Raw genomic sequence first — 56,218 nt, forward strand, 5'->3', positions numbered from 1 at the left:
GCCGGCCGCTTCGGCGCGCGGGTCGCCGACCCGGGTCTGGGGTCCGAGTTCGCCACCCTCGCCGCGACGTACAACACTCTCGCGGTCCGCCTGGAGGCCATCGAGGCCACCCGTCGGCGGATGCTCGGCGATCTGGCACACGAGATGCGGACGCCGCTGGCGACCATAGACGCCCATCTGGAGGCCATCGAGGACGGAGTGCGGACTCCCGACCGGGAGACGCTGGCGGTGATCCGCGGCAGCACCCGACGGCTGCGCCGGCTCGCGGAGGACATCGGCGCCGTGTCCCGCGCGGAGGAGGGCGATCCCGCCCTCGACATCGAGACGATCGATGCTGGGGAGCTCGCGCGGGCCGCTGCGGAGACCGCCCGCGACCGGTACGCCGCCAAGGGGGTGCGGCTGGGCGTCGACGTCGACGCTCCTGGCGTGGTGCGGGTCGATGCCGACCGGGTGGCGCAGGTGCTCGGCAACCTGCTCGACAACTCCCTGCGGCACACCCCGCCCGGAGGGCGGGTGACCATCTCCTGCCGCCGCCGGATGCCGTGGGTGGAGCTCAGCGTCACCGACACCGGTGAAGGCATCGCGGCCGAGCACCTGCCCCACGTCTTCGACCGCTTCTATCGCGCCGACACCGCCCGGGACCGGATCCGCGGAGGCTCCGGGATCGGGCTGAGCATCGCCAGGGCCCTCGTCGAGGCCCACGGCGGGACGATCTCGGTCGCGAGCGAGGGGGCCGGCCGGGGCGCGTCGTTCGTGGTGCAGCTGCCCGCCTCCGCGGACTGAGGCGCTCCGCCACCCACGGGCATCCCGCAGGTGCGGAGTGCCGATCTTCAACAAACCTTCACACGACCTGAACGGTTCCTTCCGAGCGCGCCGAGGAGTCTGGTGGCACACCCGAGGCGACACGAGGAGGCACCGTGGGCCGGCACCAGGACCCGGCGGGCACCGACGCCGTCGCTGCGGTGCTCGAGGTGTCCGGGGTGCAGTGGGCCTCCAGCAAGAACGTCGCGGAGGCGGTCCTGTCACGACGCCCGGGTGTGCTGTCGGTCGAGGCCAACCCGGTGGCGCAGACGGCCACGGTCACCTACGACCCGGCCCGGACCGACCTGACCCAGCTGCGCGACTGGGTACGTGAGTGCGGCTTCCACTGTGCCGGGCAGTCGGTCCCGCACCATGTCTGCGACCCGATGCTCGAGCCGAACCGATCGCCGGAGCCGTCACCGCACGAGGCGATGGAGCATGGCGGCGACGGCTCCATGTCGATGGCGGCCATGGTCGCCGACATGCGGCGCCGGTTCCTCGTCGCCGCGATCCTGTCGGTGCCGGTGCTGCTGTGGTCCCCGATCGGGCGTGACGTGCTCGGCTTCGGCACCCCGGCGCCGTTCGGGCTGCGTGACGACGTGTTCAGCCTGCTGCTCTCGCTCCCGGTGATCTTGTACTCCGCCTGGATCTTCTTCGAGGGCGCGTGGCGAGCACTGCGCTCGGGCACCCTCGACATGATGGTGCTGGTCGCCGTCGCGGTCGGGGCGGGGTGGCTCTACTCCGTCGGGGTCACGCTGACCGGGGGCGGCGAGGTGTTCTACGAGGCGGCGACCGTGCTGACGGCGTTCGTGCTGCTCGGCCACTGGTTCGAGATGCGGGCCCGCGGCGGCGCGAACGATGCCATCCGCACCCTGCTCGACCTGGCTCCGGCTCGGGCGTTGGTGGTCCGCGACGGGGAACCCGTGGAGGTGCCGACCGCCGAGGTCGCGGCCGGCGACCTGCTGCTGGTCCGCCCCGGGACCAAGATCGCCACCGACGGCGTGGTCGAGGAGGGTGGCTCCGAGGTCGACGAGTCGATGGTCACCGGCGAGAGCCTGCCGGTGCACAAGGCGCCGGGCGACCCGGTCATCGGTGCCACGGTGAACGCCAGCGGCACACTCCGGGTCCGTGCCACCAAGGTCGGCGCCGACACCGCGCTGGCGCAGATCGTCGCGCTCGTCCAGCAGGCCCAGAACAGCAAGGCCCCCGGGCAGCGCCTCGCCGACCGCGCCGCCTTCTGGCTGGTGCTCGTCGCCCTCGCCGCCGGCGCGGGCACCTTCCTCACGTGGCTCGCCGTCGGCCGGTCGGCCACCGAGGCCCTGCTCTTCGCCATCACGGTCGTGGTCATCACCTGCCCCGACGCGCTCGGCCTGGCCACCCCGACCGCGATCATGGTGGGCTCCGGCCTCGGCGCTCACCGGGGCGTGCTGTTCAAGAACGCCGCCGCCATCGAGACCTCCGCACGCGTCGACGCCGTCGTGATGGACAAGACCGGCACCCTGACCAAGGGCGAGCCCGAGGTCACCGACCTCGTCGTCGACGGGCTCGTCCGGCGACGAGTGCTGGAGCTGGCTGCGGCCGTGGAACGCGAGTCCGAGCACCCGCTCGCGCTGGCCGTGCGCCGGTACGCCGACGCGCAGGGCGCGCGCCGCCTACGGGCCAGCGGGTTCCGCAACGTTGCCGGGCGCGGCGCCATCGCCGAGGTCGACGGCCACCGGGTCGCGGTGGGGAACCGCCGACTCATGGAGAGCGAGGCTGTCGACCTCGAAGCTCTCGGCGCCCGCCGGGACGAGCTGGCGGCCGGTGGTCGTACCGCCGTGCTGGTCGCCGTCGACTCCCGGACGGTGGCCGTCATCGGCATCGCCGATGCGGTCCGGGAGACCTCCGCCGCGGCGGTCTCGGCCCTGCACGAGGCCGGGGTCGAGGTGGTCATGCTGACCGGCGACAACGCCGCCACCGCGCGGCGGATCGCCGATGAGCTCGGCATCGACACCGTCATCGCCGAGGTCCTCCCCCAGGACAAGGCCGGCAGGGTCGTCGAGCTCCAGCAGGCCGGACGCCGGGTCGCCATGGTCGGCGACGGGGTCAACGACGCGCCCGCGCTCGCGGCGGCCGACCTCGGCATCGCGATCGGCACCGGCACCGACGTGGCCATCGAGACGGCCGACGTCGTCCTGATGCGCTCCGACCCGCTCGACGTGCCCACCGCCCTCACCATCGGGCGGGGCACGCTGCGCAAGATGCGGCAGAACCTCGGCTGGGCGGTCGGCTACAACGCCCTCGCGCTGCCGATCGCGGCCGGCGTCTTCGAGCCCGCATTCGGACTGGTGCTGCGCCCCGAGATCGCCGCCCTCTCCATGTCCGGCTCCAGCTTCCTGGTCGCCGTCAACGCCCTGCTCCTCAAACGGCTCCCGCTGCCCGAACAGGCGCACCGACCCCTCCAACCAGCAACCGAGAAGGAACCCGCATGAAGAAGCTGACCGCACTCGTGGCCCTGCTCCTGGCCACCGCCCTCTCCCTCACCGCCTGCGGGGACGGGGGAACCTCGGACACGAGCAGCGACAAGAGCACGGCCACCGCCCGGTTCGACGACACCGATGTCGAGTTCGCGCAGGGGATGATCCCCCACCACCAGCAGGCGGTGGAGATGTCGCAGCTGGCCGAGTCGCACGCCGCCGGCGCCGAGGTGAGGAAGCTGGCGTCGGACATCGAGTCAGCCCAGGGTCCCGAGATCGACACCATGACCCAGTGGCTGCAGGACTGGGGCAAGGACGTCCCGTCCGACTCCGACGGCGACATGGGCGGCATGGGCGGCATGGACATGGGCGACGGCAGCCACATGGACGTCGACGACATGCCCGGGATGATGAGCGCGGACGACATGCACGAGCTCGACCGGGCACACGGCGCCGGCTGGGACCGGATGTTCCTCGTCATGATGATCCGGCACCACGAGGGCGCCATCGAGATGGCCAGGACCGAGCAGGCCGAGGGCCAGAACACCGACGCGCTCGCGCTGGCTGAGGAGATCGAGAAGGCCCAGACCACCGAGATCGCCCAGATGAAGGACATGCTCGCGTCCTGAGCCCTCACCTCGGGCTGCTCAGCTGCGCCTCTTCGGGGTGCGGGCGCTCCGACCGGCCTCCTGCCGATCCCGATCCACTCGACCGGCCGGCTTCATCGTCCACCAGGCAAGAGCCGCCAGCGCGATCAGGACCACGCCCGCGACGATCCAGGCACGGAAGTCGGCGATGCCCGCACCCACTCCGGACAGGCCTCCGATGCCGTCGACGACCACCACTGACACCTCGTTCACACTCTGCATGGTGGCCCCGTTCCCGGCTGCGGCCCGTCCACGCCGCCGTGGACGCCTGCCGCCCGGATCTTCGTCGAACCTTCATGGAACCGAGTGGTGGCGCAGGAGGTCGTTGGGCGGTCAGGTTGCCGCCGTGAGGGGGGTTGCGCAGGGGGCGGCCCACGGTACGGCGGCCTCCGCCGCAGTGCCCTCGACGCTGCTCGGCGGCGCGACCCACCGGCGTTGGCGGGCGAGCGCCACGATGGGGATCAGGGTCAGCGCGGAGATGCCGGCACCCACCACCACCGGTCCCACCGGTCCAAGGCTGGGCTGGAGGGCCAGCGCACCGACCCACGAGGACACCGCGGTACCGAAGTTGAACGCCGCCACCGCGAGCGAGGAGCCGAGGGTGGGCGCGTGGTCGGCGTACCGGACCGCCAGGGCGATGAGCACGGGGTTCGCACCCAGCCCGAACAGGCCGAGCAGGACGACCAGGATGGTCGTGGGGACCGCGGCGCCGGAGACCAGGCTGATCGCGACCAGGATGACCGAGGTCACCGCTCCGGCCGCGATCGTGATCGCATGTGGGCGGGTGTCGCCGAGCCGCCCGCCCAGCAACGACCCGGCGAGCGACTCGTTCGGCCCCGGTTTGCGGGTGCCTACCGTGGAGTCGTGCCGCGACCCGCGCGCACCTGGCGATGAGCGGTTGAGTGATGACGACTCAAGCGGGACCTGCATCGTTGCTGTCGATCGCCTTCGCGTGACGGAGGATCTCGTCAACGACGTCATCGAGCGGTGCGGTGGCGTCGATCCGGATGCCGTTCTTCGGGGTGTCTTCCTTGGTTCGGTGCAGCCGCATGATGAGGTCGCGCTCCGATTGCCGTGCGCCGAACTCGTCTTCTGGTCGCTGATCGAGTCGCCGGTTCAAGGTGTCCAGGTCGATCTCCAGGACGAAGACCCCGTCGAACAGGTCCTGGAACTTCGAGAAGTTCCGCGAGCCGCCGCAGAAGAAGGTGCAGCGCTCACCCTTGTCGGCGACCAGCGCTCGGACCCTGTCCACGTCCCAGATGTGATGCCAGTGCGACGGCACGTGACCTGTCGGCTCGCCGGTTTCCGGGTCCCCCTGATAGGCCAACTCGGTGTCACCGTTGATGGCGTCGAAGCCACGGCGGCGCAGCTCCTTGCAGACCGACGTCTTGCCGGTGCACGAGACGCCCTCGATCAGGTAGTTCCGCAAACCCACCGGTGGACGGTATCCAACCATCTCGCGCGGGACCGTGACCAGGGCCCGCCGAACCAGCTTTCAGTCCTGGGCGAGAAGGGCGCGTAGTGCCGCAAGTGCGCCGGCCACCTCGAGGTCGGGGTCGAGCAGAGCATGAAGGAGCAGGCCGTCGCCGAGCGCCGTCACCAAGGTGGCGATGCCCTCGGCCGAGACCGATGCGGAGATCACACCGCGCTCTTGGTCGGCACGGACCACGTCGATCACGGCCAGGCGGTACTGGCTGATCATCGCGCCCATCCGTTCACGCAGGTTGTCGTCTCGTTCGGCCTCCCGCATCGCCTCGAACATGAGACGGGTGGGGATCGGGTCGGGCACGAGCTCGGGATCGAGCTGGCTGCCGATCATGCCGATCAAGTCGTCGACACTGGTCATGGCCGCGAACTCCTCGAGCGGCACGGCTTGGGAGAACGCGTTCATGCACGCCTCGATCAGGAGCTCCTGCTTGCCGCGGAAGTGGTAGCTGACGGCCCCGTGGGGCAGGCCGGCGCGTTCGGCCACGGCACGGGTCGTCACCCTCCCCCAGCCCACCTCCGCGATGAGCTCTGCGGCGGCGGCCGTCAGCTTCTCGCGGGTCGGCCGCGAGCCGGGGCCGCGGCCCGAGACATCACGCATCGCTGTTTGTCCAATCGCCTTGTCCATATGGCCAAATCCTACTACTCTGCGGGTATGAGCTCTACAGACCGTGATCTTGCCGTGCATGCCCGCGGACTTGTGAAGACCTTCGGCGATCTCCGTGCCGTCGACGGCGTCGACCTCGACATACCGGCCGGCAGCATCTACGGGGTGCTCGGCCCCAACGGCGCCGGGAAGACGACCACCATCCGCATGCTCACCACGCTTCTGCGCCCCGACGCCGGCACCGCCAGCGTCTTCGGCCACGACGTCGTCCGCGAGGCCGCCGACGTCCGCCGCCGCATCTCCCTGACCGGTCAGTTTGCCTCCGTTGACGAGGACCTGACGTCCAGGGAGAACCTGATGCTGCTCGGCCGGCTGCACGGTCACAGTGCTGGTTCGGCTCGTCGACGCGCCGACGAGCTCCTCGACGGGTTCGACCTCGCGAACGCCGGCGGCCGTCTCGCCGGGCAGCTGTCGGGCGGGATGCGTCGCAGGCTCGACATCGCCGCCAGCATCATCGTTCGGCCTGATCTGCTGTTCCTGGACGAACCCACCACCGGTCTGGACCCGCGCAGCCGCGGTCACGTGTGGGAGGTGGTGCGGCGCATCGTCGCCGACGGCACCACCGTGCTGCTCACCACCCAGTACCTCGACGAGGCCGACCAGCTCGCCGATCGCATCGCCGTGATCGACCACGGCCGGATGATCGCGTCGGGAACCCGAGCCGAGCTCAAAGCCTCGGTCGGCGCCGGCGGCGTACGGGTCCGGCTGTTCGACCCCAACCAGCGCCTCGAAGCGCAAGCGGTCCTGAACACGGTCCTCGACACGCCGGCTCACCTCGACAGCGACCCGGCCGTCCTGAAGGCGCAGGTCGCCGCGGACGGCCTCGGGGAGTCCACGGACACGGCCGTCAGAGCCCTCACGCAACTCACGAGTGCCGGGATCGTCGTGAGCGACTTCTCCTACGGACAACCCAGCCTCGACGAGGTCTTCCTGGCTCTGACCGGCAACACCGTCGAACTCACGGAGGCCACGGCATGACCGAGCTCACCGCACCGCACCCCACGCGTCCCGCAGGTCCCCTGTCGGCATCGCTCACCTTCGCCTGGCGCTCGCTCCTGAAGATTAAGCACGTCCCCGAGCAGCTCGGTGACGTCATCGGGATCCCCGTCCTCTTCACCCTGCTGTTCACCTACCTGTTCGGTGGCGCCCTCTCCGGATCCACCCACGACTACCTGCAGTACCTGTTGCCGGGCACCCTCGCACTCGCGGTCGTGTTCGTGACCGTCTACAGCGGCGTCACCCTCAACCGAGACCTCACCACCGGCGCATTCGATCGATTCCGGTCGCTCCCGATCTGGCGGCCCGCACCGATCGTCGGAGCACTCATCGGCGACCTCGGACGGTACCTGCTCGCCGCCGGCCTCGTCATCGGCCTCGGCTTCGCGATGGGATACCGCGCCCCAGGCGGCCCGCTCGGCGTGCTCGCCGCCGTCGCCCTGGTGATCCTGTTCGCCTCGGCGCTGTCCTGGGCATGGACCGCCCTCGGCCTGGTCCTGCGCACCCCGACCGCGGTCATGAACCTCGGCTTCGTGATCCTCTTCCCCGTCACCTTCCTCAGCAACGTCTTCGTCGACCCCGAGACCATGCCCGGCTGGCTTCGCCACATCGCCGACGCCAACCCGATCAGCCACCTGGTCACCGCCGCACGCGGACTGATGGACGGCACCGCCACCGGCCCCCAGGTCCTGAGCGTGATCGCCATCTCGGGCGCGATCATGCTCGTGTTCACCCCCCTCACCACCCTGCTCTACCAGCGCCGCCAATAGCCGCCGCGTGGGTCTGCGTCCCGATCGTCGTAGCGGTCATCTGGTCGATGGGCGCTGTGCTACGCGCCGAGCAACACTTGCCCGAAGATGATGAGTCCGAATCCGAGCAGATGCTGACGAGGGGGTCGAGGGGAAACCTGCCTTCTCCCCCGGTGGTGACGATCGCTACTGCTCGAGCATTCCCCTCAGGCCGATGGCCATGAGCAGGACGGCGAGACCCGTGGTCATCGGGCCGCAGCCACTTGGTCTGCGAGGAGGACGGCGACGCGCCGCTGTTCCCGGGTCGGGTAGGCCAGGTGCGAGGTCGCGGTGAGCAGGAAGTGGCCGACGGTCTGCGGCCCTCGCTGCACGGGAACTGCGATGTACTCGTCTGCGGGCAGTCCCGAGCGCTCGACGTCGACAGCATGGCCGTTGCGGGTCAGCACACCGTCGTGGTCGAGGACCGCGACGCGCGCGTCGCGCACCGGTCCTTCGGTGTATCGGCAACTGTCGGCGATGAGCACCTCGGAGATCTGTCGTGCCACAACGTCGACCACTGTGGCTGGCGGCAGCTTTCCTTCGGCGACAGCACGGGCGGCGGCGAGGACGCCGTCCAGATAGCCGGAGCGTCGGGCTGCTTGCTGCTGTTGCCGGTAGCCCCACAGGGCGAGCTCGCTGACCGCAAGGCTGATCACCACGAGGAGGACGGTCGCTTCGATGTCGTCGGCGTCGGCGATGGTGAAGCGCAGGTAGGGCTCGGTCAGGAAGAAGTCGAACCAGGCCCCGGCGGAGATCGCGGCGAGGACGCCGGCCAGCCGGTCTCCGGTGGCTGCGGCCGCGACCACCCACACGACCAGGACCAGGACCGATGTTGCGGCAGGGACGCTGTCGCGCGCTGTCGACAGAATCGCTGCCGTCAGGAATGGAGCGAGGAGTGCGGCGAGTCGGACCGAGGGGCGCCACCAGGTCGCCTGGGGCCATTCGGCGAGATTCCTGGCCATGGAGCTCACTCCTTCGCAGACGCCGGGCTCCTCCAGTCTCAGCGGGGTCTTCTCTCGAGGGGAGAGGCCTTGACGGAATCCCTACGTCCGGTTCGCGCGGCCGGCTCAGCTGCCATGCCGTGGCCGCAGCCGGCACACGGCGGGGGGGGCGCGTAGTCAAGACGTCAACGGCGCGTCCCGGCGCGTAGGGATTTCGTCAGGAACCCCCGTCTCGGCTGGCGGGGCATCGTCCTTGGGTCTTGAGTGAATTGCTGGTCGCTCGAGCAGACAGGGCGACGGTGCATCCCAGTCGGAAGGACCCGCCATGGCCGGCGTCGGCCTCATCGTTCTCACAATCCTCTTGTTCAGCCTGCTGGCCCTCGTGGTGAAGGGGGTCGAGCGGCTGTGACTGCAGTGAACTTGATCGGGCTGATCCTGGCGGTGTCCTTGGGGATCTTCGTCCTCGTCGCTCTCCTCTTCCCGGAGCGGTTCTGATGAGCGACGGATGGGCAGCCGCCCTGTTCATCGCCAGCCTGGTCGTGGCGTGGGCGGTCGCCTACCGCTTCTTCGGCGACTACCTGTTCCGTGTCGTGACGTCGGATCGTCACAACCGGGCTGAGCGGACGATCTACCGTCTCGTCGGCGTCAACTCAGGCTCGGAGCAGAACGCCGGTGCCTACACCCGCAGCGTGCTGGCGTTCTCGGTGCTCTCCATCTTGTTCCTGTACGGGTTGCAGCGTCTTCAGGGCCTTCTGTGGCTGGACGCCGGGTTGCCGGGGGTGGAATCGCACATCGCCTGGAACACCGCCGTCAGCTTCGTCACGAACACCAACTGGCAGGCCTATTCGGGTGAGGCCACGATGACGCACCTGACCCAGATGGCCGGCCTGGCCGTCCAGAACTTCCTGTCCGCGGCTGTGGGCATTGCGGTCGCGGTCGCGCTGATCCGGGGGCTGGCCCGCAGCCACACCGACCAGCTCGGGAACTTCTGGGTCGACCTGACGCGCCTGGTGGTACGCGTCCTGCTCCCCATCGCCGTCACCGGCACCGTCATCTTCGTGGCGGCGGGGATGGTCCAGAACCTGTCCTCCGGCACCGATGTCACCACGCTGACCGGCGGTTCCCAGGTCGTACCCTCGGGTCCGGTGGCGAGCCAGGAGGTCATCAAGGAGCTCGGCACCAACGGCGGTGGCTTCTACAACGTCAACTCCTCCCACCCGTTCGAGAATCCCACTGCCTGGACGAACTGGCTGGAGATCTTCCTGCTCGGGCTGATCCCGTTCTCACTCCCACGCGTCTTTGGCCGCATGGTCGGCGACAAGAGGCAGGGCCTGGCGATCGTCGCGGCCATGGGTCTCATTGCGGTCGTCTCGGTCGTTCTGCTCAACGTCACCGAACTGGCCCACCCGGGCACCGTGCCAAGTGCGGTCGGGGCGTCGATGGAGGGCCGTGAGGTGCGGTTCGGCACCGGGAACTCGGCCACGTTCGCGGCGATGACCACGCTCACCTCTACCGGGTCGGTGGACTCCTTCCACGACTCGTACTCCGGCCTGGGTGGTGGGATCCTGCTGTTCAACATGATGCTCGGCGAGGTCGCGCCGGGAGGCGTGGGCTCCGGGCTGTACGGGATGCTCGTGCTGGCGGTCATCACCGTGTTCGTGGCCGGACTCATGGTCGGCAGGACCCCGGAGTACCTGGGCAAGAAGATCGGCGCCAGGGAGATCAAGCTCGCCTCGCTGTACTTCCTGGTCACACCGTTCCTGGTGCTGGTCGGCACCGCACTGGCCATGGCCAGCCCCGACCAGCGAGCGGCGATGCTCAACACCGGCACCCACGGCTTCTCCGAAGTGCTCTACGCGTTCACCTCGGCCAGCAACAACAACGGCTCGGCCTTCGCCGGCCTGGCGGTGAGCACCTGGTGGTACGACCTGGCACTCGGCCTGTGCATGTTGCTCGGCCGGTTCCTGCCGATCGTGCTGGTGCTCGCCCTGGCCGGCAGCCTGGCGCGGCAGACCCCGTCGCCCGGGTCGGCCGGGACGATGCCGACCCACACTCCCCTGTTCGTCTCCATGCTGATCGGAGTGACGGTGGTGCTGGTGGCGCTCACGTTCTTGCCGGCCCTCGCCCTGGGCCCGCTCGCGGAGGGACTCGCCCGATGACCGCCCCCGCACCCACCGGTGGGCTGCTCGACCCCCGACAGTTGGCCCGGTCGCTGCCCGACGCGATGGCCAAGCTGGACCCGCAGATCATGTGGCGCAACCCGGTGATGCTCATCGTCGAGGTCGGCGCTGCCTTCACCACCGTGCTCGCCGTCTCCGATCCGACCTGGTTCGCGTGGCTGATCACGGGTTGGCTGTGGGCCACCGTGGTCTTCGCAAACCTCGCGGAAGCCGTCGCCGAAGGCCGTGGCAAGGCGCAGGCCGACACCCTGCGCAAGACCCGTCAGGGCACCATCGCTCGCCGGGTGACCGGCTGGGAGCCAGGCAAGCTCATTGCCGTGGCCGACAGGGAGAGCGTCCCGGCTCCCACGTTGGCCAAGGGCGACATCGTGGTGTGCGAAGCCGGCGACGTCATCCCCGGCGACGGGGACGTCGTGGAGGGCATCGCCAGCGTCGATGAGTCCGCGATCACCGGCGAGTCCGCCCCGGTGATCCGCGAGTCCGGTGGCGACCGGTGCGCGGTCACCGGCGGCACCAAGGTGCTCTCGGACCGCATCGTCGTCCAGATCACCCAGACCCCCGGAGAGAGCTTCATCGACCGGATGATCTCCCTGGTCGAGGGCGCCAACCGGCAGAAGACCCCCAACGAGATCGCGCTCAACATCCTGCTCGCCGCGCTCACCGTGATCTTCCTGATGGCCGTGGCCACCCTGCAACCGCTGGCCATCTACGCCAAGAGCATCAACGCCGCCGCCCCGGACACCGCGGCCCTGGACAGCAACGGCGTCACCGGCGTCGTACTGACCGCGCTGCTGGTGTGCCTGATCCCCACCACCATCGGCGCGCTGTTGTCGGCGATCGGCATCGCCGGCATGGACCGGCTCGTGCAACGCAACGTGCTCGCTATGAGCGGACGCGCGGTCGAGGCGGCCGGTGACGTGAACACCCTGCTGCTGGACAAGACCGGCACCATCACCCTCGGCAACCGGCAAGCCTCGCAGTTCGCGCCAGTGCCCGGCGTCGACCCTGCCCAGCTGGCTGACGCAGCACAGCTGTCCAGCCTGGCCGACGAGACCCCCGAAGGCCGCTCGATCGTCGTCCACGCCAAGACGGCCCACGGCCTGCGCGAGCGGCAGCCCGGCGAGCTCACCCACGCCACCTGGGTGCCGTTCACCGCCCAGACCCGGATGTCCGGGGTCGACCTGGACGGCCGGCAGATCCGCAAGGGCGCCGCAGCCGCGGTCATGCACTGGGTTCGGGAGAACGGCGGTCACCCCACCGAGGGCGTCGGGGCCACGGTCGACGCGATCAGCGCCGCCGGAGGCACCCCGTTGGTGGTCGCCGAGAAGACCGGCGACCAACCGGCCAGTGCCCTCGGCGTCATCCACCTCAAGGACGTGGTCAAGGAGGGCATGCGCGAACGCTTCGAGGAGATGCGCCGCATGGGCATCCGCACCGTGATGATCACCGGCGACAACCCGCTCACCGCGAAGGCCATCGCCGAGGAGGCCGGCGTCGACGACTTCCTCGCCGAAGCCACCCCAGAGGACAAGATGAGGCTGATCAAGAGAGAGCAGGGCGGGGGCCGGCTGGTCGCGATGACCGGCGACGGCACCAACGACGCCCCTGCCCTGGCACAGGCCGATGTCGGGGTCGCGATGAACACCGGGACCTCGGCCGCAAAGGAGGCCGGCAACATGGTCGACCTCGACTCCGATCCCACCAAGCTGATCGAGATCGTCGAGATCGGCAAGCAGTTGCTCATCACCCGCGGCGCGCTGACCACCTTCTCCATCTCCAACGACATCGCGAAGTACTTCGCGATCATCCCCGCGATGTTCGCCAGCGTGTACCCGGGCCTGGACCGGCTCAACATCATGGGTCTGGCCAGCCCGCAGTCGGCGATCCTGTCCGCGGTCATCTTCAACGCCCTCGTGATCATCGCCCTGATCCCGCTCGCCCTCCGCGGTGTCTCCTACCGGCCCGGCGGTGCCGCCGCGTTGTTGCGGCGCAACCTGCTCGTGTACGGCGCGGGCGGCGTCGTCGCACCGTTCGTCGGGATCAAACTCATCGACCTGCTGGTCCAGCTCCTCCCCGGGATGGCCTGATGCGCACCTCCAACCTGTTCGTGGCCCGCCATCTCGCGGCGGCCCGTGCCCTGCTCGTCTTCACCGTGCTCCTGGGGGTCGCCTATCCACTCGCCCTGGTCGGAGTCGCTCAGCTGCCCGGGCTGAATGCGAAGGCAGAAGGTTCACTAGTCCTTGACGGCGACCAGGTGGTCGGGAGTCGTCTGATCGGGCAGTCGTTCACCGACGCCGACGGCGACCCGCTGCCGGCGTACTTCCAGTCCCGCCCCTCGGCCGCGGGGATGGGGTACGACCCCACGTCGACCTCGGCCAGCAACCTGGGGCCCGAGGATGTCGTCGACACGCCCGACCGACCCAGCCTGCTCACCCAGGTGTGCGCACGCAGCCGAACTGTCGGCGAGCTTGAGGGTGTCGACGGCACCCGTCCCTATTGCACGCACGACGGGGTGGGTGCGGTCCTCGGCGTGTACTACGCGCATGGGCTGACCGGTGACGTCGTCCGGGCAGTCAGCTTGAACCAGACCACAGGCACGCCGTTCCTCAGGCAATACCGGGGCGTGCCTGTGGAGCTCGCCGAGCTCGGCGCGGACTACTCGGACGCGGTGGTGGTCGCGATCCGCGGCGACGCGCCAGATGACCCGACGGTTCCGGCTGACGCGGTCACCGCGAGTGCCTCGGGTCTGGACCCCGACATCTCACCGGCCTACGCCCGGCTCCAGGCGCCTCGTGTCGCCCGGGAACGCGGCATCGACGTTGCGGAGGTGCAATCGTTGATCGAGGAGAACACGCACGGTCGGGCGCTCGGCCTGCTCGGGCAAGCGGGAGTGAACGTGCTGGAGCTGAACCTGGCGCTCGACGAGCGCTATCCCCAGCCGTGAACGGATACGGCGGAGCAGTGAGGATCGAAGGGAGGGAGCGGCGATGACGGCTCGCGGAAAGCTGCGCGTCTACCTCGGCGCCGCGCCCGGGGTCGGCAAGACCTACCGGATGCTCGAGGAGGGCCAGCGTCGCAAGTCCCGGGGCACCGACGTCGTCATCGGGTACGTCGAACCGCACGACCGTCCCCTGACCTCCGCGATGGCCGACGGCCTCGAGGCCATCCCGCGCCGTCAGATGACCCACCGTGGCGCCGCGTTCACCGAGATGGACCTCGACGCGGTGATCGCCCGGCGACCCAAGGTCGCTCTCGTCGACGAGATGGCGCACACCAACGTGCCGGGCAGCCTTCACGAGAAGCGCTGGCAGGACATCGACGCGATTCTCGACGCGGGCATCGACGTCATCACCACGGTCAACATCCAGCACCTGGAGTCGCTCAACGACGTCGTCGAGCAGATCACCGGCGTCACCCAGCAAGAGACCATCCCCGACGCCGTCGTTCGGACCGCCGAGCAGATCGAGCTCGTCGACATGACCGCCGAGGCACTGCGCCGCCGGATGGCCCACGGCAACATCTACAAGCCCGACAAGGTCGACGCAGCCCTGGGTAACTACTTCCGGGTCGGCAACCTCACCGCCCTGCGCGAGCTTGCGCTGCTCTGGCTGGCCGACAAGGTCGACGAGCAGCTCGACCGTTACCGCCGCGACCACGACATCGAAGGCACCTGGGAAGCCCGCGAACGGGTCGTGGTCGCCCTGACCGGCGGCCCGGAAGGCGACACCCTCATCCGCCGCGCCGCCCGCATCGCCGAACGTGCCCGCGGTGCCGACCTGCTCGCCGTGCACGTGGTCCACAACGAAGGGCTCAACGGATCCGACCCCGCCCACTTGGCGCGGCAGCGCACCCTGATCGAGGACATCGGCGGCACCTACCACCAGGTTGTCGGCGACCACATCCCACAAGCACTGCTGTCCTTCGCCCGCGGCGTGAACGCGACCCAGCTCGTGCTCGGCGCCAGCAGACGCGGGCGGTTCGCCCAGCTGTTCTCCCGCGGCATCGGCGTCACCACCGTCGCCGAGTCGGAAACCATCGACGTCCACCTGGTCACGCACGAGGAGAGCCGACGCCCGCGGCTGCGCCGGAGCAGGCACAGGAAACGTGACGAGTCGCTCTGGCGGCTGCTGCTCGGGCTCGGACTGACCGCGGTTCTGATGCCGACGCTTGCCCTCGTGCTGAGGCCGTTCCGTGACGACCTGTCACTGTCCAGTCTGATCTTGATCTTCCTGGCCGCCGTGGTCGCGATCTCCCTCGTCGGTCGGTTGTGGGCCGCACTCGCCGCAGCGGTGGTGGGCTCGCTGCTACTCAACTTCTTCTTCACCCCGCCCGTGGGCACCTGGACCATCGCCGAGACCGAGAACGTCTTCGCCCTGATTGTCTTCCTGCTCGTCGCGGTCACCGTCAGCGCAACGGTCAACCTCGCGGTGCGCCGCACCCAGCAGGCCGCACGAGCACGCCGTGAGGCCAACGCGCTGGCGGTGGTTGCCGGCAGCGTCCTCCGCGGATCCCGACCGCTGGCTGCGCTCCTCGGCCAGCTGCGCGAGTCCTTCGCACTCGACTCGGTCACGCTGCTCGAACGGAACCCGGAGGGCCCCGAATCACCGATCGGACGGCTTGACAGCAGCCGATGGAGCATCGCCGAGAGCGTCGGCACACCGGCCTGCCTGGTACCCCGTGATGGTGACGTCGAGGTGGCCGTTGACGACACTCTCACCCTGGTCCTCAAGGGCCGGACCCTCGACGCCACCGACCAGCGGGTCGTGGAAGCCTTCGCCGTCCAGGCCGCCCTTGCCCTGCGACAGCAACGCCTCGCCGAACAGGCTGCCGCAGCGGTCCCGATCGCAGAGGCCGACAAGCTCCGCACCGCTCTGCTGCGAGCCGTCAGCCATGACCTCCGTGCGCCGCTCGCGTCCGCCAAGGCCGCAGTTCAAGGTCTGCGCACGCCGAACGTGGTGTTCGACGAGACCGATCGTCAGGAGCTCCTGGCCACGGCCGACGAATCGCTCGACCTGCTCACCCGACTGGTGGAGAACCTGCTCGACATGAGCCGTCTGCAAGCCGGCGCCCTGGGCGTACACCCTCAGCCCACGAGCGTCGCCGAAGTCATCCCGCTGGCCGTCGACGAACTGGGCAGCGCCGCCGATGCGGTTCAGATCCAGGTGGCCGACGACCTCCCGGAGGTCATGGCCGACCCAGCCCTGCTTCAGCGCATCCTGGCGAATCTCCTGTCCAATGCCCTGAAGTTCTCGCCACCCGACGCGCCGCCCACCGTGGCCGCCAGTGCGCTCGCCGACCGGTTGCACATCCGGGTCATCGATCACGGACCGGGACTCCCGTCCAACGAACGCGATCGGACCTTTCTGCCGTTCCAGCGCTCGGGAGATCGGCACGGGCCTCCCGGCATCGGGCTGGGTCTCGCGCTCTCACGCGGTCTCGCCGAGGCCATGGGGGGCTCCCTCGAAGCTGACGACACCCCCGGCGGAGGTCTGACCATGGATCTCGCGCTCGTCACCGCCCCGCACCACGAGCCCGCCCCCGAGCCGGAGGAGGCGACCACCTGATGCGCGTCCTGGTCGTCGACGACGAGCCCCAGATCCTCCGGGCGCTGCGGATCAACCTCCAGGCCCGACAATTCGACGTCGTCACCGCTGCCGACGGCTCCACCGCCCTGGACGCCGCCAAGAACCAGAAGCCCGACCTTCTGATCCTCGACCTCGGACTCCCCGACACCGACGGCGTCGACGTCATCCACTCGCTGCGATCATGGACCGACGTGCCGATCATCGTGCTCTCCGGCAGAGCCGGCAGCAGCGACAAGATCATCGCCCTCAACGCCGGCGCCGACGACTACGTCACCAAACCCTTCAACATCGAAGAACTCCTCGCCCGCATGAGGGCCGTCAGCCGTCGACTGCGCCCGGAGCTCATCAACGACGAACCGGTCGCGGTCGGCGAGTACACGGTCGACCTCGCCGAAAGGGCCGTTCGGAGGGTCGACGGCGCGCTCCTGCACCTCACCAAGACCGAGTGGGACCTACTCGCCATCCTGGTGCGCAACCCGGGCAAGCTCGTCAGCCAGCGACAGCTGCTCCAGGACGTTTGGGGGCCGACGTACCTCAACGAGACCCACTACCTGCGTCAGTACATGGCCCAACTCCGCAAGAAGCTCGAACCGGACCCCACCCGCCCCCGGCATCTGCTCACCGAGCCAGGCATGGGGTATCGGTTCATGCCCTGATCCACATCGAGCGCAGGAGGTCGACGGGTCGAGCAGGTCCACGAGGTCGTCGGACCTCGGGTGTTCAGCAATGGCCTGCTATTCCGCGTCGTCGGCGGCTCCGAGCTGGGCTGCGAGTCGGTCGGCAAGGGCCGGCAGGCTCGGGGCACCGGGCTCCCCATCATTGACGTCGTCGAGGTCCCGGTAGAACTCGACCACCGACAGATCCTCCACCTGGTCACGCTTGTTTCTTCATGTACATGTCCATGCGCTCTGGCAACTGGGCAGCCACCAGGATCCAGGCGTCCGCTCGCCACCGATCATCCGTTCCGGGATCCCCAGCTCGCGGCGCCGGTCGAGGTACGCACCGCCTCCGGCAGTCGAACCGTAGGTGACCTGGCGCGACGGCGAAGTGCGCACGTCCGGTTCAAGCGCGACGGTCCTGCGCTCGATCAAGTCTCAAATGCGTTCAGGCCCGGGATCCGTAGATCCCGGGCCTGAGGTTCTGGGACAAACAGCCGAGATTCGGGCATCGCGAACGGCGTTGCGTATGCGGTGGCGGGCTGCTCACATGCCGACCGCGGACCCTGGGCGAGGATTGACGGGTGGCTCTGATGTGCTGCCGCTGCGCGAGGCCACGAGGACCTGGTTTGCGATCTCGCTACAAACCTTCGGCGGACCCGCCGGACAGATCGCGGTCATGCAACGCACGCTGGTGGACGAGAAGCGGTGGATCGGCCAAGGGCGTTCCTGCACGCCCTGAACTACTGCATGCTGCTGCCCGAGCCCGAGGCGCAGCAGCTGGCCATCTACATCGGTTGGCTGCTCAACGGCATCCGCGGGGGTCTCATCGCCGGGACGCTGTTCGTGCTCCCGGGCGTGGTCGCGCTGCTGGCGCTGTCGGCGGTCTACGTCGGGTACGGCGACACCGCCACCGTGGACGCGCTGTTTCTCGGTCTGGCCCCAGCGGTCATTGCCATCGTCGTCCAGGCCGTCGTCCGTGTCAGTAGCCGTGCGCTGACCGCGCCGGTCCTGGTAGTGCTGGCGATCGCGGCATTCATCGCCCTGGCGTTCTTCGCCGTCCCGTTCCCCCTCGTCATCCTGGTGGCTGGCCTGATCGGCTGGCTGCTGGCCCGGATCAGGCCGTCCCTCGCGACGCCGAAGTCGACACCGGTCGCCGACGGTCCGGCACCACTCATCGCCGACGACCAGCTTCATCAGGAGCGCGGCTCCACGCTTCGGTGGGTCAGCATCCTGGCCATCGGGCTCGCGCTCTGGTTCACGCCGGTGCTGGTCGCAGCGGCGCTCTTCGGCCGCGACAGTGTGTTCGTCGAGCAGGGAAAGTTCTTCTCCGGCGCCGCCCTGGTCACCTTCGGCGGGGCCTACGCCGTGCTCGCCTACGTCGCCCAGCAGGCCGTGAACGTCTACCACTGGCTGCTGCCGGGCGAGATGGTCAAAGGTCTCGCGCTCGCTGAAACCACCCCCGGACCGCTCATCATGGTGGTGCAGTTCGTCGCCTTCGTCGGCGCCTACCGCGACCCCGGGCCGCTGAACCCGTGGGCGGCGGCCGTTCTCGCGTCGCTGCTGGTCACGTGGGTCACCTTCGTGCCCTGCTTCCTGCTCATCCTGCTCGGCGCCCCGTACGTCGAACGCCTGCGCCACAACCGGAGCCTGACGGCAGCGCTGACCGGGATCACCGCGGCCGTGGTCGGCGTCATCGCCAGCCTGGCAGCGTTCTTCGCAGTCCATACCTTCTTCGGCGACACCAGGCAGATCACCACCGGACCCTTCGACTTCCAGGCGCCGGTCTGGTCCAGCATCCAGTGGGACGCCGTCGCGGTCATGATCCTCGGCTGCTACCTCATCTTCCGTCGTCACTGGTCAGTTCTGCGAACCCTCGGTGCATGCGCCGCAGCCGGAATAGCTCTCTCCTTGCTCACTTCCCTGGCCGCTTAGACCGTCGTCGAACGTTCACATCTGGCCTTTTCTCGACCCGTCCGGCACGCCTGGCGCGTCGAGGTCGTCTCGGGCGCTCGTCGGCTGGCGAGTTGTTCGAGAACGCCCCGCAGCCCGGCGAGTGGCTGGCTTCAGGTCGCCTGCGTCGCAGCCTCACAGGGGAAGTGCTGCTCAGGACCGCTGGGCCGTCGACACGTCTCGCGTCTCGGTCCTCGGCGCGGTCGTCCCTGGCGACCGCTCGGTGATCGCCGGGGAGAGCGGCCTCGCCGTGCAACTCGAGCCGGCGACTACTGGACGGCCGAGCGCGCGGGCAGCGGCCGCTGTGACCCTGCGTCGGCCCCGCGGCGCCTCGGAATGACCGCGGGGCCGACGTCGCCCCCGATAGGTGTCGTGAGGACCCTGAGCGGGGCTTCACCAGTCTCGCGGTTCAGTTCCCGGCCTGATACCCCCGAGCGGGTGAGTAAGAGGGAGGTGCCGCCATCGGCTCGTGCATCCTCGGCGCACAGCGAGGCTCTGAGGTCGGAGACCTCCACCCTTCCGGGTGGTTTTGCAGGGTCGCGGCGCTGACGCCCACCGGGCCCGCTCCGACGATGACGACGGGCACCTCGCCGGAGTGAAGGTCCGGACGGCTCACCGCCTGGGCATCAGTGACGGCGGGGTGGGCCAGCAAGGCGTCCTCGATGACCGCGGGGTCGATGTTGTGGCCACCTCGGACGATGAGGTCCTTCGCTCGGCCGGTGAGATGGACGAAGCCGTCGTCGTCGGGCGGCAGGTCGGCCCACCCGACGACAGCGTCGAAGATCCCTGTTCCGGAGGACACGCAGGGGGCTCGGCGCCGCTGGCGTCGTGATCGAGCTTCCCGGGCCGGATCCGTGGGCCAGAGACTCCCTACCAACGGTCAGCCGGTGGCTTCCTTGCCGGCGGTGCGGAGGTCGCGCAGGACCTGTTGGCTGGCGAGCTTGCCCGGTGCCCCCATCACGCAGCCGCCGGGGTGAGTCCCGGAGCCGCACTGGTAGTACCCGTCGATGGGGGTGCGGTACTGGCTCCACCCCGGCGCCGGCCGGAAGAAGTACATCTGCGGAGCGAAGAACTCACCGGCGAAGATGTTGCCCTCGGTCAGGCCGACGGTGCGTTCGATGTCGAGCGGGGTCCTCACCTCGCGCTGCAGCACCAGGTCGCCGAAGCCGGGGAAGAAGGACTCGAAGGTGGCCTGCACCGTGTCCGCGAAGCGCTCCCGCTCGGTGTCCCAGTCGCTGCCCTTGAGGTGGTAGGGCGCGTACTGGACGAAGCACGACATCACGTGCTTGCCCGGAGGGGCCATGTCGGGGTCGACGAAGGACTGGATCGCGCAGTCGATGTAGGGGCGCTGGCTGTACCAGCCGTACTTCGCGTCGTCGAAGGCGCGCTCGAGGTACTCCATCGACGGTCCGATGTTGACGAACCCGAGGTACTGGTCGGTGCGGTCCCCCAGCGCCGGGTAGCGGGGGGCACCGTCGAGCGCGAAGTTGACCTTCGCGGAGGTGCCCTGGAACTTCATCCGGTCGATGTTCTCCACCAGGTCGCCAGGGAGCTCGCGCGGCTCCACCAGCTCGGTGAAGGTCCGCCGCGGGTCCAGCGCACTGACGACGGTCCTCGCGGTGAGCTCGGTGCCGTCCTCGAGGGCGACCCCCACGGCTCGTCCGTCCTTGGTGATCACGCAGGAGACCGGTGCGTTCAGCATGATCTCCGCGCCGAACGACTGCGCTGCCCGCGCGAGCACCTGGGTGAAGCCGCCGTTGCCACCCTTGTGGAACGACCAGGCCCCGAAGTGCCCGTCGTGCTCGCCCATGGTGTGGTAGAGCAGCACCAGGCCCGAGCCCTGCGACATCGGCCCGACCTTGGTGCCGATGATCCCCGAGGAGGCGATGTAGCCCTTGAGGATGTCGCTCTCGAAGTAGTCGTCGAGGAAGTCCGCGGCGCTGCCGGTGAGCATCCGGACCAGGTCGTGGATCACCTTCTGGTCCACCCCGCGCAGGTGCTTGACCAGCTCGGCGGTCTCGGCGAGGTCCTCCGGTGACTTGCCGAAGATGTTCGGCGGGACCTTGTCGAGGAGTGGCTTGACGACCTGGCAGACCCGCTCGACGTCGAACTCGTAGCGGTCCATCGCGTCGGCGTCGTGCGGCGAGTGCCGCATGATCTCCTTGATGTTCTCGTCGCGGTCCTGGCCGAGCAGGAGGTAGTCCCCGTTCTCCATCGGCGCGAAGGACGAGGGCATCAGGATCGGCATGAAGCCGTGCCTGACCAGGTCCAGCTCGTGCACGATGTCCGGCCGCAGCAGGCTCAGGGCGTAGGAGAACGAGGTGAAGTGGAAGCCCGGCCGCAGCTCCTCGGTGATCGCGGCGCCGCCGACGAGGTGGCGGCGCTCCAGGATGAGGACCTTGAGTCCGGCCCTGGCGAGGTAGGCGCCGTTGACGAGGCCGTTGTGGCCGCCCCCGACGATGATCGCGTCGTAGCTGGTGCTCTTCGTTGCCATGGTCAGGCCGTCTTTCGGGCTGGGTTGAAGAACGGGAGGCGAGTGACCGCGGCCGCGATGGTCTGGTACTCGTGGTTGATGGTCAGCTCGTAGCCGACCCGGGTGCCGAACGCAGCGTGGTCGGGCCGGACCCGGGCGATCGCGATGTGGCGCTGCAGCATCGGTGAGTACATCTGGCTCGTGCTGTAGCCGATGCGCGCGCCGTCGTCGTCGTACAGCATGAACTCGTCCTCGACGGGGGTCTCGTCCTTCGGCGGGACCAGGCCCGCCGCCTCGTGGACCCGGTCGTAGTCGGCCCAGTCGAGGAGCAGGCCCACCGTCGCCCACCGCGACGTCCTGCCCGCGAGCTCGCGACGAATGGCGCCGCGGCCGATGAAGGGCCGGGTCTCGTCGTCGATGCCGCGCAGCATCCAGCCGAACCCGAGCTCCTTCGGTGTGACCCGCTCGTGGTCGGTGTGGGCGAAGCGGCTCGACGAGAACTCGACGCCGATCAGGGCGAGGCCGGCCTCGATCCGGGCCATCAGCAACGCCTGCTCGCCGAACGGTCGCAGCCCGTGCCCCTCCCCCGCCTCGATGACGGCATCGAGCACGGGGAGCGCGTCGTCGCGGGCGACCCGGATCTCGAAGCCCAGGTCGCCGGTGTAGCCGGTCCGCGACACGGTCACCGGCGTGGCGCCGATCTTGGCCTCGGTGTGCTCGAAGTAGCCGAGCTCCTCGACCCCCGGCGCGACCTTCCCGAGGATCTCCCGCGAGCGTGGTCCCTGCACGGCCAGCATCCCGAACTCGTCGGTCACGTCCTCGATGGACACGTCGAGGCGTCCGACCAGGTCACTGAAGTACCCGAGGTTCGGCTCGGCGGCGGTGAGCAGGAACTCGTCCTCGGAGTGCCGGAACACCACCCCGTCCTCCAGCACGAACCCGCGGTCGTCGCACCAGACGGTGTACTGCGCCTTGCCGGGCCGGCAGTGCCGGATGTCGCGGGTCATCACTCCGGCGAGCAGCCGCTCCGCGTCGCGTCCGGTGATCCGGTACTTGTACAGCGGCGAGGTGTCGAAGAACCCCGCGCTGTTCCGCACGGCGAAGTACTCGTGCTTCGCCGAGGAGTAGTAGCGCGTGGCCGACAGGTAGCCGGACCAGTGGCCCCACAGCCGGGTCTCGTTGAGCTGGTCGAGCCGTTCGTGGAACGGAGTCGTCGCGATCATGGGTCGACCTCCCCGTGCCCGCGTGTCGGGCACACTCCGACGTTACTGAACGTTCAGTCAGCCGTCGAGAGGGCCCGTGCTCCGCCTCGGCGACGCCCCCCGTCAGGAGGTGGAGCCACGCAGACAGCACCGCGACCGCCTCGTCGGTGGAGCCGTTCGCTGCGAGCCAGTCGAACCAGCTGAGGAGCAGCGTGTCCCTGCCGCACCGCATCCATCTCGGCGAGCGCAGTCGCCGAGACCATCTCGCCCGGCTGCCCCTCGGGCACGTCGGACTGGAAGGTGTTGTCGGCCGCGGTCGCGTGGATGGGCAGGAACTTCTCGGCGCGGACCAGGAGGACTGCAGAGGGGGCTTGGGCACTCACGGAATCGAAATGTCGATCACCTGCGACGCCCGCCCCTCATCGGCGCCACCGACCCGGTCCGGGCACCGGTCAGGCCCGGGGCCAGTACCCCGCGGCGTGCTCGAGCGCGGGCTTCTCGAGCGCCGCGACGAGGCGCTCGAACAGTGCGACCGCCTCGGGCGCGCTCCACGCCGGGTCCAGGAGCTCGCGCGGGAGACCCGGGTCGCGGAAGGGCAGCCGGCGCCAGTGGTCGACCAGCCCCAGGTAGGTCACGAACGCCCGACGCGGGTCGGTCGGGGCCGCCGCGCCCTCCTCCTCGGCGGCGTAGGCGTCGATGAAGTCCCGGTAGCTGCGGTCGATCCCGCGCAGGTCCCAGCTCTCGTACAGCAGTCCGGTGAGGTCCTGGGTGCCGACGTACTCTCCGACGAAGATCGCAGCGTGCTTCTCCAGGCCGAGCTCGGCGACCGCCTGCTCGGCGGCCGCGCGCATCCGGGCGGGCGCTATCCACATCGCGGTGCCGACGTTGCCGAAGCCGAGGTTCGTGAGGTGGGAGCGCAGCTGGTAGCGCTTGGCGCGGATCGACTCGGGGACGCTGGAGTTGACGATGCACCAGCCCGCGGCCAGGTCGGCGGGCTGGCGGGCGTGCCAGATGACCTCGTCACCGGCGGCCAGTGTGGCCGCGGCCTGCTCGGTGAGGCGGTAGCCGCGGGCGCCGTCGCGGGTCTCGGAGACCAGCCAGCCCCGCTCCTTGAGCCGGAAGACCGCCGTTCGCACGCTCGCGGCGTCGATGCCGACCTGGGTCATCAGGTCGACCGCGCCGGCGATCGGCATCCAGTCCCCCTGCGGGCGGACGACGGCGCCGAGAAAGCTGACCACGAGGGTCCGCGAACGCTTGCTCATCGACCGCATTCTGCCGGAGCCAGGGCGGCCACCCAGGCGCCCGGCCAAGGGGCGCTGGCCGCGCCCTCCGCGTGGGCTGCGGCGCCGCCGCCGATGTGGACGGTGATGTAGGCGCCCCGGGCGGCCCGCCGTCGCGCGCGGCCGTCGAGCTCCTCCCCCCAGACCTCGAAGTCGAACCGCATCGACGACCGCCCGAGGTGGGCCAGCGTGACCACCGCGGTGACCTCCTGGCGGAAGAACAGCGGGGCCTCGAAGTCCACCTCGAACCGCACCCGGGGCGCGACCGGGAAGTAGCCGGTGAGGCCGCGCTCGTGCATGAGCGTGGCCTCGGCCGCCTCCACGAACCGCATCACCGTGCTGTTGTGGTAGATGCCGGCGGCGTCGGTGTCGATCCACTCGACCCGGGTGTGGAACACACCCGTGGGCCGCCCCTGCCCGGTCACACCGACACGGCCACCGGGTCGGTGGTCCGACCCGGTGTCCAGCGCACGTGGACGGAGTCGGCGACGCCCTCACGCAGCAGCTGCAGCCGCGGCGGGACCTTGTCGGTGCGCGCTGTCGGCGGCTTGCGCCGACCGGCGGCCCACTGGACCGGCCACTCGGCCGCGGCGCCGCGGTAGTCCTGCTCGGCAGCGGCGTGCAGGGTCCAGCTCGGGTCGTAGAGGTGCGTGCGGCCCAGCGCGCAGAGGTCCGCCCGTCCCGCGAGCAGGATCGAGTTGACGTCGTCGTAGCTGGAGATCGCCCCGACCGCGATCACCTTGACGCCGGCCGGCTCCGCGACGCGGTGCCGGATCTTGTCGGCGAAGGGCGTCTGGTACGAGCGGCCGAAGGCCGGCTGCTCGTCCTTCGACACCTGTCCCGACGAGACGTCGATCGCGGCCGCGCCGGCGGCGACGAACGCCCGGGAGATCTCGACCGCGTCCTCGTCGGTGTTGCCGTCCGGCATCCAGTCGGTCGCCGAGATGCGCACGGTGACCGGGATGTGCTGCGGCACCTCCGCGCGGACCGCGTGGAAGACCTCCAGCGGGAACCGCAGCCGGTTCTCGAGGGAGCCGCCGTACTCGTCGGTGCGGTGGTTGGCGACCGGCGAGAGGAAGGAGCTGAGCAGGTAGCCGTGTGCCGCGTGCACCTCGACGAGGTCGAAGCCGGCCTCGACGGCGCGCCGGGCGGCGGCGACGAAGTCGGCCACCACCTTGGCCAGGTCGGCCCGCGTGGCCTCCCGCGGCACGTGGCAGTCGGCGCCGTAGGGCAGCGGCGAGGGACCGATGACGGGCCAGTTGCCCTCGTCCAGCGGCTCGTCCATGCCCTCCCACATCAGCTTGGTCGAGCCCTTGCGTCCCGAGTGGCCGAGCTGGATGCCGATCTTCGCGGTCGAGTGTCGATGGACGAAGGAGGCGACCGTCCGCCAGGCGTCGCGCTGGCCGTCGGTCCACAGCCCCGGGCACCCCGGGGTGATCCGCCCCTCCGGCGAGACGCAGGCCATCTCCGTCATGACCAGGCCCGCTCCCCCCAGCGCCTTCGACCCGAGGTGGACCAGGTGGAACTCGTCGGGGACGCCGTCGGACGCGGAGTACATGTCCATCGGCGAGAGGATGACGCGGTTCTTCAGCTGCAGCTCACCGATCGAGGTCGGCTGGAACATCGCCGGCGCCACCTCGGGGGCGCCCTGGTGGCGGGCGAACTCCGCCTCCAGCCGGGCCGCGAAGCCGGCGTCGCGCTCCTCGAGGTTCTCGAAGGTGATCCGGCGCGATCGGGTCAGGAGGTTGAACACGAACTGCGCCGGGTCCTGGTCGGCGTACATCCCGATGTTCTCGAACCACTCCAGCGACGCCTGCGCCGCCCGCTGCGTCGACTCCACCACGGGCTTGCGCTCGGCCTGGTAGGCCGCGAGCGCGGCCTCGACGGAGTCGTGCTCGTGCAGGCAGGCAGCCAGCGCGAGGGCGTCCTCCATCGCCAGCTTGGTGCCCGAGCCGATGGAGAAGTGCGCGGTGTGCGCGGCGTCGCCCACCAGGACGACGTTGCCGTCGTACCAGCGCTCGTTGCGGACGGTGTGGAAGTTGATCCACTTGGAGTTGTTGGTGAGGATCTCGTGGCCCTGCAGCTCCTCGGCGAAGATCTCCTGGATCCGCTCCACCGCGTACGTGTCGGACACACCGGGCGGGAAGGCCTCGTGCTCGGTCCGGTCGAGACCGGCGCGGCGCCAGACGTCCTCGTGCATCTCCACGATGAACGTCGAGCCCCGGTCGGAGTAGGGGTACCCGTGGATCTGCATGGTGCCCCACTGCGTCTGCTTGACGAAGAACTGGAACGCCTCGAAGACCAGGTCGGTCCCGAACCAGATGTACTTGTTGTGCCGACGGTCGAGGTGCGGCCCGAACGCGTCGGCGTACCGGGTGCGGATCGTCGAGCTCAGCCCGTCGGCGGCCAGCACGAGGTCGTACGACGCCCGCAGCTCGTCGGGGTCGGGGGCCTCGGTCCGGTAGTGCACGGTGACACCGAGCTCGGCGACCCGTTGCTGCAGGATCTCGAGCAGCTCCTTGCGGGACATCGCGGCGAAGCCCTGGCCACCGACGGTGAACGGGTGACCGTTGAAGGTGACGTCGATGTCGGTCCACCGCGCGAAGCGCCGCTCCATCTTGTCGTGGACCACCCGGTCCGCGCCCTCGATGCTGCCCAGGGTCTCGTCGGAGAACACCACGCCGAACCCGAAGGTGTCGTCGGGCGCGTTGCGCTCCCACACGGTGACCTCGTGGCCGGGATCGAGGGTCTTCATCAGGGTCGCGAAGTACAGCCCGCCCGGGCCGCCTCCGGCGATCGCGATCTTCATGCCCGGGCCTCCGTCTCGACGATCTCCCGCAGCTTGAAGTGCTGCAGCTTCCCACTGCTGTTGCGCGGCAGCGACGGCACGAAGCGCACGTCGCGCGGGTACTTGTACGGGGCCAGCAGGCCCTTGACGTGGCCCTGGAGCTCGGTGACCTTGTCGGCGTCGCCCGCGACCCCGTCGCGCAGCACCACGAAGGCGCACACGATGGTGCCCCGGTCGGGGTCCGGCTCACCGATGACGGCCACCTCGACCACGTCGGGATGGGTGTCGAGCGCGGCCTCCACCTCCGGTCCCCCGATGTTGTAGCCGGAGGAGACGATCATGTTGTCGGTGCGCGACCGGTACCAGAAGTAGCCGTCCTCGTCGCGCACGAACGTGTCCCCGGTGACGTTCCAGCCGTTGACGACGTAGCCGCGCTGGCGGTCGTCGTCGAGGTAGCGGCAGCCCACCGGACCGATCACGGCGAGCCGGCCCTCGACACCGGGGCCCACCTCGTTGCCGTCCGGGTCGAGGATCGTGGCGCGGTAGCCGGGCACCGGCCTGCCGGTCGCGCCCGGACGGATCTCGTCGCCGGCGGCCGAGACGAAGATGTGCAGCATCTCGGTGGCGCCGATGCCGTCGATGACCTTCAGCCCGATCTCGCGGTGCAGCTCCTCCCACGTGGCCTGCGGCATGTGCTCGCCGGCGGTGACCGCGACGCGCAGCTTGGCCAGCTGCCCGGCCTTGCCCGCCCGGAGGATCTGCTTGTACGCCGTCGGCGCCGTCGCCAGCACCGTCACTCCGTGCTCGGCGACGAGGTCGGCCAGCTGCGCGGGCGCGGCCGCCTCGGTCAGGAACGCGCACGCCCCCGCGCGCAGCGCGAACACGACCTGCATCCCGAGCCCGAACGTGAACGCGAACGGCGCCGAGCAGGCCACCCGGTCCTGCGGCTGCAGGCACAGCGTGGTGCGCCCGAAGGTGTTGTCGATCGAGAGGATGTCGCGGTGGAAGTGGGTGGTGATCTTCGGGGTCCCGGTGCTGCCCGAGGTGGGTCCGAACAGCGCGACGTCGTCGGCGCTGGTGTCGACCGCCTCGAACTCCGTGGGCTTGTCGGCGATGCGCCGGGTCAGGTCGTCGGCGGCGTCGCCGCCGTAGCCGACGACCCTCAGGTCGGGGGCGGTCGCCTCCTGCACCACTCGTACGTCGTCGAGGTGGCGGTGGTCGACCAGCGCGATCGAGGGCCTCGTCTTCTCGACGATCGGGGACAGCTCGGTCGCGCGCAGCGCGGCCATCGTGGTCACGACGATCCCGCCGGCCTTGAGGATCCCGAGCCAGGCGGCGACGGTCCAGGGGTTGTTGGGCGAGCGCAGCAGCACCCGGTTCCCGGCGACCAGGCCGAGGTCGTCGACCAGCAGGTGGGCGATCTGGTTGGCGCGCGCCCGCAGCTCGCCATACGTCCACGTCGTGCCGTCCGGCGTCAGCAGCGCCGGCCGGTCCGGGCCGTGCTGCAGCGTCGGCGCGTCGATGATCTCCGCCCCGGCGTTGAGCCGCTCCGGGTACTGCAGCAGCGGGGTGGTGAACTCGAGCGTCGGCCACTGCTCGACCGGGGGCAGGTGGTCGCGCGCGAAGGTGTCGCGGTAGCCGGTCGTCGACAGCCCGGTCACGAGGTCACCCCCGCGGCCCGGATCATGCCCTCCTGCACCACGGTGGCGACCAGCACGCCGTCGACGGTGAAGAACCGGCCGACCCCCGTGCCACGGCCCTGCCCGACCGAGACCGCGTCCTGGGCGTAGAGCAGCCAGTCGCCCATCCGCACCGGTCGGTGGAACCACATCGCGTGGTCGAGGCTGGCCGTCACCAGCCCCTCGTCGGCCCACGCGAGGCCGAGGACCCGCAGCACCGGCTCGAGGATGGTGTAGTCGCAGACGTAGGCCAGCGCGGCGCTGTCGCGCTGCTCGGCGGTGAGTCCCTCGACGTCTCGCAGGGTGTCGAACGGCCGCACCCACAGGGCCTGGTGCGGGGCGGGCTCACCCTCGACCGTGAGGTAGACCGGCCCCGGCACGTGCCGCATGTCGAAGCTGCGGCCGCCGGACCAGTAGGCCCTGGAGGTCTCCGTCATGGTGCCGCCGGCCCTGTCGGCGAGGTAGTCCGCCGAGCTCGGCAGCGTCTCCGGCGCGGGTACGCCGGTGGGCATGCTCACCTGGAAGTCCTCGCCCGGCTCCCCGGCGGCGAAGCTGGCCATGCAGACGTAGACCGGCCTGCCCCCCTGGTAGCCGCGCACCTGGCGGGTGCTGTAACCACGGCCGTCACGCAGGATCTCGACCTCGTAGCGGACCTCGGCGCCGATGTCGACGGGCCGCATGAAGTAGGAGTGCATCGAGTTCAGGCTCTTGCCGTCCGTCACGGTGCGGATCGCCGCGACGGCCGCCTGGGCGACCATGTCCCCGCCGTACGCCTTGGGCCAGGGGCACGGCTGCGTGGTCGCGGTGAAGGCGACGTCGTAGACCTCGGCCTCGGCGGCCTTCAGGGTGACGGCGTCGGTGAAGATCTGTGAGGTGCTCACGGGCGGTTCCCCCAGTTCCTCAGCTCGGCGTCGTCGACCTGCGGCAGGTTGACGACGATGTTCTCCGGCGTGCGCGTGGTCATCCACGTCAGCGGGTTGTTCCGGTCGAGGTTGCACTCGATGTGCGGCATGAAGGGCGGCACGAACACCCAGTCCCCCTCGGACATGTCGAGGTAGTCCTCGAACCGCTCCCCGAAGTAGATCCGGGCCCGCCCGGAGAGCACGTAGCCGCCGGTCTCGGCCTCGCCGTGGTGGTGCGGCACCGAGCGGTACCCGGCCAGGTTGTGCACCTTGCCGAACCACAGCCGGGTGGCCGGGGTGTGCTGGATGCTGACCCCGCTGATCCGGGAGGCACCCTCGCTCTGCCCGGTCAGGTCGGGCTCCCGGCCCGCGCGGGTCACGAACGGCACCACCAGGCCGCTCTCGTTCGCGTACGCCGAGGCGTCGCCCTCGAGCACGTGGTTGCTCAGGTCGGGGTCCATCGATCTGTCCTGTCTGGTCGTGTCAGCGGGTGAGGTGGACGGTGTTGGTGAGCGTGCCGATGCCCGGGATCTCGGTCTCCACGACGTCGCCGTCGGCGAGGTACGTCGGCGGCGTCATGCCCATGCCGACGCCTCCCGGCGTGCCCGTGAGGACGACGTCGCCGGGGCGCAGCACCGTGAACGTGGAGACGTAGGACAGCAGCGCCGCGCTGTCGAACACGAGGGTCTTGGTGTTGCCGCGCTGGCGCTCCACGCCGTTGACCCGGCAGATGACGTCGACCCCCGCCTCCGGGTCCAGCTCGTCGGGGGTGACCACGACCGGACCGAGCGGCGTCGTCGCGTCCCAGGCCTTGCCCTGGAACCACTGCAGCGTGCGCCGCTGCCAGTCGCGGATCGAGACGTCGTTGGCCACCGTGTAGCCCCCGATGCCGGCGCGCGCCTGCTCGACCGTCGCGCCGCGCAGGGTCGCCCCGACCACGACCGCGAGCTCGGCCTCCCAGTCGGCGTCGACGCCGGCCGGGAGCTCGATGGCGGCGTCCGGGCCGAGCAAGGTGTCGGCGTACTTGGCGAAGAGGGTCGGGTACGCCGGCTGCTCCCGGCCGGTCTCCTCGATGTGGTCGCCGTAGTTGAGGCCGCAGCAGACGACCTTGCCCGGCGTGGGCAAGGGAAGGACCGGCACCGCGTCGACCAGCTCGGCACCCGCGAGCCCCGCCGCCCCGGCCACCGGGTGCGAGCGCAGGAAGGCGCTGAGGTCGGGCGCCGGGAGGGCCCGCCATGCGCCGTCCCGCCGGATCGCGGCCGTCGTACCGCCCGGGGAGGTCACCGTCGCCAGTCGCATATTTCAGTTCTCGCACGAACGTTGCAACGTTGTCAATAGATCGCCTACGGTGGCGTCATGACGACCGACCTGACGCCGACCCCGGTGAACCCCGACTCGCTCCCGAAGCCGAGCGGCTACTCGCACGGCACGCTCAGCGGCAACACGCTCCACCTTGGCGGCCAGACCGCCCTGGATGCGGACATGAAGATCGTCCCGGGTGGGATCGTCGAGCAGTTCCGCCAGGCGTTCGGCAACGTCCTCACGACGCTGCGCGCCGCGGGCGGCGTCCCTGAGGACCTGGTGTCGATCACGATCTACCTGACCGACATCCCGGACTACCAGGCGCACGGCAGCGAGATCGGCGCGGCCTGGCGCGAGCTGGCCGGCCCCGTCTACCCGGCGATGGCCGGCATCGGCACCACCGCGCTGTGGCAGCCCGAGGCGCTGATCGAGATCCTCGGCGTCGCGGTCATCCCCGACGAGCGTCTGGTGCAGCCGCGCCCCTGAGATACCCCTTCGCCACTTGGGCGTCCCGCGGGTTTCTTGGTCGCCACCGGACTGGCCGTCTCGCCGGTCACCTCATCTGGCGACCCCGCCTTGGCCGGGACACGGGCGCGGCTCCCCGGCTTCGAGTCGGGTTCGTGCGGTCACGGTCTGTCGAAGTGCCAGCCATCGGCCGTCGTGACGATCGACGGGCCGGTCGAGTCGCCGAAGACGCCGCCGCCGTACTGCACCAGTCGCAGGGCCGTGCCGGACGGCGTCCCGGACGCGACGCGCATCTGGACGGTCAGGAGCCCGTTCCCCGTGGCGCGGACTCGCTGCGTCCGGGGGGTCACCGTGATGCCGGTGGCCGAGGACCGCACCCGCACCTTGCCGCTGTCGGAGGTGGTCACGCAGACGGTCAGGTCGACCGGCTGGCCGTAGGGGTGGGTCTCGGTGGACCAGTCGGTGCCGAGCACCATGCCCCCGTCGCTGCCGACCATCGGCAGGTCGCTGCACTCCCCGGCGCTGGTCGGGCTGCCATGCGGACCGGGCGGCTCGTTGCTGGTCTGGTCGTCCAGACCGCAGGCCGTCAGCGCGAGGAGCAGGATCGACGAGGTGGCGAGGAGCCGTCCGGACGGAGTGTTCCGATACTCATGCACGATCCGCCCCCGGGGTGCTCTACTCGGCGCCGGCCCGATCTGTGGCCGTGTCGATGAGTCGGGGGACTTCGTCATGAGGAAATCGTCGCAGCCCACCCATCGCCCGGTGGCGGCTTCCATCGTTTCCGCAGCGCTTGCCCTCGTGGCGACGCCCGCGTCGCCACCGCCGAAGCGGGATGGTTGCACAAACAGAAGCGGCCCTCACAGTCACTGTGAGGGCCGCTCCATCTTGTAGCGGGGGCAGGATTTGAACCTGCGACCTCTGGGTTATGAGCCCAGCGAGCTACCGAGCTGCTCCACCCCGCGTCGGTGAACACAACCTTACGGGATGGGTTGGTGGGCACCAAATCGACCCCCTGCCCGGCGTCGTGGGAGGGTCCCGCCATGACCGAGAACGACCACGTCCACTCCCCCGCGCTCCGGATCGGCGAGGCAGATCCCGGGCTCGACGAGCGGCTCAGCCAAGAGCTCACGAGGTTCAACGTCGCGGCCACCGGCGCGGACAATGAGCGCGAGCTCACCGTCGCCGTCCACGACGAGGCGGGCGAGCTGATCGCCGGACTGAGCGGCTGGACCTGGGGCACCGCCGCCGGGATCGGGATGGTGTGGGTGCACGACGACCACCGACGGGCGTCCTGGGGCGGCCGGCTGCTGCGCGCGGCCGAGGACGAGGCCCGGGCGCGCGGGTGCACCCGGATCTACGTCTCGTCGTTCACCTTCCAGGCGCCGGCGTTCTACCAGCGGCACGGGTACGCCGAGTTCGCGCGCACCGAGGGCATCCCGCACCCCGACCACGCCGACGTGCACATGCGCAAGGAGCTCACACCCCAGGAGACGCCCTAGGACCCGGCCTTCTGCTGGTCCGCGAGCGACACGGCCCGCTGGATCAGCGACTTGGCCTCCTCGACCTTCTTCGCGTAGGCGACGGTGTTCCCCTTGCGCAGCGCGGCATCGGCGTCCTGGAAGGCCTGGTCGGCCCGGTCCAGCAGCGTCCGGATCTGCGCGCTGACGGTGCCGGTCGGGGCGTTCCCACCGTCGCCACCGCCCTTGCCGCCGCCGTTCTTGTCCGGAGGCTGCGTGCTGTCCCCGGGCTGCACGTTCAGCGCGTCGGCCAGCGCGTCGCCCAGCGTCCGGCCGATCCCGACCTCGTCGCCGTAGGAGACCAGCACGAACTGCAGGATCGGGTAGCCGGACGTCGACCCGGCGCGCACGGCGTACACCGGCTCGACGTAGATCAGCCCGTCGTCGACCGGCAGCGTGAGCAGGTTGCCGAAGATCGGCGGCGCCCCGCCGAGCTGGAAGGGCTGCAGCTTCTCGCGGACGTCGTTGTTCGAGGCGAAGTCGTTCGCCACCAGGCCCGGGCCCTTCGTCGACTGGTCCGGCAGCTGCAGCACCTGCAGCTGCCCGTAGCTCTTCGACGTCGCGTCGGAGTCGACCGAGACGAACGCGGCCAGGTTGTTCTTGTTGTACGGGGTGAAGACCGAGGTGAGGGACCAGGCCGGCTGTGCGCCCCCGTCCGCGGTCGGCTGGTCGACGAAGAGCCGGTACGGCGGCTGCAGGTGGCCCTTGGTGTTCGGGTCCTCCGGGACCGCCCAGCGGTTGTTGCCCTGGTAGAAGTCGTTCGGGTTGGTCACGTGGTAGCGGGCGAACTGGTAGCGCTGCACCTTAAACAGGTCCTCGGGGTAGCGCAGGTGGTCCATCAGGTCGTCGGGGATCGCCGCCCGCGGCTGCACGGTGCCGGGGAAGGCCTTCTCCCACGCCCGCAGGATCGGGTCGGTCTCGTCCCACGCGTAGAGGGTCACCGTGCCGTCGTAGGCGTCGACGGTCGCCTTGACCGCGTTGCGCATGTAGTTGATCTCGTCGGTGGGCAGCGTCCGCAGCCCCGAGGTGTCGCGCAGCGAGTCGTCGGTCATCGTCGAGAAGGACTCCTTCTCGGCCGACGGGAAGCGGTCGGTGGTGGTGTAGCCGTCGAGGATCCACTGGATCCGGCCGTCCACGACCGCCGGGTAGGCGTCGCCGTCGATGGTCAGCCAGGGCGCGACCTTCTCGACGCGGTCGCGGGGGTTCCGGTTGTAGAGCACCTGGCTCTCGGAGTTGACCCGTCCGGACAGCAGGAAGTTGGGCTCGCCGAACTTCACGGCGTACATCAGCTGGTTGAAGAAGCCGCCGACCGGCACCCCGCCCTTGCCGGTGTACGTCGTGGTCTTGTCCGCGGCCTCGCCCGAGCCGGTGGTGAGACCGAGGTCGAGCTCGACGTCGGGAGCGCCGTCCGGCTGGCCGACGATGGAGTAGTCCGGGCTCTGCTCCCCGAAGTAGACCCGCGTCTCGTAGTCCCCCAGCGCGTTCTGCGCGGTCGGCTCGTCGGAGGTGGGCTGGCCCTCGGCCCACTGGATGCTGGTCTGCTCGGCGGTGTTGTCGGCGGGGCGCTGGTTGGCGTACGCCGCGATGACGCCGTTGCCGTGCGTGTAGACGGTGTGCAGGTTCGACCAGTTCTGGTCGCCGGGGTCGATGCCGTTCTGGTCCAGCTCACGCACCCCGAGCACGAGGGCCCGGTCGTTGCCCTGGATCCGGTAGCGGTCCACGTCGAGGACGTCGGCCACCGAGTAGTACGCGCGGGCCTGCTGGTTCTGCTCGAAGGTCTGGCGCACCAGCTGGGGGTCGACCAGCGGCGTCGACGAGGTGGACTGCGCCAGCGCGGGCAGCTGCCCGCCGGCCGCCGTGGGGCTGCTCGAGTACGACTGCGGCTCGACGCTCTGGAAGTCGTAGGCCTGCCGGGTCGCCGCGATGTTCTTGTCGATGTACGGCGCCTCCTTGTCGGCCTCCGACGGCTTGACCTGGAACTGCTGCACGATCCCGGGCCAGATCAGCCCGAGCAGGATCGCCGACAGGGCGAGCAGGGCCAGGCCGACCGAGGGCAGCAGCCAGGTGCGCCGCCACACGTTGAGGAAGAACAGCACGGCGCAGATGAACGCGATGCCCAGCAGGATGTTCTTGGCCGGCAGCACCGCGTGGTCGTCGGTGTAGGTCATGCCGGTGATCAGCCCGCCGCCGTCGGTGACCAGGTCGTAGCGGTCCAGCCAGTAGTCCGCCGCCTTCGCCAGCACGAACACGCCCAGCAGCACCGACAGCTGCGCCTGCGCCGCCCCGGAGAGCCTGTCGTGGGAGGTCTGCAGCCGGACCCCGCCGTACAGGTAGTGCACGACCGCTGCGGCCAGCAGCGCGACGACGGTGACCGCCATCGTGAAGTTGACGAGGTAGTGCAGCCAGGGCAGGTCGAAGACGTAGAAGCCGATGTCCTTGTGGAAGTAGGCGTCGTCGGTCCCGAATGGCACCCCGTTGCGCCACAGCAGGTAGTGGCGCCACTGCCCCACCGCGGAGGAACCGGCGAACAGGCCGACCACCACCGAGACACCGACCAGCAGCCAGGTGCGGATCGGGGTGACCGCGTCGCGGTAGCGGTCCAGCCCGGTCTGCTCCGGGGAGTTGGGCCGGAACAGCGGCCGGAGCCGGTAGGCGAGGTACATGTTGACGCCCACGACCACGGCCATCAGGGTGCCGAAGACGAGGAACAGCCCGGTCTTGGTCCAGAACAGGGTGCTGAACACCTCGGAGTAGCCGCCGTTGCGGTACCAGAGCCGGTCGGTGTAGAACCCGGCGAAGGTGGTCAGCCCGAAGAAGCCGAGCACCACGACGACGGCCGTGATGATGAGCGCGCGGGAGCGGCGCGGCGCCGGCTTCGCCGGCGGCGGGGTCTCCCGGGGGTCGTCGTCGAACAGCTCGCTCACCGCTACTCCTCCGTGTCGTCCAGCGTGGAGCGCAGCAGCTCCAGCAGCGCAGGGACCAGGTCCGTGCCACCCACCACCGACTGGGCGTCGTCGTGGGCACGCAGCCGCAACGCGCAGTACGTCGAGCCGCCGCGGGTGACGCCCGCGACGATGCGGACCTCCTGCCGGTCGGGGTGCTCGCGGGCGTACTCCTCGGCGCGGGCCCGGTCCTCGGGGATCTCGGCGTCCGCGTCGGGGGGCAGCACCAGCCGCTCCACGACGGCGGCGCAGCCGGCCACCCCGGTGGGCCAGGCGATCGCCTCCAGGACCGACTCGAGCGGCCGGTCGGGCGCCAGCTGGTCCTGCTCGACCGGCGTGAGCGAGCCCTCCTCCGAGGCGGCGTCCAGCCCCATCGCCGCGGCCAGCGCGGGCTCGCGCGCGACGAGCTGGGCGGTGTCGACCAGCGCGTAGAGCCGGGCCGGCTGGTCCCAGCCACCCTCGGCGATGTGCTCCTCGATCTCGAGCACCGCCGCGGCCAGCGCCGGGTCGGTGTCGAGGTCGGCGGTCAGGTCGGGGTTGAGCTCGGGAGTCAGCTCGGGGTCGGGACCGTTCACGAGTCCTCCTCACAGGACGGCAGGGCCGCGTCGTGGTCGGCGTCCCAGGTCTTCAGTGCCTGGACCGCGTCGTGCATCGTGGTCGCCTTCACCAGGCGCATGTCGCCGTTCGGCGCACCGAGGGCGTCCTTGCAGTTGTCGGGCGGGACCATGAAGAGCTGGGCGCCGGCGTCGCGGGCGGCCACGATCTTCTGCTGGATCCCACCGATCGGCCCGACCCGGCCGGTCCCGTCGAGGGTCCCGGTCCCGGCGATGACCTCGCCGTGGGTGAGCGAGCCCGGGGTGAGCGTGTCGTAGATCCCCAGGGAGAACATCAGGCCCGCGCTGGGCCCGCCGATCGCCGGGTCGATGTTGACCGCGACCTTGAACGGGAACTGGTAGCCGGTGCCGAGCTGGATGCCGATCGTCGGCTTCCCGTCCTTCTCCTCCGGGGTCACCGGGACCTCGACGCGCCGGCCGTCGCGGCGCACCACGAAGGTGACCTGCCGGCCCGGCGGGACGGCCTGGACGGCCTTGATCACGTCGTCGGTCGAGGTGACCTTCCGGCCGTCCACCTCGAGGAAGATGTCGCGCACCTGCAGCGCCCCCTGGGCGGGGCTGCCGTCGACCACGCTGAGCACCTCGACCGCGGGCTGCACGTCGTACCCCAGCTCGTCGAGGGCCACCGCGACCGCCGAGTCCTGCGACGACACCATCTCGACCGCGCCCTCCTGGCGGTTCTGCTCGGTCGTCTCGTCCGGCCGGTAGACCGCCTTGTAGGGGTAGACGGAGTCCTCGGGGCTGATCCAGTCGTGCATCAGCTCGGCCAGCGTGACCTTGGCGTCGGGCTGGGAGACGTAGACGGTGGTCATCCGCAGCTCGCCGTCGTCGCGGTAGGTCTTGTGCCCCTGGACCTGGATGATCTCCTGGCCCTGGGTCTCCGCGAGCACGTCGACGGTCAGGCCGGGCTCGTAGGTGACGTAGGGCAGCGGCTCCGTGGCGGCGGCCACCCACAGCGCGATCAGCAACGGCGCAGCGATCAGGCCGGCGAGGGTGCGCTGCGTCATGGCGCCAAGCCTCTCACCTGGGGCAACCGTCCCTGCGCACGGTAGTCGGACGTCAGGAGGCGCGACGGCGCGAGGGGCGAACGGCGATGCCGGTGCTGCGGTCGCGGACGGGGGTCCGGGCGGCGTACGGCGTGGGACGCTTCGGCTCCCGCTGCATCGCCTCGGCCAGCCGGCGCACCGCCACGTCGCGGTCCACCTCGCCACGACCCTCGCGGCCCAGCCAGCTCACCCAGACCATCGCCACGAGGGTGACGACGACCGGGGGCAGCAGCCAGAACAGGATCTCCACGGATGAAGGGTAGGCACCCGGGGGCGTCCGGCCCGGGAGAAACGCTGGTCTCGACAAGCTCGACCAACGGAGATCACAGCGCGACCAACGGAGATCAGGGCGAGCCCACCCACTCGTCGGTGCCGTCACCGAAGCGCTGGTGCTTCCAGATCGGCACCTCGGCCTTGAGCGTGTCGATCAGCGCCCGCGAGGCGTCGAAGGCCTCCCCCCGGTGCGCGGCGGTGGTGGCGATGACGACGGCGATGTCGCCGATCGCGAGGCTGCCGGTGCGGTGGACCGCGGCGACACCGTGCACGTCGTACTCGTCGGCGACCCGCTCGCAGACCTCGCGCAGCTTGGCCTCGGCCGTCGGGTGGGCGGAGTAGTCGAGGCCGTCGACGTCGCGGCCGCCGTCGTGGTCGCGGACCCGGCCGACGAAGAGGGTGAGGCCGCCGCTGGCCTCGTCGTCGAGGGCGGCCACGACCTCGGCCACGTCGAGCGGCACCTCGCGCAACGCGGCGAGGCGGACGATGGAGTCCACGGTTGAATCGGTCACGGATCCGACCCTAGTCCGACCCTGCCGACCTTGCCGCTGACGCGTACGGTTGGGGCATGAGCAACAACCCCGGTGACACCCCCGACCAGCCGGACGACGGCGGCCAGAACCCGTTCAAGGGCACCCCCTTCGAGCAGTTCTTCGGCAGCGCCGGACTCGGCGGCTCCCTCGGCGGCGGCCCCGGCGGGATGCCCGACCTGGGCGCGCTGTTCAGCCAGATCCAGTCGCTGATGCAGCCGTACGACGGCCCCATCAACTGGGACTTCGCCCTCGATACGGCCCGCAAGATCGTCGCCCAGCAGCCCGACCCCTCGCCGACCCAGAAGCAGAAGGACGCCGTCGCGGACGCCGTCCGCCTCGCCGACCACTGGCTCGACGACACCACGAGCTTCCCCTCCGGCGTCACCTCGACCGCGGCCTGGAGCCGCGCCGAGTGGATCGTCGGCACCACCGACGTGTGGAAGGTGCTCGTCGAGCCGATCGCCGACGGCTCGGTCCAGGCCCTCGGCAGCGCCCTGCCCGAGGAGGCCCGCGCGGCCTCCGGACCGATGCTCGGCATCCTCGGCAAGGCCGTCGGCGCGATGCTGGCCTCCCAGGTCGGCTCGGGGCTGGGCGCCCTGGCCGCCGAGGTGCTCAGCGTCTCCGACATCGGCCTCCCGCTGGCGCCCGCGGGCAAGGCCGCGCTGCTGCCGGCCAACGTCGCGGCCTTCGCCGAGGGGCTCGACGTCCCCGAGGACGACGTCGTGCTCTACCTCGCGCTGCGCGAGGCGGCCCACCAGCGGCTGTTCGCCCACGTGCCGTGGCTGCGCGAGCACCTGATCGGCGCGGTCGCCGACTACGCCCGCGGCATGGAGATCAACGCCGAGGGCCTCCAGTCCCGCATCGAGGAGCAGATGCGCGGCGTCGACCCGACCAACCCCGAGTCCATGCAGCAGCTGCTCGAGGGCGGCATGTTCGACCTGCCCCAGTCCCCCACCCAGAAGGCTGCGCTCGAACGGCTCGAGGTGACCCTCGCCCTGGTCGAGGGCTGGGTGGACGAGGTCGTCCACGAGGCCACCCACGAGCGGATGCCCACGGCCGCCAGGCTGCAGGAGGCGTTCCGGCGCCGCCGGGCCGCCGGCGGTCCGGCCGAGCAGACCTTCGCCACGCTGGTGGGCCTCGAGCTCCGGCCGCGGCGGCTGCGGGACGCCTCCACGCTGTGGGGATCCCTGCGCACCCGCCAGGGCCTCGAGGCCCGCGACGGTGTCTGGATGCACCCCGACCTGCTCCCGACGGCCGCCGACCTCGACGACCCGCTCGGCTTCCGCGAGGACGCCTCGGCGCCCGCGGAGCTCAGCGACGACGACTTCGACGCCGCCCTGCGCGACCTGCTCGACGGTGGCGACGGCTCCGGCTCGGCCCCTGGCTCCCCCGCCGAGTGAGCCTGCACGCCGACGCGCTCGCCGTACTCTCGGGCTGGGCGGCGCCGTCGCCCGCCCAGGAGGCGCTGCGGGCGCGGTACGTCGACCACCTGCGGGCCGAGCCCGACGGGATGCGGCGCACGTGCTTCCCCGACCACCTCACGGCCGGCGTGCTCGTCATCGACGAGTCCGGCGAGCAGGTGCTGCTCAACCTGCATCGCAAGGCGCAGCGCTGGTTCGCCTTCGGTGGCCACTGCGAGCCCGGCGACGCCACCCTCGCCGGGTCGGCGCTGCGCGAGGGCCTCGAGGAGTCGGGCCTGCCCGAGCTGCGCTTCGACCCGGTGCCGGCGCACCTCGACGCGCACGCCGTGCCGTTCTGCGACCCGCGCGGCACGGTGCACCACCTCGACGTCCGGTACGTCGCCCAGGCGCCGGCGGGCGCACGTCACGCGACCAGCGACGAGTCCCTCGACGTGCGCTGGTGGCCGCGGCACGGCCTGCCCGACCTGGAGCCGGAGATGCACGAGCTGATCGCGATCGCGCGCCGGCGCTTCTCCTGAGGGATCAGTCGGCGTCGCCGCTGGGTGGCGGGTCGAGCCGGGCCGCCGCCGACCAGCCCAGCAGGTAGCCCTTGGCGCGATCGGCTTGCGGGTAACGGTCCACCCACGCCCAGAACCTGGCGTCGTGGCCGGGCTCCAGCAGGTGCGCCAGCTCGTGGACGAGGACGTAGTCGATCACCCAGGGCGGCATCCCCCGCAGCCGGGCCGAGAGCCGGATCGTGCGGTCACCGGGCGTGCAGGAGCCCCAGCGTGACTTCTGGTTGTCCACCCAGCGCACCGACTCCGGCGTCGCGAGGCCGCCGAGGTACCGGTCACTGAGGCCCAGTGCCCGCTGCATCAGGTCGTCGTCCGAGGGTCGACGGCGCTGCTCGGAGCGCTCCAGCCGGCTCAGCATGGTCTCGACCCACTCGGCCTCCTCGGCGCGGCTGAGCGAGGCGGGGATCATCACGATGATCCGGTCGCCGTCCCGGTAGGCGGAGACGGTTCGGCGCCGCCGCTTCGAGCGGCGGACCTCCACCTCCGGACTCCCCATGAGCGAAACCTAAGCCATCATCACCGATTGGCCCACGCCAAAAGTCGGTCCTTCGGCCACGTGTTGACGATCCGGTCCGGGTCGATCCCAGCCTGCTCGGCCCGCTCGCAGCCGTAGCCGAGGAAGTCGAGCTGGCCCGGCGCGTGGGCGTCGCTGTCGATCGAGAAGAGGCAGCCGGTATCGCGGGCCAGCTCCAGCAGCTTCGTGGGCGGGTCGCGCCGCTCCGGGCGGGAGTTGATCTCGACCGCGACGTCGTGCTCGGCGCAGGCCTCGAAGACCGTCCGCGCGTCGAACTGCGAGCCCGGGCGGGTGCCGCGGTTGCCGGTCACCAGGCGACCGGTGCAGTGGCCCAGGACGTTCATCCGCGGGTTGCGGATGGCGCCGACCATCCGTCGGGTCATCGCGTCGGCGTCCATCTTCAGCTTGGAGTGCACGCTGGCCACCCGGACGTCGAGCCGTGCCAGCAGCTCGTCGGTCTGGTCGAGGCCCCCGTCGTCGAGGATGTCGACCTCGATCCCCTTCAGCAGCGTGAAGCCCGCCCCACCGAGGTGCTCGTTGACGGCGTCGACCACGCCGAGCTGGCGGGTCAGCCGCTCGGCGCTCAGCCCCCGGGCCACCTTCAGCCGGGGCGAGTGGTCGGTGAGGACGAGGTACTCGTGGCCGAGCTCGATCGCCGTGAAGGCCATCTCCTCGATCGGGGAGCCGCCGTCGGACCAGTCGGAGTGGGAGTGCAGGTCGCCGCGCAGGGCGGCCCGCAGGTCCTGCCCGCCCGCGGTGACCGGACCGCCGTACTCCTCCTCGAGGCGGGCCAGCCGCTCGGGCACCCGGCCCCGGACGGCCTCCTCGATGACCCGCGCCGAGCTGGCGCCGACCCCCGGCAGATCGGTGAGGGTGCCGGCCTCGACCGCCGCCTCGACCTGCTCCTCGGGCATCGGCAGCAGCGCCGCGGCCGCCCCGCGGAACGCCTTGACCTTGTAGGTGTCCTCGCGGCCGCGCTCCAGCAGGAAGGCGATCCGGCGCAGCGCGGCGACCGGTCCCCCGTCCCAGGAATCGCCCGCACCTCGGTCCGACACGCCGTGCTCCTCCGACATTTCTTCTCTCCACAGGCGGTGGATGACCATCCCCGCTGGTCAGCGCAGCGTACGACGCCGGGCCGGGCGTGTCCTCCACAGGCTCGTCCCGGGGTGGCACGGCGGTTCTCCACCGGTCCCGCCGCCTGCCCCACAACGTTGTCCACAGGTTGTCCACAGGCCACGGGAAGCGGGCGTTGACCGGGGTCGACGCGGACTCCTAGCGTGGTCCCCAGATGAGGCCCCCGGCCCGTCGACCGACACTCGCAAGGGGAAGGCAAGTGTCGCGAGGCGGGCCGGGGGCCCTTCTGCGTTCCCCGCCCCGTGCCCCTGCTCGGCTGCCGGCTCTCAGCTGCCGGTGAAGGCCGGCCGCCGCTTCTCGCGGGCCGCCCGGATCCCCTCCTGCAGGTCGGCCGTGGCGAGCGTGATCGGCTGGGCCATCGCCTCCCACTGCAGGCAGGTCTCGAAGTCGGCGTGACCACCGTCGGCCAGCGCCAGCTTGGTCAGCCGGCTGGCGATCGGGGCGGTGGCCGCGATCCCCTCGGCGGTCGCCAGCACCTCGTCGGTGAACGACGCCGGGTCGATGACCCGCGAGACCAGCCCCAGGCGCAGCGCCTCGTCCGCGTCCACCACCCGCCCGGTGAGCAGCAGGTCCCGGGCGTGCGCCTCCCCCACCACCTGGGGGAGCAGCCAGGTGCCGGCCATCCCGGCGTGCATGCCCAGCTTCACGAACGGGACGCCCATCCGGGCGCCGGCGGCGGCATACCGGAGGTCGCAGGCGAGCGCCAGGCACAGGCCGGCGCCGATCGCCGGCCCGTTGATCGCGGCGATCGTCGGGACCTCCAGCTTCCGGATGGACAGCCAGGCCCGGTAGAACGCCATCATCCGGGTCCGCAGGTGGTCGACCGACGCGTCCGGCTCGCTGGCGATCCACGAGGTGTTGCCCCCGGAGCAGAACGCCGAGCCCTCCCCGGTCACCACGACCACCCGCAGCGACCGGTCCGCGGCGAGCTCGTCGACGGCCGCGACCCAGGAGTCGGTCATCTCGTCGGACATCGCGTTGCGCTGGTCGGGGTTGTCGAGGGTCAGCACGGCGACGCCGTCGCTGGGGCGGTCGAGTCGCAGGTGGGTGAGTTCAGGCATGCGCACAACGTACTGAGCGCAGAAGCCGGCCACCGTGACCCGGTTCACGCCGAACGGTGCGCCTGCTACGCCTCAGCGCGCGTGTGTCGTAGGGTCGACTCGGCTCGGCGGCACCCGCCGTCGGGCTCCGACGGGTTTTCCCACGTGTTCCCCGTCGCGACGACCGAAGTTATCCATAGGCAAGGAGGCCGTCATGGCGGAGACCTGGAGCGGCGAGTTCTACTGCGTGAAGTGCAAGGAGAAGCGCGAGGCCGAGGGCGAGGTCAAGGTGAACGACAAGGGCACCCGCATGGCCAAGGCCGTGTGCCCCGTCTGTGGCACCAACCTGAACCGCATCCTCGGCAAGGCGTGATCACCAGCTGATCGCCCCCACGAGCTCAACGGCGGCGTCGCCCGGTCTGCGGACCGCAGCGGCGCCGTCGTCGATTTCGGACCACTGGGTACGCCGCCCGCGCGCCTGTGGATGAGCGCCGTCACGATCTCGGGAGCTGTGCCAGCCTGCCCGCATGCTCCCTGACGCCCCCGCGGACGACGCCGAGGTGCCCGGGCTTCCCCGGCGCCCCGCGCTGCGACCCGGGCTGCACGTCGTACGCCGCGACGACCGGCACCTGCAGGTCGGGGTCGACCCTCCGGCGGTCCTGGTCGTCCCCGACGACCCCGAGACCCGCCGGGTCCTCGACGACCTGCGCGCCGGCGTGCGGCCGGTGACGGAGTCACTCCCCGCCCGGCGACTGCTGGCCGACCTGCTCGCGCACGGGCTGCTGGTCGACGCGACGGCCCGCGACCTCGCCCTGCGGGACGCCGCCGACCGCGGCGCCGTGTCGGCGGCGTACGCCCAGTTCGGGGACGACGCCGGGCGGCGCCTCGCCGCCCGGGCGGACGCCCGGGTGCTCGTCGAGGCACCGACCGACCTCGGCCGGGCCACCTGGCTGCTCCAGGCCTCGGGCGTCGAGCTGGCGGCCCGGCCGGACGAGGCGACCGCCGCGCTGGTGGTCTGCGAGGAGGTGCTGCCCCGCGGCCGGCTCGATCCGCTGCTGCGGGCCGGCCTGCCCCACCTGGTGGTCGCCCCCGGGCCCGGCGGCCTGACCGTCGGCCCTTTCGTGGCGCCGGGGCTCACCGCCTGCCAGCGCTGCGTCGACGCCCACCTCGCGGAGCGCGACCCCCGCCGGTCCATGCTGATCGAGCAGTGCGGCCCCGCCACGGTCGCCGGCGGCCCGACCCCGCGGGACCCGGCGCTGCTCGCGCTCGGGGTGGCGCTCGCGGTCCGGGACCTGGTCGCCTTCGTCGACGGCGACGAGCCGTCGACCTGGTCGGCGTCGGTGACGGTCGGGCCGGACCTGGGCCTGGCGCGCCGGGCCTGGCGACGCCACGCCCACTGCGGGTGCTCCTGGGACGACGTGCTCGCCGTCTAGCGGGACCCCGCCCGGCTCACCAGAACTCGCTGTCGAGCTTGCCCTCCATCGCCCGCAGGTTCTCGCGCGAGCAGGCGTCGCAGAAGACCCGCTTCCGTCCGTTCTCCACCGCCGTCGTCCAGCTCAGGGTCGCTGCCCCGTCGCTCTCCTGACGACCGCAGAAGTCACACGTGGTCACGCCCCGAGGCTACGCCGCGTTCCGGACCCACACATGGCAGGAGCCGGGTACGACGAGGATTCGTCGTACCCGGCTCCTGCTCTTCACACCCGCGATCAGGTGTTCCGGAGACGGGCTCCCCCGCGGGGGGCCGCCGACGGCACTACAGGGCGCGAGCGAGGGCGAGACGCGCCTGCTGCGCTGCGAGCTCGGCCTTGCGGCTCAAGCGTCGGGCGCGGGCCAGGTTGTGGCCCAGTCGCTGCTGCTGCGCCTCTCCCAGGCGCTCGCGCATTTGCGCGCGGGCCAGGTTTTCGTGCATGAGATTCATGGTCTTGCTCCGCTTTCGGTACGTCTTCATGGCTGGTGTCGGATGACTTTCGTGGTCGTGCCGCGTGGGCTCAGAGCGCGCGGGCGAGGGCGTGACGTGCCTGCTGCGCGGCCTGCTCGGCCTTGCGCGTCAGGCGGTGGGCTCGGGCCAGTCGGTGACCCTGCTGCAGCTTCTGCGCCTCTCCCAGGCGCTCGCGCATTTGTGCGCGAGCCAGGTTCTCGGGCATGAGATTCATGGTGTGGCTCCGGTTCGTGAAGGTGTTCATGGATGTTGAGGGCTTTCGTGACGGAGGACGCCTTACGCGGCGGCCTCGTTCTTGCGGGGTCGGCCGCGCGGACGCTTGCGGGGGATCACCACTCCCTGGAGGAAGAGCTCACCGCCCCAGACGCCCCAGGGCTCGCGGCGCTCGAGTGCTCCGTCGAGGCACAGTGCCTGGACCGGGCAGCCCTGGCAGAGCACCTTGGCGTGCTCCACGTCGGCGGGAGACTCGGCGAACCACAGCTCGGGGTTGTTGGCCCGGCAGGGCAGCAGCTCGTCGTCCACCTGGCCGGCCTGGTCGTGCAGCTGACCCAGGCTCGGCGCCTCGGCAGTCCCATCGGTGCGGTCGAGAACGCTGATGGTCATGTTTCACCTCCTTCTTCTGACCTGATCGCGTGTGTGTTGCTGAAAACAGGTGGCCCGAGAAACAGAAAGGCCGCGGATCCCGGTGAGGGTTCCGCGGCCTGGAGGCTGCCGATGCTGTTGATGGTCAACAGGTCGGTGGTCTCCAGGCAGAGGTCCCCGGGAAGTAGCCCCGCACGAGGCCCGTGCCGATGCCGGCGACTGCCTTGCGATCGCGCACGACAGAGGTGGCGAGGGCGCAGGAGGGCATGCCGACGGTCGACGGGATCTGAGCCGTCTCGTGGGTCATGGTGCTGAACATTCGGTCCACCTCCTTCGGTGCGTCGGCGCCGGCGTTGTCAGGGCCGTGGTGCGCGGTTTGTGATGACGGAAAACTATCGTGCGATCTGTGTAATGGGCAAACGATTTTGTGGGTATTTCTCGAAAAAGTTCCGGAAGTCCTCACCCCACGAGCGTCAGCACGTCGTCGCCGTACTTCTCAACCTTGGACCGGCCTATACCACTGATGCGCAGCAGTGCCTCCGGGGTGCGCGGCTTGTGCTCGGCGATCAGCTGGAGGGTGGCGTCGGTGAACACCACGAACGCCGGGACGCTCTCCTCGCCGGCGCGCTCCTTGCGCCACTCGCGCAGCCGCTCGAAGAGGGCCTCGTCGTAGGAGGCCGGGCAGTTCTCGCACCGGCCCCGCTTCTTCTCCGCGCCGCTCATCAGCGGCTTGCCGCACTCGCGGCACCCGGCCACCTTCCGGTTGCGGGCCGCCGGCTCCCGCACGACGCGGGTCTCCTCGGGGAGCAGCGGCGTCAGGAACCGGGACGGCTTGCGGGAGGGCCGGCCGCCGGGGTTGCGGGCCTGGGCCCACGACAGCGACAGGTCGAGCCGGGCCCTGGTCATGCCGACGTAGAGCAGCCGGCGCTCCTCCTCGACCGCGGCGGGGGTGTCGGCGTAGGTGATCGGCAGCGTGCCGTCCTGCAGCCCGCACAGGAAGACCGCGTCCCACTCCAGGCCCTTGGCCGCGTGGAAGGTCGCGAGCGTGACCCCGTCGGCGACCGGGGCGTGCTGCTCGGCGGCGCGGCGGTCGAGGTCGTCGACGAAGTCCCCCAGCGTCGTGCCGGGGGTCCGCGCGAACTCGGTGGCCTGGTCGACCAGTGCCTGCCAGGACTCCCAGCGGTCCCGGGTCTGGCCGCGGGTGGTGGGCGCCTGGCTGGTCCAGCCCATGCCCGCGAGCGTGCCGTGCACGGTCTCGAGGAACTCGTCCCCCTCCCCCGAGCGGGCCGCCCCGCGCAGCCGGGTCACGGCCTCGCGCACCTCGGGCCGGTCGAAGAAGCGGGCGGCGCCGCGGACGACGTACGGCAGGCCCCGGCTCGAGAGCGCCTCCTCGTAGGCCTCGGACTGGGCGTTGATCCGGAACAGCACCGCCACCTCGCCGAGGGGACGGCCCTCGTCGCGCAGCTCGGCGATCCGCGCGGCCACGGCCTCGGCCTCGGCGACCTCGTCGGGTTGGGAGGTGTAGCTGACGGCCGGGCCCGAGGGGCGCTGGGCGCGCAGGTCGACGCCCCGGCTGGACGAGCCGGCCAGCAGCGTGTTGGCCGCCCCCACGATCTCGGGGGTGGAGCGGTAGTTGCGCACCAGCTCGATCGAGGTGGTGTTCGGGTGCTTCGCCGGGAACTCGCGCAGGTAGGCGGCGTTGGCGCCCGCGAAGGAGTAGATGGTCTGCGCCGGGTCGCCCACCACGCACAGCTCGTCGCGGCCGCCGAGCCACAGGTCGAGCAGCGCCGACTGCAGCGGTGAGACGTCCTGGAACTCGTCGACGACGAACCATTTGTACTGGCGGCGGACCTGCGCGGCGACGCGCTCGTCCTCGGCGAGCATCCCCGCGGTGAGCAGCAGGACGTCCTCCATGTCCATCCGGCCCTGGCTGCGCTTGACCTCCTCGTAGGCGCCGAAGACCCGGGCCACGGTCTCGGCGTCGTGGCCGGTGACCGAGCGCCCCCGTGCGGTGGCGACCTGCCCGTAGTCGTCGGGGTGGACGTTGCTCACCTTGGCCCACTCGATCTCGGAGGCCAGGTCGCGCAGCAGCGCCTGGTCGCTCGCGAGCCGCTGCCGGCGGGCCGCCGTGGCCAGCAGGCCGATCTTGGACTCGATCAGGGACGGCAGCTCGGTGCCGTGCACGTGGGGCCAGAAGTAGCGCAGCTGGCGCAGCGCCGCTGAGTGGAACGTGCGGGCCTGGACCCCGCCCGCGCCGAGCGTCCGCAGCCGCCCGCGCATCTCGCCGGCCGCCCGGGTGGTGAAGGTCACGGCGAGCACCTCGGTCGGGGCGTAGACGCCGGTGGCCACGCCGTGGGCGATCCGGTGGGTGATCGCCCGGGTCTTGCCGGTGCCCGCGCCGGCGAGCACGCGCACGGGACCGCGCAGGGCCTCGGCGACGCGGCGCTGCTCGGGGTCGAGCGCGGCCAGCAGGTCGTCGGGGTCGGGCCCGGGGGCGCTGGGCATCGGGGAACAACTCCTCGGTGTGATTGGTTGACCTCTCGGTCCGAAACCCTAGACGGACGCGACGACAGCTCGGGACGAGCAGACAGGATGTGCCACTTGTTCACGATGTACACGACGCCCTGGTGTGGCTACTGCCACCGACTCAAGAGCCAGCTTGACCGGGAGGGCATCACCTACGACATCGTCGACATCGAGAAGGATCCCCAGGCCGCGCAGGTCGTGGAGTCCGCCAACGGCGGCAACCAGACCGTGCCGACGCTGGTCTACTCCGACGGCACCGCGCAGACCAACCCCTCCCTGGCCCAGGTCAAGGAGAAGCTCGCCGCCCTCGTCTGAGGTCACCAGTGGCCCGGCAGCGGGCCGCCGTACCAGTGCTCGACGAGCGAGCGGGAGATCGAGACGCCACCGGGGAGGACCAGCGTGCCGGCCTCGGCGCCGGCCTTCATCTGGGCGCGGGTGAACCAGCAGGCGTCCTCGATCTCGTGCTCGTCGACCCGGATCTCGGTCGACTCCGCACGCGCCACGAAGCCCAGCATCAGGCTGGCCGGGAGCGGCCACGGCTGGTTGCCGAAGTAGGCCACCTCTCCGACCCGGATCCCGACCTCCTCGTCCACCTCGCGGCGTACGGCGTCCTCGAGGGTCTCGCCCGGTTCGCAGAAGCCGGCCAGCGTGGAGTACCTGCCCTCCGGCCAGGACGACTGACGGCCGAGCAGGCACCGCTCGTCCTCCGAGCCGGGCTCGCCCGTAGTCACGAGCATGATCACCGCGGGATCCGTGCGTGGGAACTGCCCCTTGCCGCAGCCGGTGCACACCAGCTCGTGGCCGGCCGCCCGCGGCTCCAGCGTCCCCCCGCAGCGCGGGCAGAACCGGGTCGCGAACAGCCACTCCGCGAGGCCGATCGCGTGAAAGACCAGCGGCGCCTCGTCGAGGCCACGGTCGGCGAGGTGCGGCAGGATTCCGCGCAGCCCGAACCACTCCGCCTTCTCCCCCGGCGCCTCGTCCGGGTCGACCACGACCGCGAAGTACGTCGTGCCGTCCTGCTCGCCGAGCAGCACCCGCAGCCCGTCCGGGGCCTCGACAGGCGAGAGCCACTGGAGCCGCCCGTCGACCGGCCGGATCCGGGTCCCGGAGACGACGAGCACCCGGCTGCTCGGGTCGGCCCAGCGCTCGTCGAGCCAGGCGTCGTCGGACCGGTGGACGCCGGTGCGGTCGTGGGGGTTCGCGGCCAGCTGCACGTGCGGAAAGCTCACGGAGGCGAGGCTAGCCCGCATTTCGCACGCGCCCACGGGCGGCACCTAGGGTCGTGCTCATGAGCACCCACATCGGCGCCCAGCCGGGCGAGATCGCCCCCGTCGTCCTGATGCCCGGAGACCCGCTGCGGGCTAAGTGGATCGCGGAGACCTTCCTCGAGGACGCGAAGTGCTACAGCGAGGTCCGCGGGATGTTCGGCTACACCGGCACGTGGCGGGGGCACCGGGTCTCGGTCCAGGGCTCGGGGATGGGCCAGCCGTCGCTGGCGATCTACGCCAACGAGCTGTTCCGCGAGTACGACGTGCAGACCATCATCCGCGTCGGCTCGTGCGGCGCCCTGACCGAGAAGCTCGCGATCCGCGACATCGTGATCGCCTCCGGCGCCTGCACGGACTCCTCGATGAACCGGATCCGCTTCGAGGGCCTCGACTACGCACCGGTCGCCGACTTCGGCCTGCTCCGCGGGGCGTACGACGCGGCCACGCGCCCGTCCGGGCCGGGCGATGAGGTGCCCGGCGTGCACGTGGGCCTGATCTTCAGCAACGACTCGTTCTACAGCCCCCGGCCCGAGCTCATCACCCGGATGGCCGAGCACGGCGTGCTGGCCGTCGAGATGGAGGCGAGCGCGCTCTACACGCTGGCGGCGAAGTTCGACCGCAAGGCGCTCGCGATCTGCACGGTCTCCGACCACATCGTCACCGGCGAGGAGACCACCGCCCAGGAGCGTGAGCGCACCTTCGGCGCGATGGTCGAGATCGCCCTGGAGGCGGCGTTCACCGAGCAGTGACCGGAACCGGTCAGGCCGGGGCGACGAGCCGTTCGAGCTCCGCCCGGTCGGGCAGGCCGGTCGGCTCGACGACCGCGCCGGTGCGGACGTAGTAGAAGGCCGCGCGCACCCGCTCGACCGGGACCCCGGCCAGCTCCGCCCAGGCCACCCGGTAGATGCCGAGCTGCAGCGGGTCGGCCGTGGCCCCACGGTTGGTCTTCCAGTCCACGATCAGGTAGCCCGGCCCGCCGTCGACGACCTCGTCGTAGACCGCGTCGATGCGACCCCGGACCACCTGGCCGGCGAGCACGAGCGCGAACGGCGGCTCCACCGCGTGCGGGACGCGGTCGGCGAACGGGCCGTCCTCGAACCGCTTCACCAGCTCACGCAGCTCGGAGTCGTCGTCGATGCCCTCGTCACCCCGCCCGGGCAGCTCGTCGGGGTCCAGCAGCAGCTGCTGGCCGAAACGCGCCTCCACCCACGCGTGGAAGCGGGTGCCGAACCGGGCCGCCGACGAGGGCGGCCGCGGCATCGGCCGGGCCAGGTCGCGGGCGAAGGTCTGCGGGTCGTCGCGCAGCCGTGCCAACGAGGTCGCCGAGAGGCTGGAGGGCAGCGGCACCTCGATATCGGGCGAGCGGTCGCGGGTGGCCTCCTCGAGCAGCCGGGCGATCTCGTCGTCCCACTGCTGGATCCGGTCGAGGTGGAGGACGTCCTCGATCGTGTCCTCGGCGTCCAGCGTCGCCGCCCGGACCCGGGCCGCGGCCTCGATCCGCCGCTCGACCTCCGCCGTCCGGTGCGAGATCGGCCAGGGCTGGTCGGGCGAGGCCGCCGCGTAGGGGCTGGGCGCGCCCTTGGCCGGCGCGTCGAGCCACTGGTCCGGCGCGCCGCCCCAGGCGGCCATGGCCTCCCGTGTCGCCCGGAGGTACGCCGAGGGGCCCAGGCCGGTCTTCAGGTGCGAGGCCCAGCACCACGCCGAGACCGAGAGCAGGTGGCGGGCGCGGGTCCAGGCGACGTACCCGAGCCGGAGCTCCTCCTGCGCCTCGTGCGCCTTGGCGGCGGTGGCGTGCGCGGTGATGTCGTCGGGGGTGTGGCCGCCCAGCACGGGCAGGTCCCGCGCGTCGCCGCGCAGCGCGCTCGGCATCACGAACGGCACCGTCAGCCAGCTCGACCGGCTGCGGTTGGTGGGGAACTTGCGCTCGGTCACGCCCACCAGGAACACGGCGTCCCACTCCAGCCCCTTGGCGCGGTGGACGGTCAGCAGCTTCACCGAGTCGGCCTCGGACGGCGTGGCCACGTCGAGGCCCTGTCCGAACTCGTCCTCGGCCTCGAGCCAGGCCAGCAGCGCCGCCAGGGTCACCTGCCCGTCGACGGCCTGGAACTCGGCGACCGCCTGCACGAACAGGTCGAGGTTGTCCCGGCGCGCGGCGGCCGCCGGGCTCACCGAGGAGGCGAGCTCGACGTCGATGCCGGTGACGTCGACGATCCGCCGGACCAGGTCGAGGATCGGCTCGCCGATGGCCGACCGCAGCCGGCGCAGCTCGTCGGCGAGCAGGCCGAAGCGCTGCCGCGCCTCGGCGGAGTAGTCCAGGTCCCCCGGGTCCTCCAGCGCGTCGCACAGCGAGGGGATCTCGGTCGGGTCGGTGCCCTCGACCGCCGCCTGGAGCTGGGCCTGGAGATCCTCGAACTGCTGGCCGCCCCTCTGGGTGCCGGCGAGCTCCCCGGACCGGCGCCCGAGCAGCGCCAGGTCGCGTGGGCCGATGGCCCAGCGCGGCCCGGCCAGCAGCGTGAGCAGGGCCGCGTTGGCGGTGACGTCCTGGACCAGGGTGAGTGTCGCGACGACCTCGGCGACCTCGGGCAGCCGGAGCAGCCCCTTGAGGCCGACGATCTCGACCGGGATCTCGCGGCTGCTCAGCGCGTCGAAGACCGCCGCGGCGTGCGAGTTGTCGCGGGTCAGGACCCCGATCTCCTTCCAGACCGGCCCCTCCCGGGTCGCGGCCAGCTCGTGGTGGGTCTCGATGACCCGGTCCGCCAGCCAGTCGAGCTCGTGGTCGTAGGTCTCGTGGACGATGGCGCGGACCTCGCCGGGGGCCGCGTCCGGCTTCGGCTCCAGCGGGAGCAGCTCGGGGCGCCCGGCGTACAGGTCGGCGGCCAGGTGGTTGGCGGTCGCGAGGATCCGCTCGTCCGAGCGGCGGTTCACGGTCAACGGGTAGGTGGTCCCGGCGCCGTCCGCGGCGGGGAAGTCCTGGGCGAACTCGAGGATGTTGGAGACCGAGGCGCCGCGCCACCCGTAGATCGCCTGGTTGGGGTCCCCCACCGCGGTCACCGGGTGGCCCAGCCCGTGCTCCACGTCGGGGCCGGAGAAGAGCCTGCTGAGCATCAGCGCCTGGGCGACCGAGGTGTCCTGGTACTCGTCGAGGAGGACGATCTTGTACTTCGCGCGCTCGAGCGCACCCACCTCGGGGCACTGCTCGGCCAGCCGCGCGGCGAGCGCGATCTGGTCGGAGAAGTCCATCAGCCCGAGGTGCCGCTTGAGGTCGCGGTAGGCCTCCACGAGTCCCAGCAGCTCGGCGCGCTTGTCGATCGCGGCGATGGCCTTCTCGTTCTTCGCGCGGTAGGTCTTGCGGGACTCCGCGGCCATCCCGGCCTCGAAGCGCGGCCGCTCCGCGGCATCGAACCCGCGCACCGTGGCGGGGTCGACGAGGTGCTCGGACATCTCGGCGTCGAGGGCGAGGAGGTACTGCACCACGTGGCGGGGCGAGTCGGTCAGCTGCTCGACCGGCCTGGTGTAGCGCTGCACCGCGCGGGCGGCCAGCTGGTAGCGGCTGGCGTCCGCGATCAGCCGGGTGTCGGGCTCGTGCCCGATCCGCAGCCCATGCTCGGAGAGCAGCGCCGAGGCGTAGGAGTGGTAGGTCGCGACCGTGGGCTCCTCGACCTCGTCCTCCTCCAGCTCGGGGACCGGCCGCAGCTCCCGGGAGGGCAGCAGCCCGGCCTGGCGCAGGCTGGCCCGGATCCGCGCGGCCAGCTCGGCGGTCGCCTTGGTGGTGAAGGTCAGGCCGAGGATCTCGCCGGGCTGGACCCGGCCGGTCGCGACCAGCCAGACCACCCGGGCGGCCATCACCGTGGTCTTGCCGGAGCCGGCGCCGGCGATGACGACCGCCGGCTCCAGCGGCGCGGTGATCGCGGCGAACTGCTGGGGGCTGAAGGTCCAGGACTCCCCCAGGAAGTCGCGCAGCTCCTCGGGCGTGCGGATCTCGACGGTCACGAGAGCACCGTCCCCGCCGCCTTGTCGGGGCAGATCGCCTGGAAGGTGCACCGCTCGCAGTGGCCGCCGGGGCGGGCCACGAACTCCTCGCTGCGCAGGGTGGAGGCGGCCTGCATGAGCTGCTCCTCGATCAGCCGGACACCGCCGGCGGGCCTGGGCTGGGGTGACTGGGCCTGGATCTTGGGCAGCCCCTCGCCGACACGGAGCTGGACGAGCTCGGCACCACCCGACGCCACCGGACGGCCGGCGGTCTCGTCGGCGGCGCCGTGCTCGACGGCGAGCTGGTAGAGGCCCAGCTGGGCATGCTTCTCGACCTCGGGGCCGGTGGGCGGGTACTTCCCGGTCTTGAGGTCGACCACGACGACGCGGCCGTCCTCGTCGAGCTCGAGCCGGTCGGCGTACCCGTGCAGGCGCACCACCTGCCCGTCGGGGAGCTCCACCTCGGCCCGCACCTTCGGCTCGGTCGCCAGCAGCAGCCGGGCACCGGGGCGCTGGTGCCAGGCGACGAACCGGTTGATGGCGTCGGCGACCGCCGCGCGCTCGCGGGCGCGGGACCACGGGGTGCGGAACTCCATGCGCTCCCAGACCTCGTCGACGAGCTGCATCACGTCGGCGTCGGTGGCGAGGTCGCCCGTCGCGATCCGCTCGGCCACCGCGTGCACGACCTTGCCGAAGCCCTGGCTGGAGGAGCTGACCACCGCTCCCCCGGCCTCCCGCTGGAGGAACCACTGGGCCGGACAGGTGAGCAGCCCCTCGAGGGCGCTGGCCGAGATGGTCAGCGGCTCGTCGCTCGGCCGCACCGGACGGTCGGCGCGGCTCGGCTCGCGCAGCCCCCACCAGGTCGCGGGGTCCGCGCCGGGCGCGACCGGGCGGCCGTGCACGTCGGTCTCCGCGAGCAGCCGCAGCCGGGCCGCCGCGGCGGCCCGCAGCGGCTCCGGCTGCTCGGGGTCGGCGAGGGTACGCCGCAGCTCGGCGACCAGGCCGCCCATCGACAGCGGCCGCCGGGGGCGGCCGATCCGGTGGACCGGCGAGTGTCCGAGCTCGGTGACGAAGCGGGACGGCTGCTCCCCGTCGTCGTCCGGGGACGCCACAGCGGTCACGACCAGGCGCTGGCGGGCGCGGGTGCAGGCGACGTAGAAGAGCCGTCGCTCCTCGGCGAGCATCGCCGAGCGGGTCAGCGGCGGCAGCAGCCCGTCGCCGCCGATCCGGTCGGCCTGGAGCAGGGAGTCGCGGCGGCGCAGGTCGGGCCAGGCGCCCTCCTGGACGTGGGCGACCACCACGAGGCGCCACTCCAGCCCCTTGGAACGGTGGGCCGTGAGCAGGCGGACCGCGTCGCCGCGGACGCCCCGGTCGGCCAGGGTGTCGCCGGGGATCTCCTGGGCGCGCAGGGTGCCGAGGAAGCTCGCGACGCTGGTGTGCCCCTTCTGCTCCTCGGCCCGGGCCGCGGTCTCGAACAGCGCGCAGATCGCGTCGAGGTCGCGGTGGGCGAAGCGCGCGGCCTGCCCGCCGGCCTGGGTGGCGATCCGCAGCCGCCGCCCCCAGTCGGACCCGTCCCACAGCACCCAGAGCACCTGCTCGATGGTCGCCCCGTCGGCCAGCTCCCGGCGGCCCCGGGCGATCAGGTCGGCCAGCCGCAGCGCCCGGCGCGCGGGCTCGCCGTCGAGCCCGGTCAGCGTGCCCGGCTCGAGCAGCGCCGCCCGGAGCAGCTCGCGGGCCGACCGGTCCCGGTCGCGCGCCCGCAGGGCCCGGATCAGGGCCCGCACGTCGGTCGCGTCGAGGCCACCGAGCGGCGAGGTGAGCAGCGCCTCGACCCGGTCGGGCCCGACGAAGTCCTCGTCCGTGGCGTCCTCGACCTCGGCGTCGATGACCACCGCCAGGGCGCCGAGCAGCGGCACCACCGCCGGCTCGCGCACCAGCGGGGTCTCGTCGCTGGCGACCTCGACCGGTACGCCGGCCGCCGCCAGCGACCGGCGCAGCGCGGGGATGCTCGAGCGCCCGGAGCGGACCAGCACCGCCATCTCCGACCAGCCCAGGCCGTCCTCGAGGTGGGCGCGGCGCAGCAGGTCGGCGACGTGCTCGGTCTCGGCCCGGCCGGTGTCGAACGTGAGCACGTCGACCGTGCCCGGGCCGAACGCGTTGGCGGCCGGCTCCGGGGACCGGAAGGCGGCGTACTGCTCCGCGGGGATGGAGCCGGTGACGGCGATCGCGGAGGCCACGGTGCGGGAGGCGCGCAGCAGCCGGGACCCGAAGCGGCGGGTGGTGCCGAGCGCGACCACCGGCGCCGGGGCACCGGCGGCGGTCGGGAACTCGCGGGGGAAGTCGAGGATGCCGCGCACGTCGGCACCGCGGAACCCGTAGATCGACTGGTCCGGGTCGCCGACCACGGTGAGGTTCCGGCCGTCGCCGGCGAGGGCGCGCAGCAGGGCCACCTGGCTGGGGTCGGTGTCCTGGTACTCGTCGACGAAGACGTGGGAGTAGCGGGTCCGCAGCTCGTCGCGGTGCACCTGGGCCTCGATCACCGCGCGAGCGATCAGGTCGGGGTAGTCGATGGCGCTCTGGTTGCCGAGGACGTCGAGGTACTGGTGGAGGAAGAGGCCCGCGGCCTCGAACTCCGGGACCCGCTCGGCCCGGCCCAGCGCGACCAGGTCCGCAGGGTCGAGCCCCCGCTCGCGGGCCCGGGACAGCACCGCATGCACCTCCCGGGCGAACCCACGGGTGCCGACCGCCGCCTTCAGCGCGTCGGGCCACCGGACCGACTCGGGGTTGTCGGTCAGCAGCTCCTGGAGCACGACGTCCTGCTCCGGGGCGCTCAGCAGGCGCAGCGGCGCGGCGTACAGCTCCGCGGGCGCGTAGAACCGGACCAGCCCGTAGGCGAAGGAGTGGAAGGTCGAGCTCAGGCCCGTGCTCATCGTCCGGCCCAGCCGCGCGGTGACCCGGTCGCGGAGCTGCTCGGCGGCCTTGCGGGAGAACGTCAGCGCGAGGACCTGGTCGGGCCGGGCGCCGTCGTCGATGCGGCGCACGATCGCCTCGACCAGCGTCGTGGTCTTGCCCGTTCCGGGGCCGGCGAGGACGAGCAGCG

Annotated in this window: 52 protein-coding genes, 1 tRNA gene and 1 pseudogene (2 of these 54 running past the window's edge); 21 read left to right on the plus strand and 33 right to left on the minus strand. The window is 71.2% G+C overall.

What is annotated here, in order from left to right:
- From ABD268_RS10240 to ABD268_RS10250, 3 genes are all read left to right on the plus strand, one after another.
- On the plus strand, positions 1 to 783 hold the 3' portion of the coding sequence (locus ABD268_RS10240) for a sensor histidine kinase (protein WP_344151015.1). The gene continues 330 nt to the left of window position 1, outside the view; only the last 783 of its 1,113 coding nucleotides appear in the window; the start codon falls outside the window, past its left edge; it ends in the stop codon at positions 781 to 783.
- Between the two features lie 134 nt (positions 784 to 917).
- The gene (locus ABD268_RS10245; RefSeq protein ID WP_344151018.1) at positions 918 to 3,272 is read left to right on the plus strand and encodes a heavy metal translocating P-type ATPase; all 2,355 of its coding nucleotides are present in this window, start codon (positions 918 to 920) and stop codon (positions 3,270 to 3,272) included.
- Entirely contained in the window at positions 3,269 to 3,886 is a 618-nt protein-coding gene (locus ABD268_RS10250) for a DUF305 domain-containing protein (protein WP_344151021.1), read from the plus strand. Before ABD268_RS10245 ends, ABD268_RS10250 begins: the two co-directional genes overlap by 4 nt.
- 18 nt (positions 3,887 to 3,904) lie before the next feature.
- On the opposite strand, the gene ABD268_RS10255 is transcribed toward ABD268_RS10250, so the two are convergent.
- The 4 genes from ABD268_RS10255 to ABD268_RS10270 all read right to left on the minus strand — a co-directional run bounded on the left by ABD268_RS10255 (position 3,905) and on the right by ABD268_RS10270 (position 6,017).
- Positions 3,905 to 4,117, minus strand: coding sequence for a hypothetical protein (locus tag ABD268_RS10255; RefSeq protein WP_344151024.1), 213 nt, complete (start codon positions 4,115 to 4,117; stop codon positions 3,905 to 3,907).
- 120 nt (positions 4,118 to 4,237) lie between these two features.
- Positions 4,238 to 4,654, minus strand: coding sequence for a hypothetical protein (locus ABD268_RS10260; protein WP_344151027.1), 417 nt, complete (start codon positions 4,652 to 4,654; stop codon positions 4,238 to 4,240).
- A 163-nt stretch (positions 4,655 to 4,817) separates the two neighbouring features.
- The gene (locus ABD268_RS10265; RefSeq protein WP_344151030.1) at positions 4,818 to 5,339 is read right to left on the minus strand and encodes an AAA family ATPase; all 522 of its coding nucleotides are present in this window, start codon (positions 5,337 to 5,339) and stop codon (positions 4,818 to 4,820) included.
- Positions 5,340 to 5,399: 60 nt separating this feature from the next.
- Positions 5,400 to 6,017 carry a TetR/AcrR family transcriptional regulator gene (locus ABD268_RS10270; protein ID WP_344151033.1) on the minus strand — a complete coding sequence of 206 codons (618 nt, stop codon included), beginning with the start codon at positions 6,015 to 6,017 and terminating at the stop codon, positions 5,400 to 5,402.
- Between ABD268_RS10270 and ABD268_RS10275 the strand changes: the two genes are divergently transcribed.
- Together ABD268_RS10275 and ABD268_RS10280 are read left to right on the plus strand one after the other, a co-directional pair.
- Entirely contained in the window at positions 6,018 to 7,034 is a 1,017-nt protein-coding gene (locus ABD268_RS10275; protein WP_344151036.1) for an ATP-binding cassette domain-containing protein, read from the plus strand.
- Positions 7,031 to 7,822, plus strand: coding sequence for an ABC transporter permease (locus tag ABD268_RS10280; RefSeq protein ID WP_344151039.1), 792 nt, complete (start codon positions 7,031 to 7,033; stop codon positions 7,820 to 7,822). Before ABD268_RS10275 ends, ABD268_RS10280 begins: the two co-directional genes overlap by 4 nt.
- Positions 7,823 to 8,046: 224 nt before the next feature.
- On the opposite strand, the gene ABD268_RS10285 is transcribed toward ABD268_RS10280, so the two are convergent.
- Positions 8,047 to 8,802, minus strand: coding sequence for a DUF4118 domain-containing protein (locus ABD268_RS10285; RefSeq protein ID WP_344151042.1), 756 nt, complete (start codon positions 8,800 to 8,802; stop codon positions 8,047 to 8,049).
- 384 nt (positions 8,803 to 9,186) lie between these two features.
- Here ABD268_RS10285 and ABD268_RS10290 point away from each other — a divergent pair, with 384 nt between their 5' ends.
- The 8 genes and pseudogenes from ABD268_RS10290 to ABD268_RS22890 all read left to right on the plus strand — a co-directional run bounded on the left by ABD268_RS10290 (position 9,187) and on the right by ABD268_RS22890 (position 19,137).
- Positions 9,187 to 9,276, plus strand: coding sequence for a potassium-transporting ATPase subunit F (locus ABD268_RS10290; protein ID WP_344151045.1), 90 nt, complete (start codon positions 9,187 to 9,189; stop codon positions 9,274 to 9,276).
- Positions 9,276 to 10,940, plus strand: coding sequence for a potassium-transporting ATPase subunit KdpA (gene kdpA / locus ABD268_RS10295; protein ID WP_344151048.1), 1,665 nt, complete (start codon positions 9,276 to 9,278; stop codon positions 10,938 to 10,940). Before ABD268_RS10290 ends, kdpA begins: the two co-directional genes overlap by 1 nt.
- Positions 10,937 to 13,048: a potassium-transporting ATPase subunit KdpB gene (gene kdpB, locus ABD268_RS10300; RefSeq protein WP_344151051.1), complete on the plus strand. Its 2,112-nt coding sequence runs from the start codon at positions 10,937 to 10,939 to the stop codon at positions 13,046 to 13,048. Before kdpA ends, kdpB begins: the two co-directional genes overlap by 4 nt.
- Complete coding sequence (locus ABD268_RS10305) at positions 13,048 to 13,905, plus strand: potassium-transporting ATPase subunit C (protein ID WP_344151054.1); 858 nt, start codon at positions 13,048 to 13,050, stop codon at positions 13,903 to 13,905. The genes kdpB and ABD268_RS10305 overlap by 1 nt, the downstream gene beginning before the upstream one ends.
- 43 nt (positions 13,906 to 13,948) lie before the next feature.
- The gene (locus tag ABD268_RS10310) at positions 13,949 to 16,525 is read left to right on the plus strand and encodes a sensor histidine kinase (RefSeq protein ID WP_344151057.1); all 2,577 of its coding nucleotides are present in this window, start codon (positions 13,949 to 13,951) and stop codon (positions 16,523 to 16,525) included.
- Positions 16,525 to 17,202 (plus strand): response regulator, encoded by a 678-nt coding sequence (locus tag ABD268_RS10315; protein WP_344151060.1) that lies wholly within the window; start codon positions 16,525 to 16,527, stop codon positions 17,200 to 17,202. Before ABD268_RS10310 ends, ABD268_RS10315 begins: the two co-directional genes overlap by 1 nt.
- A 550-nt stretch (positions 17,203 to 17,752) precedes the next feature.
- Positions 17,753 to 18,246, plus strand: a pseudogene (locus ABD268_RS22885) (chromate transporter); the annotation flags it as partial.
- 324 nt (positions 18,247 to 18,570) lie between these two features.
- Positions 18,571 to 19,137, plus strand: a complete 567-nt coding sequence (locus ABD268_RS22890) for a chromate transporter (RefSeq protein ID WP_486348105.1) — start codon at positions 18,571 to 18,573, stop codon at positions 19,135 to 19,137.
- A 427-nt stretch (positions 19,138 to 19,564) separates the two neighbouring features.
- On the opposite strand, the gene ABD268_RS10325 is transcribed toward ABD268_RS22890, so the two are convergent.
- From ABD268_RS10325 to ABD268_RS10370, 10 genes are all read right to left on the minus strand, one after another.
- Entirely contained in the window at positions 19,565 to 19,957 is a 393-nt protein-coding gene (locus ABD268_RS10325) for an AMP-binding enzyme (protein ID WP_344151066.1), read from the minus strand.
- 78 nt (positions 19,958 to 20,035) lie between these two features.
- Entirely contained in the window at positions 20,036 to 21,649 is a 1,614-nt protein-coding gene (locus ABD268_RS10330; protein WP_344151069.1) for a phytoene desaturase family protein, read from the minus strand.
- A 2-nt stretch (positions 21,650 to 21,651) separates the two neighbouring features.
- On the minus strand, positions 21,652 to 22,851 hold the full coding sequence (locus ABD268_RS10335; RefSeq protein WP_344151072.1) for an aminomethyl transferase family protein: 1,200 nt from the start codon (positions 22,849 to 22,851) through the stop codon (positions 21,652 to 21,654).
- 431 nt (positions 22,852 to 23,282) lie between these two features.
- Positions 23,283 to 24,092 carry a PaaX family transcriptional regulator gene (locus tag ABD268_RS10340; RefSeq protein ID WP_344151075.1) on the minus strand — a complete coding sequence of 270 codons (810 nt, stop codon included), beginning with the start codon at positions 24,090 to 24,092 and terminating at the stop codon, positions 23,283 to 23,285.
- On the minus strand, positions 24,089 to 24,508 hold the full coding sequence (locus ABD268_RS10345; protein ID WP_344151078.1) for an acyl-CoA thioesterase: 420 nt from the start codon (positions 24,506 to 24,508) through the stop codon (positions 24,089 to 24,091). The genes ABD268_RS10340 and ABD268_RS10345 overlap by 4 nt, the downstream gene beginning before the upstream one ends.
- A gap of 23 nt (positions 24,509 to 24,531) precedes the next feature.
- Complete coding sequence (locus tag ABD268_RS10350) at positions 24,532 to 26,919, minus strand: bifunctional salicylyl-CoA 5-hydroxylase/oxidoreductase (RefSeq protein WP_344151081.1); 2,388 nt, start codon at positions 26,917 to 26,919, stop codon at positions 24,532 to 24,534.
- The gene (locus tag ABD268_RS10355) at positions 26,916 to 28,559 is read right to left on the minus strand and encodes an AMP-binding protein (RefSeq protein WP_344151084.1); all 1,644 of its coding nucleotides are present in this window, start codon (positions 28,557 to 28,559) and stop codon (positions 26,916 to 26,918) included. Before ABD268_RS10355 ends, ABD268_RS10350 begins: the two co-directional genes overlap by 4 nt.
- Entirely contained in the window at positions 28,556 to 29,458 is a 903-nt protein-coding gene (locus ABD268_RS10360; RefSeq protein ID WP_344151087.1) for an acyl-CoA thioesterase, read from the minus strand. The genes ABD268_RS10355 and ABD268_RS10360 overlap by 4 nt, the downstream gene beginning before the upstream one ends.
- Positions 29,455 to 29,940, minus strand: coding sequence for a cupin domain-containing protein (locus tag ABD268_RS10365; RefSeq protein ID WP_344151090.1), 486 nt, complete (start codon positions 29,938 to 29,940; stop codon positions 29,455 to 29,457). The genes ABD268_RS10360 and ABD268_RS10365 overlap by 4 nt, the downstream gene beginning before the upstream one ends.
- A 22-nt stretch (positions 29,941 to 29,962) precedes the next feature.
- On the minus strand, positions 29,963 to 30,778 hold the full coding sequence (locus tag ABD268_RS10370) for a fumarylacetoacetate hydrolase family protein (protein WP_344151093.1): 816 nt from the start codon (positions 30,776 to 30,778) through the stop codon (positions 29,963 to 29,965).
- Between the two features lie 57 nt (positions 30,779 to 30,835).
- Here ABD268_RS10370 and ABD268_RS10375 point away from each other — a divergent pair, with 57 nt between their 5' ends.
- The gene (locus ABD268_RS10375; RefSeq protein WP_344151096.1) at positions 30,836 to 31,267 is read left to right on the plus strand and encodes a RidA family protein; all 432 of its coding nucleotides are present in this window, start codon (positions 30,836 to 30,838) and stop codon (positions 31,265 to 31,267) included.
- 140 nt (positions 31,268 to 31,407) lie between these two features.
- Here ABD268_RS10375 and ABD268_RS10380 read toward each other — a convergent pair whose 3' ends face one another.
- Positions 31,408 to 31,902, minus strand: a complete 495-nt coding sequence (locus tag ABD268_RS10380) for a hypothetical protein (protein ID WP_344151099.1) — start codon at positions 31,900 to 31,902, stop codon at positions 31,408 to 31,410.
- 232 nt (positions 31,903 to 32,134) lie between these two features.
- A tRNA-Met gene (locus ABD268_RS10385) sits at positions 32,135 to 32,208 on the minus strand.
- Positions 32,209 to 32,286: 78 nt separating this feature from the next.
- Here ABD268_RS10385 and ABD268_RS10390 point away from each other — a divergent pair.
- A complete protein-coding gene (locus tag ABD268_RS10390) occupies positions 32,287 to 32,745 on the plus strand; it encodes a GNAT family N-acetyltransferase (RefSeq protein WP_344151102.1) in 459 nt (152 codons plus the stop codon).
- Here the strand turns inward: ABD268_RS10390 and ABD268_RS10395 are convergent.
- The 5 genes from ABD268_RS10395 to ABD268_RS10415 form a co-directional block, all read right to left on the minus strand.
- Positions 32,742 to 35,687: a UPF0182 family membrane protein gene (locus ABD268_RS10395; protein WP_344151105.1), complete on the minus strand. Its 2,946-nt coding sequence runs from the start codon at positions 35,685 to 35,687 to the stop codon at positions 32,742 to 32,744. The genes ABD268_RS10390 and ABD268_RS10395 overlap by 4 nt on opposite strands.
- Before the next feature lie 2 nt (positions 35,688 to 35,689).
- Complete coding sequence (locus ABD268_RS10400) at positions 35,690 to 36,280, minus strand: PPA1309 family protein (protein ID WP_344151108.1); 591 nt, start codon at positions 36,278 to 36,280, stop codon at positions 35,690 to 35,692.
- Positions 36,277 to 37,326 (minus strand): YlbL family protein, encoded by a 1,050-nt coding sequence (locus tag ABD268_RS10405; RefSeq protein WP_344151111.1) that lies wholly within the window; start codon positions 37,324 to 37,326, stop codon positions 36,277 to 36,279. Before ABD268_RS10405 ends, ABD268_RS10400 begins: the two co-directional genes overlap by 4 nt.
- Positions 37,327 to 37,378: 52 nt before the next feature.
- On the minus strand, positions 37,379 to 37,615 hold the full coding sequence (locus tag ABD268_RS10410) for a hypothetical protein (RefSeq protein ID WP_344151114.1): 237 nt from the start codon (positions 37,613 to 37,615) through the stop codon (positions 37,379 to 37,381).
- Positions 37,616 to 37,709: 94 nt separating this feature from the next.
- Positions 37,710 to 38,150: a molybdenum cofactor biosynthesis protein MoaE gene (locus ABD268_RS10415; protein WP_344151117.1), complete on the minus strand. Its 441-nt coding sequence runs from the start codon at positions 38,148 to 38,150 to the stop codon at positions 37,710 to 37,712.
- Positions 38,151 to 38,206: 56 nt separating this feature from the next.
- Between ABD268_RS10415 and ABD268_RS10420 the strand changes: the two genes are divergently transcribed.
- Together ABD268_RS10420 and ABD268_RS10425 are read left to right on the plus strand one after the other, a co-directional pair.
- Positions 38,207 to 39,571, plus strand: a complete 1,365-nt coding sequence (locus tag ABD268_RS10420; RefSeq protein ID WP_344151120.1) for a zinc-dependent metalloprotease — start codon at positions 38,207 to 38,209, stop codon at positions 39,569 to 39,571.
- The gene (locus ABD268_RS10425) at positions 39,568 to 40,110 is read left to right on the plus strand and encodes an NUDIX hydrolase (protein WP_344151123.1); all 543 of its coding nucleotides are present in this window, start codon (positions 39,568 to 39,570) and stop codon (positions 40,108 to 40,110) included. The genes ABD268_RS10420 and ABD268_RS10425 overlap by 4 nt, the downstream gene beginning before the upstream one ends.
- A gap of 4 nt (positions 40,111 to 40,114) precedes the next feature.
- Here the strand turns inward: ABD268_RS10425 and ABD268_RS10430 are convergent, their stop codons facing one another.
- The 3 genes from ABD268_RS10430 to ABD268_RS10440 all read right to left on the minus strand — a co-directional run bounded on the left by ABD268_RS10430 (position 40,115) and on the right by ABD268_RS10440 (position 42,855).
- On the minus strand, positions 40,115 to 40,642 hold the full coding sequence (locus ABD268_RS10430) for a M48 metallopeptidase family protein (RefSeq protein ID WP_344151126.1): 528 nt from the start codon (positions 40,640 to 40,642) through the stop codon (positions 40,115 to 40,117).
- 20 nt (positions 40,643 to 40,662) lie between these two features.
- On the minus strand, positions 40,663 to 41,715 hold the full coding sequence (locus tag ABD268_RS10435) for a PHP domain-containing protein (protein WP_344151129.1): 1,053 nt from the start codon (positions 41,713 to 41,715) through the stop codon (positions 40,663 to 40,665).
- Between the two features lie 345 nt (positions 41,716 to 42,060).
- Positions 42,061 to 42,855, minus strand: coding sequence for an enoyl-CoA hydratase/isomerase family protein (locus tag ABD268_RS10440; RefSeq protein ID WP_344151132.1), 795 nt, complete (start codon positions 42,853 to 42,855; stop codon positions 42,061 to 42,063).
- A gap of 193 nt (positions 42,856 to 43,048) precedes the next feature.
- On the opposite strand from ABD268_RS10440, the gene ABD268_RS10445 reads away from it, so the two are divergent.
- On the plus strand, positions 43,049 to 43,207 hold the full coding sequence (locus tag ABD268_RS10445) for a DUF5679 domain-containing protein (protein ID WP_011754982.1): 159 nt from the start codon (positions 43,049 to 43,051) through the stop codon (positions 43,205 to 43,207).
- Between the two features lie 154 nt (positions 43,208 to 43,361).
- A complete protein-coding gene (locus ABD268_RS10450; protein WP_344151135.1) occupies positions 43,362 to 44,267 on the plus strand; it encodes a hypothetical protein in 906 nt (301 codons plus the stop codon).
- Positions 44,268 to 44,283: 16 nt separating this feature from the next.
- Here ABD268_RS10450 and ABD268_RS10455 read toward each other — a convergent pair whose 3' ends face one another.
- From ABD268_RS10455 to ABD268_RS10475, 5 genes are all read right to left on the minus strand, one after another.
- Positions 44,284 to 44,445, minus strand: coding sequence for a hypothetical protein (locus ABD268_RS10455; RefSeq protein WP_344151138.1), 162 nt, complete (start codon positions 44,443 to 44,445; stop codon positions 44,284 to 44,286).
- A 142-nt stretch (positions 44,446 to 44,587) separates the two neighbouring features.
- Complete coding sequence (locus ABD268_RS10460; RefSeq protein WP_344151141.1) at positions 44,588 to 44,752, minus strand: hypothetical protein; 165 nt, start codon at positions 44,750 to 44,752, stop codon at positions 44,588 to 44,590.
- A 70-nt stretch (positions 44,753 to 44,822) separates the two neighbouring features.
- Entirely contained in the window at positions 44,823 to 44,978 is a 156-nt protein-coding gene (locus tag ABD268_RS10465; RefSeq protein WP_344151144.1) for a hypothetical protein, read from the minus strand.
- A gap of 71 nt (positions 44,979 to 45,049) precedes the next feature.
- A complete protein-coding gene (locus tag ABD268_RS10470) occupies positions 45,050 to 45,376 on the minus strand; it encodes a WhiB family transcriptional regulator (protein ID WP_344151147.1) in 327 nt (108 codons plus the stop codon).
- A gap of 438 nt (positions 45,377 to 45,814) precedes the next feature.
- The gene (locus tag ABD268_RS10475; protein ID WP_344151150.1) at positions 45,815 to 47,860 is read right to left on the minus strand and encodes an ATP-dependent DNA helicase UvrD2; all 2,046 of its coding nucleotides are present in this window, start codon (positions 47,858 to 47,860) and stop codon (positions 45,815 to 45,817) included.
- An 87-nt stretch (positions 47,861 to 47,947) separates the two neighbouring features.
- Here ABD268_RS10475 and ABD268_RS10480 point away from each other — a divergent pair, with 87 nt between their 5' ends.
- Positions 47,948 to 48,196, plus strand: coding sequence for a mycoredoxin (locus ABD268_RS10480; RefSeq protein WP_344151153.1), 249 nt, complete (start codon positions 47,948 to 47,950; stop codon positions 48,194 to 48,196).
- Positions 48,197 to 48,198: 2 nt separating this feature from the next.
- Here ABD268_RS10480 and nudC read toward each other — a convergent pair whose 3' ends face one another.
- Positions 48,199 to 49,110 carry an NAD(+) diphosphatase gene (nudC, locus tag ABD268_RS10485; protein WP_344151156.1) on the minus strand — a complete coding sequence of 304 codons (912 nt, stop codon included), beginning with the start codon at positions 49,108 to 49,110 and terminating at the stop codon, positions 48,199 to 48,201.
- A 59-nt stretch (positions 49,111 to 49,169) separates the two neighbouring features.
- Between nudC and deoD the strand changes: the two genes are divergently transcribed.
- Positions 49,170 to 49,898: a purine-nucleoside phosphorylase gene (gene deoD / locus ABD268_RS10490; protein WP_344151159.1), complete on the plus strand. Its 729-nt coding sequence runs from the start codon at positions 49,170 to 49,172 to the stop codon at positions 49,896 to 49,898.
- A 10-nt stretch (positions 49,899 to 49,908) separates the two neighbouring features.
- Here the strand turns inward: deoD and ABD268_RS10495 are convergent, their stop codons facing one another.
- Together ABD268_RS10495 and ABD268_RS10500 are read right to left on the minus strand one after the other, a co-directional pair.
- Positions 49,909 to 53,139 (minus strand): ATP-dependent helicase, encoded by a 3,231-nt coding sequence (locus ABD268_RS10495; RefSeq protein WP_344151162.1) that lies wholly within the window; start codon positions 53,137 to 53,139, stop codon positions 49,909 to 49,911.
- On the minus strand, positions 53,136 to 56,218 hold the 3' portion of the coding sequence (locus ABD268_RS10500; RefSeq protein WP_344151165.1) for an ATP-dependent helicase. The gene runs 103 nt beyond the window's last position; the window shows 3,083 of its 3,186 coding nt (coding positions 104-3,186); the start codon falls outside the window, past its right edge; it ends in the stop codon at positions 53,136 to 53,138. The genes ABD268_RS10495 and ABD268_RS10500 overlap by 4 nt, the downstream gene beginning before the upstream one ends.

The sequence above is a fragment of the Nocardioides koreensis genome (genome assembly GCF_039531775.1).
GTDB lineage: Bacteria > Actinomycetota > Actinomycetes > Propionibacteriales > Nocardioidaceae > Nocardioides > Nocardioides koreensis.

What these genes read in the sequence shown, in the direction of transcription:
- ABD268_RS10250 (WP_344151021.1), top strand. Translation starts at nt 3,269, where the DNA reads ATGAAGAAGCTGACCGCACTCGTGGCCCTGCTCCTGGCCACCGCCCTC.
- ABD268_RS10270 (WP_344151033.1), bottom strand. Translation starts at nt 6,017, where the DNA reads ATGGACAAGGCGATTGGACAAACAGCGATGCGTGATGTCTCGGGCCGC.
- ABD268_RS10275 (WP_344151036.1), top strand. Translation starts at nt 6,018, where the DNA reads ATGGCCAAATCCTACTACTCTGCGGGTATGAGCTCTACAGACCGTGAT.
- ABD268_RS10280 (WP_344151039.1), top strand. Translation starts at nt 7,031, where the DNA reads ATGACCGAGCTCACCGCACCGCACCCCACGCGTCCCGCAGGTCCCCTG.
- ABD268_RS10285 (WP_344151042.1), bottom strand. Translation starts at nt 8,802, where the DNA reads ATGGCCAGGAATCTCGCCGAATGGCCCCAGGCGACCTGGTGGCGCCCC.
- kdpA (WP_344151048.1), top strand. Translation starts at nt 9,276, where the DNA reads ATGAGCGACGGATGGGCAGCCGCCCTGTTCATCGCCAGCCTGGTCGTG.
- kdpB (WP_344151051.1), top strand. Translation starts at nt 10,937, where the DNA reads ATGACCGCCCCCGCACCCACCGGTGGGCTGCTCGACCCCCGACAGTTG.
- ABD268_RS10305 (WP_344151054.1), top strand. Translation starts at nt 13,048, where the DNA reads ATGCGCACCTCCAACCTGTTCGTGGCCCGCCATCTCGCGGCGGCCCGT.
- ABD268_RS10310 (WP_344151057.1), top strand. Translation starts at nt 13,949, where the DNA reads ATGACGGCTCGCGGAAAGCTGCGCGTCTACCTCGGCGCCGCGCCCGGG.
- ABD268_RS10315 (WP_344151060.1), top strand. Translation starts at nt 16,525, where the DNA reads ATGCGCGTCCTGGTCGTCGACGACGAGCCCCAGATCCTCCGGGCGCTG.
- ABD268_RS10330 (WP_344151069.1), bottom strand. Translation starts at nt 21,649, where the DNA reads ATGGCAACGAAGAGCACCAGCTACGACGCGATCATCGTCGGGGGCGGC.
- ABD268_RS10335 (WP_344151072.1), bottom strand. Translation starts at nt 22,851, where the DNA reads ATGATCGCGACGACTCCGTTCCACGAACGGCTCGACCAGCTCAACGAG.
- ABD268_RS10340 (WP_344151075.1), bottom strand. Translation starts at nt 24,092, where the DNA reads ATGAGCAAGCGTTCGCGGACCCTCGTGGTCAGCTTTCTCGGCGCCGTC.
- ABD268_RS10350 (WP_344151081.1), bottom strand. Translation starts at nt 26,919, where the DNA reads ATGAAGATCGCGATCGCCGGAGGCGGCCCGGGCGGGCTGTACTTCGCG.
- ABD268_RS10365 (WP_344151090.1), bottom strand. Translation starts at nt 29,940, where the DNA reads ATGGACCCCGACCTGAGCAACCACGTGCTCGAGGGCGACGCCTCGGCG.
- ABD268_RS10370 (WP_344151093.1), bottom strand. Translation starts at nt 30,778, where the DNA reads ATGCGACTGGCGACGGTGACCTCCCCGGGCGGTACGACGGCCGCGATC.
- ABD268_RS10375 (WP_344151096.1), top strand. Translation starts at nt 30,836, where the DNA reads ATGACGACCGACCTGACGCCGACCCCGGTGAACCCCGACTCGCTCCCG.
- ABD268_RS10390 (WP_344151102.1), top strand. Translation starts at nt 32,287, where the DNA reads ATGACCGAGAACGACCACGTCCACTCCCCCGCGCTCCGGATCGGCGAG.
- ABD268_RS10405 (WP_344151111.1), bottom strand. Translation starts at nt 37,326, where the DNA reads ATGACGCAGCGCACCCTCGCCGGCCTGATCGCTGCGCCGTTGCTGATC.
- ABD268_RS10420 (WP_344151120.1), top strand. Translation starts at nt 38,207, where the DNA reads ATGAGCAACAACCCCGGTGACACCCCCGACCAGCCGGACGACGGCGGC.
- ABD268_RS10430 (WP_344151126.1), bottom strand. Translation starts at nt 40,642, where the DNA reads ATGGGGAGTCCGGAGGTGGAGGTCCGCCGCTCGAAGCGGCGGCGCCGA.
- ABD268_RS10440 (WP_344151132.1), bottom strand. Translation starts at nt 42,855, where the DNA reads ATGCCTGAACTCACCCACCTGCGACTCGACCGCCCCAGCGACGGCGTC.
- ABD268_RS10445 (WP_011754982.1), top strand. Translation starts at nt 43,049, where the DNA reads ATGGCGGAGACCTGGAGCGGCGAGTTCTACTGCGTGAAGTGCAAGGAG.
- ABD268_RS10450 (WP_344151135.1), top strand. Translation starts at nt 43,362, where the DNA reads ATGCTCCCTGACGCCCCCGCGGACGACGCCGAGGTGCCCGGGCTTCCC.
- ABD268_RS10460 (WP_344151141.1), bottom strand. Translation starts at nt 44,752, where the DNA reads ATGAATCTCATGCACGAAAACCTGGCCCGCGCGCAAATGCGCGAGCGC.
- ABD268_RS10465 (WP_344151144.1), bottom strand. Translation starts at nt 44,978, where the DNA reads ATGCCCGAGAACCTGGCTCGCGCACAAATGCGCGAGCGCCTGGGAGAG.
- ABD268_RS10470 (WP_344151147.1), bottom strand. Translation starts at nt 45,376, where the DNA reads ATGACCATCAGCGTTCTCGACCGCACCGATGGGACTGCCGAGGCGCCG.
- ABD268_RS10475 (WP_344151150.1), bottom strand. Translation starts at nt 47,860, where the DNA reads ATGCCCAGCGCCCCCGGGCCCGACCCCGACGACCTGCTGGCCGCGCTC.
- ABD268_RS10480 (WP_344151153.1), top strand. Translation starts at nt 47,948, where the DNA reads ATGTGCCACTTGTTCACGATGTACACGACGCCCTGGTGTGGCTACTGC.
- deoD (WP_344151159.1), top strand. Translation starts at nt 49,170, where the DNA reads ATGAGCACCCACATCGGCGCCCAGCCGGGCGAGATCGCCCCCGTCGTC.